The organism is Photobacterium leiognathi (assembly GCF_030685535.1).
Classification (GTDB): Bacteria; Pseudomonadota; Gammaproteobacteria; order Enterobacterales; family Vibrionaceae; genus Photobacterium; species Photobacterium leiognathi.
Map to the genome: position 1 here is coordinate 2306858 of NZ_CP131601.1, position 57671 is coordinate 2364528.

41 protein-coding genes and 1 pseudogene (2 of these 42 running past the window's edge) are annotated in these 57671 nt (G+C 37.0%); 24 read left to right on the forward strand and 18 right to left on the reverse strand.

Annotation, left to right across the window (positions count from 1 at the left end; all coding sequences use genetic code 11):
• From nuoI to Q7674_RS17590, 12 genes are all read left to right on the forward strand, one after another.
• Nucleotides 1-522, forward strand: partial view of an NADH-quinone oxidoreductase subunit NuoI gene (nuoI, locus tag Q7674_RS17535; protein WP_006646487.1) — the 3' portion only. It extends 12 nt beyond the left edge of the window; the window shows 522 of its 534 coding nt (coding positions 13-534); its start codon lies beyond the left edge, outside the window; it ends in the stop codon at nt 520-522.
• Nucleotides 523-536: 14 nt separating this feature from the next.
• Nucleotides 537-1070 carry an NADH-quinone oxidoreductase subunit J family protein gene (locus tag Q7674_RS17540; protein ID WP_045062681.1) on the forward strand — a complete coding sequence of 178 codons (534 nt, stop codon included), beginning with the start codon at nt 537-539 and terminating at the stop codon, nt 1068-1070.
• Complete coding sequence (gene nuoK / locus Q7674_RS17545) at nt 1067-1390, forward strand: NADH-quinone oxidoreductase subunit NuoK (RefSeq protein ID WP_045062675.1); 324 nt, start codon at nt 1067-1069, stop codon at nt 1388-1390. Before Q7674_RS17540 ends, nuoK begins: the two co-directional genes overlap by 4 nt.
• Nucleotides 1390-3270, forward strand: coding sequence for an NADH-quinone oxidoreductase subunit L (nuoL, locus tag Q7674_RS17550; protein WP_305422969.1), 1881 nt, complete (start codon nt 1390-1392; stop codon nt 3268-3270). Before nuoK ends, nuoL begins: the two co-directional genes overlap by 1 nt.
• Before the next feature lie 18 nt (nt 3271-3288).
• Complete coding sequence (locus tag Q7674_RS17555; RefSeq protein ID WP_045062671.1) at nt 3289-4791, forward strand: complex I subunit 4 family protein; 1503 nt, start codon at nt 3289-3291, stop codon at nt 4789-4791.
• Nucleotides 4778-6220: an NADH-quinone oxidoreductase subunit N gene (locus tag Q7674_RS17560; protein ID WP_045062668.1), complete on the forward strand. Its 1443-nt coding sequence runs from the start codon at nt 4778-4780 to the stop codon at nt 6218-6220. Before Q7674_RS17555 ends, Q7674_RS17560 begins: the two co-directional genes overlap by 14 nt.
• Before the next feature lie 561 nt (nt 6221-6781).
• On the forward strand, nt 6782-7897 hold the full coding sequence (gene ald, locus Q7674_RS17565; protein WP_045062666.1) for an alanine dehydrogenase: 1116 nt from the start codon (nt 6782-6784) through the stop codon (nt 7895-7897).
• Between the two features lie 274 nt (nt 7898-8171).
• The gene (locus tag Q7674_RS17570; protein ID WP_305422971.1) at nt 8172-9428 is read left to right on the forward strand and encodes an aromatic amino acid transport family protein; all 1257 of its coding nucleotides are present in this window, start codon (nt 8172-8174) and stop codon (nt 9426-9428) included.
• A gap of 294 nt (nt 9429-9722) precedes the next feature.
• The gene (locus Q7674_RS17575) at nt 9723-14315 is read left to right on the forward strand and encodes a S41 family peptidase (RefSeq protein WP_305422972.1); all 4593 of its coding nucleotides are present in this window, start codon (nt 9723-9725) and stop codon (nt 14313-14315) included.
• Nucleotides 14316-14776: 461 nt separating this feature from the next.
• Nucleotides 14777-14911: a hypothetical protein gene (locus tag Q7674_RS17580; protein ID WP_272898474.1), complete on the forward strand. Its 135-nt coding sequence runs from the start codon at nt 14777-14779 to the stop codon at nt 14909-14911.
• Nucleotides 14912-15079: 168 nt separating this feature from the next.
• On the forward strand, nt 15080-16273 hold the full coding sequence (locus Q7674_RS17585) for an NRAMP family divalent metal transporter (protein ID WP_305422973.1): 1194 nt from the start codon (nt 15080-15082) through the stop codon (nt 16271-16273).
• Nucleotides 16274-16360: 87 nt separating this feature from the next.
• On the forward strand, nt 16361-16852 hold the full coding sequence (locus Q7674_RS17590) for a GNAT family N-acetyltransferase (RefSeq protein WP_305422975.1): 492 nt from the start codon (nt 16361-16363) through the stop codon (nt 16850-16852).
• A 736-nt stretch (nt 16853-17588) separates the two neighbouring features.
• On the opposite strand, the gene tsgA is transcribed toward Q7674_RS17590, so the two are convergent.
• Nucleotides 17589-18779, reverse strand: coding sequence for an MFS transporter TsgA (gene tsgA / locus Q7674_RS17595; protein ID WP_045062661.1), 1191 nt, complete (start codon nt 18777-18779; stop codon nt 17589-17591).
• Between the two features lie 481 nt (nt 18780-19260).
• On the opposite strand from tsgA, the gene Q7674_RS17600 reads away from it, so the two are divergent.
• The 8 genes from Q7674_RS17600 (at nt 19261) to Q7674_RS17635 (ending at nt 31243) form a co-directional block, all read left to right on the forward strand.
• The gene (locus Q7674_RS17600; RefSeq protein WP_045062659.1) at nt 19261-21207 is read left to right on the forward strand and encodes a beta-propeller domain-containing protein; all 1947 of its coding nucleotides are present in this window, start codon (nt 19261-19263) and stop codon (nt 21205-21207) included.
• Between the two features lie 327 nt (nt 21208-21534).
• Nucleotides 21535-23055, forward strand: a complete 1521-nt coding sequence (gene exaC, locus Q7674_RS17605; protein ID WP_305422977.1) for an acetaldehyde dehydrogenase ExaC — start codon at nt 21535-21537, stop codon at nt 23053-23055.
• Nucleotides 23056-23610: 555 nt separating this feature from the next.
• Entirely contained in the window at nt 23611-24087 is a 477-nt protein-coding gene (locus tag Q7674_RS17610; protein WP_045062656.1) for a hypothetical protein, read from the forward strand.
• A gap of 14 nt (nt 24088-24101) precedes the next feature.
• Nucleotides 24102-24611 (forward strand): hypothetical protein, encoded by a 510-nt coding sequence (locus Q7674_RS17615; RefSeq protein WP_305422979.1) that lies wholly within the window; start codon nt 24102-24104, stop codon nt 24609-24611.
• A gap of 12 nt (nt 24612-24623) precedes the next feature.
• The gene (locus tag Q7674_RS17620; protein WP_305422981.1) at nt 24624-25715 is read left to right on the forward strand and encodes a site-specific integrase; all 1092 of its coding nucleotides are present in this window, start codon (nt 24624-24626) and stop codon (nt 25713-25715) included.
• Nucleotides 25712-28624: a site-specific integrase gene (locus tag Q7674_RS17625; RefSeq protein ID WP_045062654.1), complete on the forward strand. Its 2913-nt coding sequence runs from the start codon at nt 25712-25714 to the stop codon at nt 28622-28624. Before Q7674_RS17620 ends, Q7674_RS17625 begins: the two co-directional genes overlap by 4 nt.
• On the forward strand, nt 28602-29846 hold the full coding sequence (locus Q7674_RS17630) for a hypothetical protein (protein ID WP_045062653.1): 1245 nt from the start codon (nt 28602-28604) through the stop codon (nt 29844-29846). Before Q7674_RS17625 ends, Q7674_RS17630 begins: the two co-directional genes overlap by 23 nt.
• A gap of 221 nt (nt 29847-30067) precedes the next feature.
• Nucleotides 30068-31243 (forward strand): site-specific integrase, encoded by a 1176-nt coding sequence (locus Q7674_RS17635; protein ID WP_045062652.1) that lies wholly within the window; start codon nt 30068-30070, stop codon nt 31241-31243.
• A gap of 86 nt (nt 31244-31329) precedes the next feature.
• Here Q7674_RS17635 and galU read toward each other — a convergent pair whose 3' ends face one another.
• From galU to Q7674_RS17715, 16 genes and pseudogenes are all read right to left on the reverse strand, one after another.
• Nucleotides 31330-32280, reverse strand: a complete 951-nt coding sequence (gene galU, locus Q7674_RS17640; protein ID WP_045062650.1) for a UTP--glucose-1-phosphate uridylyltransferase GalU — start codon at nt 32278-32280, stop codon at nt 31330-31332.
• Between the two features lie 25 nt (nt 32281-32305).
• Nucleotides 32306-33311 (reverse strand): annotated as a pseudogene (locus Q7674_RS17645) (NAD-dependent epimerase).
• 33 nt (nt 33312-33344) lie between these two features.
• Complete coding sequence (locus Q7674_RS17650) at nt 33345-34511, reverse strand: nucleotide sugar dehydrogenase (RefSeq protein ID WP_045062645.1); 1167 nt, start codon at nt 34509-34511, stop codon at nt 33345-33347.
• A gap of 2 nt (nt 34512-34513) precedes the next feature.
• Nucleotides 34514-35635 (reverse strand): glycosyltransferase family 4 protein, encoded by a 1122-nt coding sequence (locus Q7674_RS17655; RefSeq protein WP_305422986.1) that lies wholly within the window; start codon nt 35633-35635, stop codon nt 34514-34516.
• Nucleotides 35636-36499, reverse strand: a complete 864-nt coding sequence (locus Q7674_RS17660) for an ATP-grasp fold amidoligase family protein (protein WP_045062641.1) — start codon at nt 36497-36499, stop codon at nt 35636-35638. It lies immediately after the preceding gene.
• Nucleotides 36500-36518: 19 nt separating this feature from the next.
• Nucleotides 36519-37586 (reverse strand): CapA family protein, encoded by a 1068-nt coding sequence (locus Q7674_RS17665; protein WP_107229677.1) that lies wholly within the window; start codon nt 37584-37586, stop codon nt 36519-36521.
• Nucleotides 37587-37591: 5 nt separating this feature from the next.
• Nucleotides 37592-38752, reverse strand: a complete 1161-nt coding sequence (locus Q7674_RS17670; protein ID WP_045062638.1) for a glycosyltransferase — start codon at nt 38750-38752, stop codon at nt 37592-37594.
• Complete coding sequence (locus Q7674_RS17675) at nt 38742-39365, reverse strand: DUF1919 domain-containing protein (RefSeq protein WP_052679855.1); 624 nt, start codon at nt 39363-39365, stop codon at nt 38742-38744. The genes Q7674_RS17670 and Q7674_RS17675 overlap by 11 nt, the downstream gene beginning before the upstream one ends.
• The gene (locus Q7674_RS17680) at nt 39366-40517 is read right to left on the reverse strand and encodes a hypothetical protein (protein ID WP_045062635.1); all 1152 of its coding nucleotides are present in this window, start codon (nt 40515-40517) and stop codon (nt 39366-39368) included.
• Nucleotides 40518-41573: a glycosyltransferase gene (locus Q7674_RS17685; RefSeq protein WP_045062633.1), complete on the reverse strand. Its 1056-nt coding sequence runs from the start codon at nt 41571-41573 to the stop codon at nt 40518-40520.
• Nucleotides 41563-42675, reverse strand: a complete 1113-nt coding sequence (locus tag Q7674_RS17690) for a CapA family protein (RefSeq protein ID WP_305422990.1) — start codon at nt 42673-42675, stop codon at nt 41563-41565. Before Q7674_RS17690 ends, Q7674_RS17685 begins: the two co-directional genes overlap by 11 nt.
• A complete protein-coding gene (locus Q7674_RS17695) occupies nt 42676-43884 on the reverse strand; it encodes a lipopolysaccharide biosynthesis protein (protein ID WP_045062630.1) in 1209 nt (402 codons plus the stop codon). It lies immediately after the preceding gene.
• A 2-nt stretch (nt 43885-43886) separates the two neighbouring features.
• The gene (locus tag Q7674_RS17700) at nt 43887-44876 is read right to left on the reverse strand and encodes an ATP-grasp domain-containing protein (protein ID WP_107229679.1); all 990 of its coding nucleotides are present in this window, start codon (nt 44874-44876) and stop codon (nt 43887-43889) included.
• A gap of 76 nt (nt 44877-44952) precedes the next feature.
• On the reverse strand, nt 44953-46038 hold the full coding sequence (wecA, locus tag Q7674_RS17705) for a UDP-N-acetylglucosamine--undecaprenyl-phosphate N-acetylglucosaminephosphotransferase (RefSeq protein WP_045062627.1): 1086 nt from the start codon (nt 46036-46038) through the stop codon (nt 44953-44955).
• 356 nt (nt 46039-46394) lie between these two features.
• Nucleotides 46395-48566 (reverse strand): polysaccharide biosynthesis tyrosine autokinase, encoded by a 2172-nt coding sequence (locus Q7674_RS17710; protein WP_107229680.1) that lies wholly within the window; start codon nt 48564-48566, stop codon nt 46395-46397.
• A gap of 55 nt (nt 48567-48621) precedes the next feature.
• Entirely contained in the window at nt 48622-49752 is a 1131-nt protein-coding gene (locus Q7674_RS17715; protein ID WP_045062625.1) for a polysaccharide export protein, read from the reverse strand.
• Between the two features lie 462 nt (nt 49753-50214).
• On the opposite strand from Q7674_RS17715, the gene Q7674_RS17720 reads away from it, so the two are divergent.
• The 3 genes from Q7674_RS17720 to Q7674_RS17730 all read left to right on the forward strand — a co-directional run bounded on the left by Q7674_RS17720 (nt 50215) and on the right by Q7674_RS17730 (nt 54442).
• A complete protein-coding gene (locus tag Q7674_RS17720; protein WP_305422994.1) occupies nt 50215-51195 on the forward strand; it encodes an OmpA family protein in 981 nt (326 codons plus the stop codon).
• 48 nt (nt 51196-51243) lie between these two features.
• Nucleotides 51244-52194: a hypothetical protein gene (locus Q7674_RS17725; RefSeq protein ID WP_045062622.1), complete on the forward strand. Its 951-nt coding sequence runs from the start codon at nt 51244-51246 to the stop codon at nt 52192-52194.
• Nucleotides 52195-52285: 91 nt separating this feature from the next.
• Nucleotides 52286-54442, forward strand: coding sequence for a YjbH domain-containing protein (locus tag Q7674_RS17730; RefSeq protein ID WP_107229681.1), 2157 nt, complete (start codon nt 52286-52288; stop codon nt 54440-54442).
• Between the two features lie 65 nt (nt 54443-54507).
• On the opposite strand, the gene Q7674_RS17735 is transcribed toward Q7674_RS17730, so the two are convergent.
• Complete coding sequence (locus Q7674_RS17735) at nt 54508-56520, reverse strand: NADPH-dependent 2,4-dienoyl-CoA reductase (RefSeq protein WP_305422997.1); 2013 nt, start codon at nt 56518-56520, stop codon at nt 54508-54510.
• Nucleotides 56521-56755: 235 nt separating this feature from the next.
• Between Q7674_RS17735 and sppA the strand changes: the two genes are divergently transcribed.
• On the forward strand, nt 56756-57671 hold the 5' end (the start) of the coding sequence (sppA, locus tag Q7674_RS17740) for a signal peptide peptidase SppA (RefSeq protein WP_045062619.1). 932 nt of this gene lie beyond the right edge of the window; the window shows 916 of its 1848 coding nt (coding positions 1-916); its start codon is at nt 56756-56758; its stop codon lies off the right edge, out of view.

Genomic DNA, 57671 nt, shown 5'->3' on the forward strand with positions numbered 1-57671 from the left:
CAGATTTTACAAGAGGTCACAGGGGCTTTTGCGGCAACCATTAAGCACGTTTGGGCACCACGCGATACGGTTTGTTATCCAGAGGTAAAACCAGACTTACCTGAACGCTGGCGCGGTCGCATTGTATTAACTCGCGATCCTGACGGTGATGAACGTTGTGTTGCTTGTTATTTATGCTCTTCAGTATGTCCTGCTAATGCAATCACCATTCAAGGTGCTGAGCGAGAAGATGAGCGTCGATATGCCAAAACATTCGAACTGGATTTCAGTCGCTGCATTTTCTGTGGAATGTGTGAAGAAGCATGTCCAACCCTATCGATTCAATGCACCACTGATTTTGAAATGGGTAAATATTCTCGTGACAAGCTGCTTTATGAAAAAGAAGACTTACTCATTGATGGCACAGGTAAACACCCAGACTTTAATTACTACAAGCAAGCAGGTGTAGCAATTACAGGTAAAGCTATCGGCGATGGTGAAAATGAAAAACCACCAATCGATGTGTACTCTCTGCTGCCTTAAGGACATCATCATTCATGTTAACTTGGAATATTATTTTCTATGCCAGTAGTGCCATCATGCTATTGGCAGCAATCAGTTTACTGTTTGTCAAAGAGCCTATGCATGGTGCGGTGTATTTAACCACATCGCTACTCGCACTGGCTGTTATTTTCTATTTATTGGGTGCGCCGTTTATTGCCGCGTTACAAATTATTTTGTACGTCGGGGCAATCATGGTGTTGTTTGTCTTCTTCATTATGTTAAGTCCGGCAAGCCGCACCTTCCCACTCACGGCCAATCGCACTGTAATTTTACCAGTGATCTTACTAACCGTTATGTTAGTTGAGGCTTTCATCGTTCTAAATCACGGTCATCAGTTCTATACAATTGAAACGATCAAAACCATCAGTCCTAAAGCTGTTGGTGCGGATTTATTTAATCATTACAAACTCGCGATAGAAGCGCTATCAACGCTCTTACTTGGTGCGTTAGTCGCTGTGATTTATCTCGCGGCACAAATGAAAGTTCGCCACTCAGAGACTGATGATAAAGTGGAGGAGCACGCATGAGTCCACTGACTATCTTAATTTTATCCTTTGCCATGTTCATTATTGGCCTACTAATTGTTGTTGTTCGCCGACAATTGTTGTTCGTACTTATGGGTATCGAAGTCATGCTTAATGGCGTTGCGTTAGCCGCTGTTGAAGCAGGTCAACATTGGGGAAATCCAACAGGACAAATCATTACTATCTTTTTGATGATTGCAGCAGGCTGTGAGCTTTCTGTTGTCTTGATGCTCGCCATGTTGTCGTACAAACACCTAAAAACAACCCGTATCGACAAACTTAACCAGCTTAGCAGTACATTAATTAGTAAGGGAGAACTGTAATGAATACATGGTTATGGTTAATTCCTGCCGCTCCGCTTTTCAGCGCCGCCTTAATTGTCTTATTTGGCAAGCACTTTCCGACTCGTGCAAGCGGTATACTCGCTTCACTATCCGTCTTAGTGTCGGCTGTACTCACAGGAATGCTATGGCTATCCAGTGATTTTAATCCAGCTTTCCACCAGCAATTATGGACGTGGATGGCTGTTGGTGATTGGAACGTCAACATTGGTTTATCGGTTGATCGCCTCTCGCTAGTAATGATGACAGTGACAAGCTGGGTTGGATTTCTTATCCACTTGTTCTCCGTTCCCTTCATGCGCCGTGATTTTGGTGAAAGACGCTACTTTTGCTATTTAAATCTATTCGTTGCTGGCATGTTGTACTTTGTGATGGCGGATAATTTAATCCTGCTATACACAGGTTGGGAAATCATGGGACTATGTTCATACGGACTGATTTCTCATTACTACAACAAAGAAAAGAATGTGTATTCAGGACGTAAAGCATTCGTCGTAACACGAATTGGCGATACCTTACTTGCAATTGGTATCTTACTGACATTCACCGTGTTCAAAACCGTTAACCTTAACGAGATCTATACTATTGCTAGCCAGCAATCGACGAGCTTATGGTTAATTGGCGCGATTTGTCTTCTATTCTTGTTCGGCGGTATGGTAAAATCAGCCCAGTTCCCGTTTCATGTTTGGCTTCCTGAATCAATGGCAGGTCCTTCTACGGTATCGGCATTGATCCACGCAGCAACCATGGTAACTGCTGGGGTGTACTTGATTGCACGTAATCATGTGCTCTTTAATTTAGTACCTGATGTCACATGGTGGGTATCACTTGTGGGTGCATTTACGGCGTTTTATGCAGCAACATGTGCGCTGGCGCAGAACGACATCAAACGTATTCTCGCCTACTCAACCATCAGCCAAATTGGCTACATGTTTGCTGCGCTAGGTGTAGGTGCTTATGATTTAGCTATTTTCCACGTCATTGTTCATGCGTGTTTTAAAGCACTGCTATTTATCAGCTCTGGTGTCATTATCGATATGTTTAATCACGATCATGACATTCGCAAAATGGGCGGTCTCGGCAAACGACTTCCGTGGCTTAAGTGGACTTACCTAGCTGGCTCTGCAAGTTTAGCCGCACTGCCTGTCATCACTGCAAGCTTCTTCTCAAAAGATGCCATCATAGCAGCAACGGAAACGGGCCATTTAGGTTGGTTACTGGGTGCACTTGGCTTAGCGGGTGCATTATTTACCAGTATCTATAGCTTCCGTATGTACTTTATGGTCTTCAATAGTGAAAACCGTACAGCGTTTAGTGAACCTCGCTACCTGAAAAATAATGGTCTTCCTTGGCAGATGAAAGTTTCAACGGGTATTTTAGCCGTTGGTTCGATCGCTATTGGTTGGATGCAGTTTCCTAACGAATGGTCTTTTGGTCCTCACCTATTCCTTCCGTGGATTGATAGTCAATTAGGTACAGCGCCAGAGATTGCAACCTCTACAGGTCTTATGCTGCAAGTTGTTGGCTCATTAGTCGCTATTGCTGGGGTATGGTTTGCGTACATCTTAGTAAAACAAGAGCTTAAACAGGGCCATGGCATCGGTAATTGTCAATTCCTGAACTCAGCATGGTATATCGACGACCTGTCAAAACTAACGGTTATTCGTGGCTTCAAAGGTCTTTCCAAGCTGTTAGAAACGGTTATTGAACGATGGGTACTGAATCAGGCCATTGTGAAAGGGATCGCGGCAATGTTATCTCACTCAGGCGAAGCCGTTAGTGATGTACAAAGCAGCCAGCTTTCTCGTTATATCATTATGATGATTGCAGGTTCTGTTCTTCTGCTTTTTTACTTGGTTTGAGCTATTTAGGTTTGATATATGCTTAGTTTATTGATTTTCTTACCCATGGTAGCTGCACTACTTATCGGCTCAAGTTGCCGTAAGCTGCCATTTATTGCACGCTCCATGACATTAACCACACTCATTATTGAGTCAATGTTAGTAGCTTGGATATTTATCACGCATCAAGTTCATGGTTTTTCCATGACTGAAAGCCTCAACTGGATCCCTGACTTCGGCATTAAATATTTAGTCAGCATGGATGGGATCAGCTTAAGCCTGATTGGTTTAACTTGTACCTTGTTCATCGTTGCAATGCTTGTTGCTTGGCACCAAGTGAATCGTTGGCAGGCTTTTGGCCCACTAATGCTATTAACACTCAGTGGCATTATGGGGGCATTTCTTGCTCTTGATCTCATGCTCTTCTACGTATTTTGGGAACTTATGTTAATTCCGATTTACTTCATGTTGAGTTTCTGGGGCGGTAAAGATACCAAACAAGCAGCATTAAAATTTGTCCTTGTGACCATTACAGGCTCTTTATTAATGCTTGTATCGCTTGTTGCTCTTTACATCATTAATGGTAACAACACAGGTGTATGGACATTTGATTACTTCTACTTAGCTTCCCATCCAATTACGGGTGAATTGGCTATTCCAGTTGTATGTGGGTTCTTAATTGCTTTCTTAATTAAGATCCCAGGTTTCCCATTTCACTTTTGGGCGCCTGACACCTACCGCGAAGGGGCACCTGCGGTATCACTGCTGCTATCTGGTGTTATGGCTAACGTCGGCGCATACGGTATCTTGCGTTTCTGTTTAGCTATCTTCCCTGAAGCAATGCATCAAATGATGTATATCGGTATGGCACTGGGTGCAATCGGTAGCTTATACGCAGCCCTACTCGCTTTCCGTCAAAAAGATCTCCGTAATGTGATTGCTTACTCAAGTATCAGTCACATGAACTTAGTGGTCTTAGCGATTTTTGCATGGCAACTTCAAGCATTGAATGGTGCAGTGATCCAATTAATTGCTCACGGTCTTTCAGTGGCAGGTCTGTTTGCCGTTGTACGTATGCTTCAAGCGCGCGGGTTTAGCGGTAAGTTTGATGAGATGGGCGGCTTATATAAAGTCCTCCCGGGTATTGGCGTCCTCCTACTATTTATTGTTGCAGCAAGTGTGGGTATTCCAGGCTTAGGTAACTTTGCAGGTGAGATATTACTCCTCGCAGGTAGTTTCTCAGTCTCACCTCTTTGGACAAGCTTGGCTGCATTCTCGATAGTGTTAGGTGTGGTTTACTTCTTAAGAGCCTATGGACTGGCATTCTTAGGGCCAATCTCTGACGACAATGAACAACGTAAATTAATAGATCTGACAGCACGAGAAAAGCTAACAGCATCCATCATTGTCATTGGATTGTTCTGGGTTGGCTTAGAGCCGAACTATTTACTGCAACTTATGATGTCATCAACCAAAACACTGGCATCCATTCATTCGGGTTCATATTCATTGATTGAAGGGGTTATCAATGTCATCTTATGAGTTAATTAGTGCAATACCCTTTGCCATCCTAGGACTAGGTGCTTTAGGTGTCCTACTATTGGGTGTTCTACCTGGTAAGAACAACCAACAACTCCCTTATATGGGATCGATTGTGGTGCTATTAGCGACCATGTTATCAGTGGCTTCTTTATTCGGACACAGTGCGAATATTGAAAACTTTGTGGTTATTGATCATTTCACACTCGTTGCTTTTGAATTATTCGCAGCAGGTGGACTGGCAACCATATTACTGGCTAAAAATTACCCAGCCCTCAACAAGCATGTTGCAGAAGAGTTTTACGCACTAATCCTGATAGCTGTACTCGGTACATTTATCTTGGCCTCAGCAAGTAACTTGTTAGCAGCATTCCTAGGGATGGAGACCATTGTCATTCCAATGTTTGCGCTAATCGCATGGAACCCTCAACGTAAAGGAGCTATCGAAGGTGGGCTAAAATATGCTGTTACAGCCACTGTTGCTGCAGCATTCTTTATGTTTGGTATTGCACTGATCTATTTTGGTGCGGGTACTATCGTTATTAGTGAAATACCTAAAGCGCTCACCAGTGCTAACGCGATGCCGATGGTCGCATTGATCGGCTTTATGATGTTATTTGTAGGCATATGCTTTGAACTGGCTTTAGCACCATTTCATAGCTGGCTGGCTGATACACTGCAAGCTTCACCTGCGCCTGTGATGGCATTTATTGGTAGTATCGCCAAAATTGCAATGCTGACATTTGTTATTCACTTCGTGATTCAGATTGAACCTATTTGGGATCAAATCTCGTTTGTACTTTGGGGCTTTGTGTTATTTAGCATTGTGTTTGGTAACCTATTGGCTTTCCGCCAAACCAATATCAAACGTATTCTGGCTTATTCATCCGTTGCCCACTTCGGCTACGCACTCATGGCACTAACCAGTGTGATCCCGAACAGTAGCGCCTCTTTATCAGAAGCAGTTCATGCTACTGCTTATTACGGGCTGAGTTATGCCGTGATGAATCTGGTCGCGTTTGCTGTGATTGCAATGTTAAACAAACATAATCCAACGGGTGAATTAAAAGGTTATCGCGGTTTAGGTCGACGTTACCCACTCGCTGGTGTTGCAATGGCGATTGCTGTGCTTTCATTAGCGGGCGTCCCCCCTACTGCTGGCTTTTTTGCCAAATTCTTCCTGTTCTCAAGTGTACTTGGCAACGGATATTTAGGCATGGTTGTACTCGCTGCATTAGCTTCTGCAGTCTCCGTATTTTACTACCTTCGTATCCTGCTGGCCTTTTTCGCTAAAGAGGAATATCACCACCACAACCAATCTGCAGATATTGAAAGTGTAGAGTTTGGTTCAACCGCGGTGATCAGTGTCGGTACTTTTGCCACTATCGCATTGGGCATTTTTGCTCAAGCAGTACTTACTTATATGTTTTAACAAATGAGCAACCTCGCTGTTAAAACAGCGAGGTTCTTCATTACTTTCTCTTTATTTCTTTTAACCTACACTTTCCTCACTTAATTTAGCACTATCCCTCACAACACCACTGCGAAAAAGCTCATCACTAATAGTACAATCCTCTGTTATTTCTACAAAAAATTAAATCCTCACCTAACCAACCAGAATATAAAACTAATTAACGTTATTTTTTTAACATTAAAAGTCGACATTTTCTTTAGAAGTAATAAAAGACATTAAACCCAAAAAAACAGAACAATAAGTAGTCATAAAAACTAAAATTTAAAAAAATAAAAGACCCAAACACTGCAATAACAATCAAAAACCAGTCATTAGAACCAAAAAACAATCAAAAATGTAAAACTTTCATCTGTGACGTAGATCTAATTTGGTTTTTAACACCAAAAACCAACAAAAAACTAGTTTCTTTTGTTGGTTATTAGTTAAAAAAGAGTGACACATTTCAAATGATTTTGTTTAGTCTATTAATCATTCCAATAACAAGTAATAAACAAAACAACAGATATTAAGGCTTAAATTATGATCATTGGTATCCCTAAAGAAATCAAAACACATGAATACCGCGTAGGTATGATCCCAGCGTCAGTTAAAGAAGTGGTCTCACATGGTCATCGTGTTTATGTCGAAACCAACGCAGGCACAGGTATTGGTTTTAGCGATCAAGACTATATTGATGCAGGTGCACAAATCCTAGCAACAGCATCTGACGTTTTTGCAGAAGCAGAAATGATTGTTAAAGTAAAAGAGCCTCAAGCTGTTGAGCGTGCAATGCTTCGCGAAGGGCAAATTCTATTTACTTACCTACACCTAGCCCCGGATCCAGAGCAAACGCATGATCTCATTAATAGCAAAGCCGTGTGTATTGCTTACGAAACAGTGACAGATAAACATGGTCGCCTTCCGCTTCTTGCGCCAATGTCAGAAGTGGCTGGTCGCATGTCAATCCAAGCTGGCGCATTCGCATTAGAAAAATCTCGCGGCGGCTGTGGCATGTTACTTGGCGGCGTACCGGGTGTTGAGCCAGCAAAAGTTGTGATTATTGGTGGTGGTGTTGTAGGTGCAAATGCAGCACAAATGGCACTAGGTCTACAAGCTGATGTAACTGTTATTGACCGTAATATCGATGTACTGCGCCAACTAAATGCACAGTTCAACGGTCAACTGAAAACAGTTTACTCAACCAATGATTCAATTGAAAAGCATGTGCTTGAAGCAGATCTTGTTATCGGTGGCGTTCTGGTCGTTGGTGCTGCAGCTCCGAAACTGGTTACTGCTGAAATGATCAAGAAAATGAAGCCAGGCTCTGCAATTGTTGATGTTGCTATCGACCAAGGTGGCTGTGTAGAAACATCTCATGCAACGACTCACAGCGAGCCTACTTATATTGTTGATGATGTGGTTCACTACTGTGTTGCAAACATGCCGGGAGCGGTTGCTCGCACATCAGCAGTGGCACTAAACAATGTAACACTGCCTTACATTGTTAACCTTGCCAATAAAGGCTACAAAAAAGCGCTACAAGACGATAAGCATCTATTAAATGGTCTAAATGTTTACCGTGGGCAAATCACTTGTGAAAGCGTAGCAACATCACTAGATTTACCTTACGTTACTGCAGACTCTGCTATCGCATAATTCCTAGTACTCCCCCTCTCCTCCTGCTGGATATCATTTTCATTTATCCAGCAGGAGTTTTTATATTCCCGTCAAACCACACAATTAAAACAAATAACTATAAAAGAAATTAAAACAAGATAAATCTTCAAAAAAATACAAAATAACAAAATATAAATGCGACCCAGGTAGCAAGTATTCCCGCTGGGAATATTTCAAAGGTTGTCGATTTGTTATTATTGTATTCGATATGAAAAAACCTATAACAATTACATTAACCAGTAAGGTCAATCACATGTCGACTTCCAATAACATTGAAATATCTACCCATACAGAAGAAAAACTCACCCTTAATAAACATGATAAAACTTGGATCATTAGCTTATTTGGTACCGCCGTTGGCGCAGGTATCTTATTCTTACCGATCAATATCGGTGTAGGTGGTTTCTGGCCTTTGATCATCATGGCGCTATTGGCTGGACCTATGACATTTTTAGCCCACCGTGGTTTAGCAAGAATGATTATGTCGTCAGATAATCCAAAAGCAGAATTTACCGATGTTGTTGAAGAACACTTTGGTCATCGCTTCGGCTTTCTGATTTCACTGCTTTACTTCTTATCAATTTACCCGATTTTGATGATTTATGGAGTAGGATTAACGAATACTATTGAAAGCTTTATTGTGAATCAGATGGGTATGGCAGCACCGCCACGTGTTTTGTTATCTGGTGCTCTTGTCGCTGTACTGATTGGCGTAATGACAGCTGGTGAGAAAACCGTATTACGCGCATTTGAAGTGATTGTTTATCCTTTAGTCTTCATTTTATTTGGGATCTCATTATATATGATCCCAAATTGGCAAATGCCTGACTTTTCCAATATACCAGCCGCTAAAGAATTCACACAAACGTTATGGTTAGCTGTCCCTACCACCATTTTTGCATTTAGCCATACGGCAGCTATTTCAAGCTTTTCAGTTGCACAAAAGCGACACTACGGTAAACAAGCAGGTAAACGTGTCGACTTTATCTTAAAGCACACATCGATGATGCTTATCACCTTTGTATTATTCTTTGTCTTCTCTTGCACACTCAGCCTCACACAGGCTCAACTGGTCGATGCTAAAGCACAAAACATTTCTATTTTGTCTTACTTAGCAAATATTACAGGTAGCGGCATGATTGCTTCATTTGGCCCCTTTATTGCCTGTATCGCAATCACTTCATCTTTTTTTGGACACTTCCTCGGTGGACGAGAAAGTCTAAATGGGATAATTGCGAAACATACTAGCCTAAAACCAAGACTCGTGAATAAACTAACCATTGCTATCTTATTTTTCTCAGTATGGTATGCCGCAGTGAAAAACCCGAGTATCTTGGGTATCATGGAAACCTTTTCTGGCCCCGTCATTGCGCTAATTTTGTTTATTTTGCCTATGTATGCAATCAACAAAATTGATGCAATGAAACAGTATCGTGGTAAAGCAAGTAATGTTTTCGTCACTGTTATTGGATTCATTGCTATCTCAGCAATTGTTTATACCTTACGTTAAATCAACTATAGAATGAGGCTTATCAAGCCTCATTCTCATAGAGAACACATCGTCATCTCAATTACTTTTTCATTAATCCACGCTTCTTCTGACAATTGTAATATCCGCCAAAATCAACAGTCTCACGCAATAGACGTTCATTAAATAAAAGTGGCTTAATATCACCAAGTTTGAGGACACAACTGCCTTAGTCTCAAATATGAAGCAACAATCAATTTAATGTTATTATTCTAAACTAGCTAAATTCTGCACATATAACCTTTACTATACTCGAATGAACAGTGGGGAGTTATTATGAAAAGGTTTAGGTTACTTATTGCTATAACGATGCTACTTTCCCTATTCCTTATCACTGGTTGCTCAGGGGAGGATAATGAAAAACCATATTCACCGGAACATGATATTACTGTTACCTTCGAACATCCTACCAATATTGAAGAAAAAGACTTACTGACTGTAACTATTAAAAGCAACGTCAGTATAAATAGTTGGCAATGGTATTTTTCCATCCCCAATATTGAAATTATCGATAGCTCAACAAGTTCACAAATTACCATCAGAGCGCCAAATGTCGGCTTATCTGGTGAAGAGTTGACTATCACTGCAGAAGGTCAATACAATAACCAACACATCAAAAGCCAAAGTGTTCTCTTTATTACTCCAGTAACTGAAAACTTCACACTACAGGGTATTATTACAGACTCTCCTATTAGCAATGCTGACATCACACTACATATTCTAGGCTCTGAAAGAACACTCACGTCTAAGGCTAATACAGATGGTCACTATCTCATGGATGTCATTCTAGATGATGATGAAAGTCCTGTTATTTACTTAGAGGCGGTAGGTCATAACACACAAAATAAAGCACGATTGATTAAAATGATTGGTGATATAAAACAAATTAAAGAAGAAAATAAAGAAATCCCCTCTTTTAATGTTACCAATCTAACCACTGCTGAATATGCACTTGCTAAATATAATAATAATAACGAAAACTTTGACTCTTACATCACATACAATAAGTCTGTCGATCGAATTAATGACACTGAATTAATCCAATTAGCAACGATAATAAAATTAATCATTGATAAACCAGATGATCCTATTCATTTAGATATTGATGATGAAATTATTGATACTTTAGAACTTGTAACAAATAAAGAAAAGAGAGATAACTATTTATACAATACAATAAACACAAAACAATTTACTGAAACTAAAGATGAGATATTAAAAGATGAAAAGTTGATTAAAAATAAACTATCACTTAAGGTTGGAGAATATAAATTAATTACTAATACCCCCCAATCATTAACCCTATCTATTTCAGAGAATGTCGGTACTATTACTAATGCTGACAGCACGATTAAAGATTCTTTTAGCTTAACCGAACGTTCTAAAGAAATAATATTCACATCCACAGAACCGGATGGTTTTTCTCTCAGTAATATATCAGAAATTATTAGTCGTGGTGACATTAGCGACAACATCTTGTCATGTAACACAATCACTCTTCACAGCATATTAAGAAAATCTAATTATGAGTTTGTTAATATTTCTATTCAATGTATCGATACCTCTAATAATACCAACATATGGAATAATCAAGTAAGATTATACAAAGTTAACGACTTTGTAAAAAGTAACACTTATGACATTATCGAAAAAGAAAAAGAAAATAAAACTTTTTTGATATCAGACCCTTTATGTCTATTTGAAAGAGTGAATTGTAAGACACATGCCAGACTAAACTTCGTTACCAATATAAAGAATACACAACCATTTACATGGGTACGTAAGAATAATCACATTATAATTGATGATAATATTAATTTTCACATACTTGATTACAATGAAGACTTTATTGATATTAGAGTAGAAAAAGAAAATCGTGTTTATTTTTTAAATGGAAAATTAATCACAAAAAATACGAACCATTCCACTGATAATATTATTGGCAAATTCATGATCCATAAAACAAATAGTGAAAGTTATGGGTTTATTGATATTAAAAATGATGGAAAAGCTGAATTATGGTCATTTGATTCATCAAACAGTACACAAGCAACTCACTATGATCTCAGTTGGACAATGAATCATGATATTATCGAGTTCTCAACGCTTGCATATGAACAATTTAACGCAAACTTTAAAACAGTCTTTTTTGTTGAACATTGTGATATAGAAAATACTTGTGCTCACTTTAACAAACGTCGTTGGCACATATTAGGCAGCGCCAACAATAAAATACATTTAACGCAAAACATCATCATACCCGAAGAGTCACAAATCAATGAAACTCTAACGTTATTAAAAATTGATCAAGCCCTTGAGATTGAATATGTAAACTCATTTAAAAATTGGAATAAAGGTCAAAAGCTCTCTCCTTGGCGCGCCTTCATTGAAGCCGTAAACACGAAAAATAGCTCTTCACTGAGTGATGCCTTACAGCGTATTAATGGATTGAAAAACTGGTCACTTGATATTGACTACGCTGAGCCTATTTTTAACACCATGGCAATTGACAACCTATCGCAACTTCAACAAATAATTGATAATAAAAATACACAAGTGTTTGCACATCAACAGGCCGTCAATACATTAATCACATCCAAGAATCCGATACTATTACGTCAAGCATTAGAAGATCTTATTTTTTCAAATATTGATACCTCGTTATTTGATACGTATATCAATGAAATAATGAATACAGACGAAATTGATACTGAAAATGCGCTTACCCTGCTGATAGAAAACATCAACCAAGAAAAATATTCATTTGTTCAATTATGGAATACTCTCACAGAGAGTATAACGAATAAGGATGATGTCACAACACTGCCCACACTCTTAGCGAAATTTGAAGGGTTAACGTTTAATAAAGACTACGTTAGCGCATATATCGATGCGTTTATGTTGTTAGAAACCGTAGAGAATGTTGAAGAACTACAAGACACTATTGATAAAATTGACGAACAAAAAGCCTTACAAACCACAGCGTGGAATACAATACAAGCTGCCATTAATGAAAATGATTTCTCTGCAATATCATCTTCTATATTCAACGACTTGCTCGACCTACAGTTTATTCCTGAGCATATGTCTGATTATGTAGATCATCTGCTAACACGCTCCCACCTTGATAATATAACGCAATTACAAACCATAATTGATAACGTCGATGATCGTCTCTATCGTCATCACACAGCTTGGGGACAACTTGTCGATGCTGTAAATAGTGGTAATTTTTCACTGATTTCATTAGACACATTCTATGCTTTAAACAACATCTCATTTCAACCAGAATATTTAGAAAACTATAAATCCGCATTGCAACAACGCTCAGTCATTGAGGATTTATCCACACTACAAGTTATTATCAATCTTGTTGATCAAGCACAAAGCCAGCTAGAACCCGACACATGGACCGAAGGCGTCTATTTATCATCAGAGGATTTCATCAACCGTTGTGCTCTACCTCGCACAGGAATAGATCCTTACACCAACGAACCCTATCCCGACAAAGAAGGCAGTACATTAATTGAAAAACTCTTTTTACGTTCATTTCATCATGAAGAATACCTTTGGTACGATGAAATTGACGATGTCGCACCTGAACAATTTAGCTCAGTTTCCAGTTACTTTAATCAACTAAAAACCCAAACGGTGTTGCCCAGCAATCGCGCTAAAGATCGTTTCCATTTTAGTCAATCCTATGATGCTTACATGTCGAGTTTCTCACAAGGGATCAGCTATGGCTTTGGGTTCAATTGGGTATACAGATCGACAACGGCACCCAGAGATCTACGCATTGCTTATGTCGATGAAGGCTCCGTTGCCAATATCGCAGGAATTGCACGCGGCGATAAATTACTCAGTATCAATAATGTAGATGTCGTTAATACGAATAACTATTTCGATCTCACATTTATCAATCAAGTCCTCTCCGATCCTATCAGCAGCACTTACTCTTTTTCTTTTAGCAGCCTCGATGGTTCGGTTAAAGACGTACTTCTTACGCCCGAAGACAACACCATCACGCCCGCAATGTACATCAATACTTTTTCGTCCGATCACGGTCAAGTTGGGTATTTCATGTTAAATGAATTCCATCGACAGGCTCAAGATCGCCTCATTGAGTATTTCACTTATTTTGCGGCTCATGACGTAAAAGAGCTCATTATCGATTTGCGTTATAATCAGGGAGGTTTGTTATATTTATCTGCACAATTAGGCTATATGATCGCTTACCAGCAATCCATTAATAGAATCTTTGAATCATTAACTTATAACGATAAGCAATCCCAAAAAAACACAGATCTATTATTTATTAATCGTTATATCGATTGGACAAACCAAGTAATCACCAATACGTTATTACCCACTTTAAACTTAAACCGCGTATTTATTTTAACCACTAATAATACGGCTTCTGCCAGCGAATCATTAATTAATGCATTACGTGGGATTGATGTGGAAGTTATATTGATAGGTGATAATACCTATGGTAAACCCTACGGTTTTATTCCTGAGCCTAATTGTGACATGGTGTATTATATCGTTCAGTTTGTTGGACAAAATGAAAAAGGCTTTGGCGATTATCCTTACGGATTTGAGCCCGTCGATACGGAAGTGACTGAAATAGGCTTAAATCAATACGTGAGAGGATGCCGCATCAATGACGATATTGAAAAACCTTTAGGTAGTATCGCTGATCCTATGATCACTCATGCCATGAATATCATTGCTCATGGAAAGTGCTTAGTAATGAATGAAGCCTCAAATTCCAACAACACAGCACCGAGCTTGTTCTACTCATCCAATCCGAAAGGCATACATCAAAAAATTTACAAGCAATTATATTCACCACCACCGTGGTTATAATGGTATTAGCATTTCTTTTATTTACGGCGCTGATTCCATCCTCAAGGTGAATCTGATAAAAAATAGCTTGGGCTATTCCTCCAACCTCCCCCCAAAACCCCAACACCTTGATTGCAAAATAAAAGCCATTTAATCAATATGTTACAGTGACAGCTTATACGCTATTTAGGTAAAAATGAGACAGAATAGATGACACTGCGATGTCTAAATAAGTGACAAATATCGCTTCCAAGCGTTAAAAAGACTGACGCTTAACGTTGCATGGATTCATGTTTTCTCTAAGTCTTGATGCGACGTTTTCATCACACACTTCGCCCTAAAACTAACAGCGTATTAACCTCACTGACGCCTATCAAAGCCCTTAATAAAAACACATCTAATTATAAAAATAAAAACTCAAGCAATTGAAAGTCATTACTGTCTTTTCTAGCATCCGATTAACATCTTGAAGAGGAATAAACATGACTGAATGGGAAAAAATCTTGGAAAGAAATCTAGCGTTAAAAATATCAGCATTAACCAGAAAAAAATTCTTATCTATTTACACTAACGCCTATTATTTAAAAAACGAACGCCGCTCATCTGACGCCTCTTAATCTTTTTTTCTCTTTTTATGATGCGTTAATGCTGCCGCCAATGAAGATTGCCATCACGGACAATTAATGAAGAATACATGTAAGGAATAAGAATCAGTGGAACTCTCTTATCACAAACCGCAATCTAGGCTACTCCAGTTTATCCGCTCTCTTGGGCCTGGTATTTTAATGGCTTCAGCTGCAGTTGGTGGCTCACACCTTGTTGCATCAACAAAAGCCGACGCGATATACGGATGGCAATTGGCTGTACTCATTATCCTGGTGAACCTTTTTAAATATCCTTTTTTTCGTGCGGGGATCCAATACACCATGGGAACGGGTCGCACGCTCGTGGAAGGCTACGCGAAACTGGGTCGACCATACCTGTGCCTTTTTTTATGCCTGACGACGCTATCCGCCATTATTAACACCGCGGCGTTATTAATGTTCAGTGCCAGTTTACTGGGCTATTTTATTCCGTTCTCACTATCCATGTCGTCGCTCAGTATTATCGTGCTGACTACCTGTTTAGTGATTTTATTTACGGGCCATTATAAAGCACTCGATATGTTAGCGAAGATCATCATGGCGATTTTGACTATCACGACCTTAATTGCGGTTATGATCGCTTTCCAACACCCAGTGACCGCTATCCCTCATTTTGTTTCCCCTTCGCCATGGTCAATTTCTGCTCTCGGTTTTATTGTTATCACCATGGGGTGGATGCCAGCCCCTATTGAAATCTCATGTCTAACTTCAGCGTGGTTAAAAAAACAAACTCAACAACAAACAGTGACACCTCGATCAGCCCTGTTTGATTTCAACATCGGTTACATTGTTACAGCCGTATTGGCCCTGATCTTTATGTCACTCGGGGCACTACTGCCTGATGGATCAGGTGTCGTCTTACAAACCTCTGGGGTAGGTTTCTCGCATCAATTGATCAGCTTGTATGCATCAACCATTGGCGAATGGTCACGTTATCTTATCGCTGTCATTGCATTTTTCTGCATCTTTGGCAGTACCATTACGGTTATCGATGGTTATTCACGTGTTATTTCTGATGCGCAACGACTGTTGCAGTCAAAGCCCGCCGTCTCCCCACGTTCAACCTCATTAACCATGTTGATCGTCTCTCTGTCTTCACTGGGAGTTGTGCTTTTTTGGGCTTCTGCATTATTACCCATGCTTAATTTCGCGATGATCTTAGCGTTTATCACCACCCCTTTCTTTGCTTTATTAAATTACATCTTAGTTTCTAAGACGGCATTACCGAAGCCACTGGCGATGGGAAAAAAACTAAACTGGTTTTCTATCATTGGATTAATTTATTTATTCGGCTTCTTTTTATTGTTTATTTGGTGGAAATGGTTCATGCAGTGAATATCGCTTCACCACCGTGTCCCTTTTAACTACGATGGACGTATAACAGGGAGCATCACCCTCCCTTACTATGCTTGAAGGATCAATATGGATATTAGAACAGTCAATGAAGACGACGCGAGCGCCATTGCTAAGCTCTATAACTATTACATCAATGAAACGATAATCACATTTGAAGAAACAGCGGTCAGCACTGAACAAATGCTTGAGCGAATTAGGAAAATACAACACGCTCAATATCCGTGGCTTGTCGTAGAAGTAAATGGCAATATCATCGGGTTTGCTTATGCGAGTCCTTGGCATGAAAGAAGTGCCTATCGCTATACCGCTGAATCAAGTATTTACCTCTCACATCAGCATGTCGGCGGTGGATACGGTAAAGCGTTGTATAAGGCTTTACTCTCACAGTTAAGAGCGATAGGTATTAAAAATGTGATGGCCCTCATCGCACTCCCCAATTTACCCAGTGTTCGCCTCAATGAATCATTAGGTTTTAAGCCGATTGGTGCGTATAACAATGTCGGTTTTAAATTTGAGCGCTTTATCTCCGTTGGATGCTATCAACTTGCACTTGAGTGAGATGAAATATTTTCTTCCGCAACATGTTTGTTTTCGACTTGTGTAGTGAATATGCATATACAAAACATATTCACTTCCTACGACTATCCCATATTAACCGACAGGAAAATGCCCAAACATTGGTCCTAACATTGCCAATACGATGAGAAAAATTAAAGACAAGCAGTTACTCAGGCTGAAAAGACCGATAAACCCTCATCAAATAAACGGTCAGTCTTTTAGCTCCGCCCATAACTCACTATCAGTCTCGATATGATCTGGTGAAGCTTCACTTTCAATCACTTTTGCTCCTGCAAAGATATAACACACACAGATCGTCGTGATTATTGACGCAAAAAAAAACAATAAAATTACCCAAAAGAGTGTCATAACGATTCAACTTTACATCCAAGTAAACTTAAAAGTGTACTCTATGCTAATTTGGTATATTTATTTGTAAAGTTAAAAATTAGGCACTTATTTATAAAATAGATTTCTCGCTTATTTACCAGCCCAAAAACTTATTCAACACACTGATATATAAATGTTTTATTATTGAATGATAATGGTGGTAAATTATTGCAGCATTAATACCTGAATATATTGACCGAATATCTCTATTTATATTTCATTATATTATTGTTCTTTTTTTATAAATTAAATGCATTTAAAACGAATATTTATCAATAAATTTTTTATAAAAAAAACCACCACAGTAAAACTGTAGTGGTTTGTCTATTTCAAATGAATGCTTATTTTATTCAGCGTCTGCATGACCATAAATACGATGCTTCGTCACAAAGCCGACTAAGAAACACATCACAAAGACCACGCCGTATAAGCCATTCGCGGTAACCAATGCCGCATGCGCACCAAACTTATCCACGATTGGACTGGTAACCACAAAGGTCAGCATGGTACCGATGGTGCCACAAAGCAGAATGAAGTTCACCAACTTCGGTGATGCTGCTTTGGTTTGCTGAGAGCCAAGGGTAATGATCGAGGTGTAAATCGCACTACTAAAGAAGCCCAATGTTGAAATCACGTAAAGTAATGTTTTCGCATCGGTATCTTTGTTGAACCAGTACATTAGCACCGTTGCGAGTGCTGCTAGTACCATGACGAAACGCTGTAAGTCGAATTTCTTCAGTAATACACTGAAGATCCACATACCGACCATGTATGCGCCCCAGAAGTAACTCACCAATTGACCTGCATCGGTGATCGACATACCCAGATCCTTGGTCGCGTATTCAGGGATCCAAGAAACAAACCCTAGCTGACCAAGAATGTAGCACAGTGCTGCAATCGCTAAGAACACCACACCTAAGCCCCACTTCTCTTTCTCAGGGATCACTTCAAACTCTTCTTCGTCTTTTTTACCCAGCACAGGGAATTTAGCCATTAACGTCAGAACAAAAATCGCTAAATAGATACCGCCGATAGCCACATACACCCAGTACCATTCAAGATGACGCGCTAACACTGCAGCTGAAATCACAGGGAAAATCATGCCAGCCATACTAAAGAATGAGTCGGTAAACAGCAGACGAGAACCCCGTTGTTTGCCTTCATAAATGTGGGTGATCAGATAAGTACCAATCGACATAGTGATACCACTCACCACACCTAATACAAACATACAGCCAGAGAAAATAGCCAAGTTATGCCCAAACATTAGCCCTAAAATCGCCAATACCATGAGACAAAAACCAAAGATAAGCTGGCGTTTCAGCGGCACAATTTCCATCAACCACACATTGAGGAAAATAGAGATCAAAATACCTGTGTTTAAGAAAGTGAAGGTATTACTCATGCTCGATATTGGTAAGTCGAAGTACTTAGCAATATCGCCCATCACAATACCTGTGACGATAATCAGTGAGCCTGTTAGCGCATAAGATAAAAAACTGATCCATGTCAGGAGGTTGCGGTTTGTATTTGTCATAGCAAATCCTGAAAAACGTTCTAATGAAAAATAATGTGATGAAATGCTACCAATTCATATTACATTTAATTGTGATTATACTCACAAAGCATTACTTGCGTGATGCATATTAGGATTTAACATCACCAAATTCAGGATTTATTCAGTGAAAATTGCCAATAAGCATACTTAGGCCTTCACACTTGTCTTTTTCAATTAATAGAACTGTCATTATTTTCATTTAGTTTTAGCGCATTCAAATGAAACTAGATTTATAGTGAAAGCGTTGCATTTCCAGTTGTTATCGTTGATGCTAAAAACGAAGCAAAACATTTCTATGAACGCTATGGTTTCAAGCATTTTTTTTCATTAGTAACTCTGTATTACAACGCGTTATCAAATCATTAAGGTAACAATCAATGCCGATTCTTATTGTTAGATACAGCAAACAAGACACTTTATGACTAGTTTTTAAATATCATTCATCAATAGTACTTGTACTATGACGCTCAACTTAAATAAAACGAAATGGCTTACATTACCTATTTTATGTTTCTTATTCGGCCTTGTTAGTTGTAAGGAAAGCGATGAACAAGTTATCTATAATCACATAGATAACGAGCCCACTCAGGATGAGAACAATGAAAGCAATATCAGCACGATACCACTATTAGAGAGCTACTTGAAAAAAGGACTCGAGGTAAAGAATGCGACTGTCATTCAAAGAGATACAAACTTAAACTCTGATATGGTGATGGTAGAAAGTACATCCACTTCACCTGCGAATTCAACCTTTTCTGACACCAATGTACAAGAGGCTGGGATTGATGAGGCTGACTTTGTAAAACATTACGATGGTTATGCGTTTAGTTATTATGATGAACGGGTTTATTATTATTTAGAAGCATCCCCAGCGCTCGCTGACACGAGTATTGAAAACACTTCACCCTATAAACAAGGTATTCGGGTTTTCGACCTCAACGCTCCCCCTAATGATAATGATCCAATAGTTGAATTCCCACTTGCAGATGACCTCGGGACAGTCAGCGGGCTTTATATTCACCAAGGGGAAAACCCTCAATTGTTATTACTTGCAGATGATTGGAAGCAAGGTATACAACTAAGAGGTTATGATGCTCGTTTACCAATGAGTAATTTAATAGAAAAAATGAACATTCATGTTCCGGGTCGTCTATTAACAAGTAGAAAAATGGATAATAAACTCTATGTCGTTAGCAGCTTTATGCCTATTATCCACGCTCCAGCGTTAGACAGCTTTATACAATACCCGATAGATGATGAACAAAAGAAACATAATGAGGAATTAATACAAAAAGTGACGTTAAAAGAGTTATTGCCTAACATGAATATCAACGGCAATGAAATCCCGCTTATCGATCACGATTCCTGTCAAATCCCTGATGACGATATTATCGCGGACGCTAGCTTAACCCTTATATCAATTATTGATTTAAACGACATAACCAATATTTCTTCTGCCTGCTTGGCCGCAAATTCAAACAATACCTATGTTTCATACGATGCACTGTATTTATCTATTGATAGTGCTTTTTATGATATTAACGGTCTTGAGAGCGAGGCTTTTAGCGATATCTATCGTTTTAAACTCAGTGATAGTGGTCCTATCAAAGCGGGTAAACAACGTCTTAATGGAAGAGTTGGATACAATCAACCCTTTCGCTTAAGCGAATACCAAGAGCACCTCAGAATCATCACCACTGATAATCGACTTGACCATCAATTACATACTTTAAAGCTCACTGATACCGAGATGACTAAGCTGGCTTCACTACCTAACGCGCAAAATCCCGAGCCAATAGGCAAGCCTGGTGAAAATATTTTTGGCGTTCGATTTAGTCAAGATAGAGCGTATATCGTCACCTTTTTAACGCAAGATCCTTTTTATGTTATTGATTTAAAAAATCCTGCCTTACCTAAAATACTGGGTGAACTTGAATTACCAGGGTTTTCAACCTACCTACATCCATTTAATGAAAAGCTCGTTTTCGGCTTGGGGAAAGAGAGTGACTGGAGTGGCGGTGTAAAGCTTGCGTTATTTGATGTCTCTGTTCCCAGTCAACCTCAAGTGCTTACAGAACTTATTGTAGGAGATAGTTATAGCTACAGTCCTGCCCTTTATAATCATAGAGCCTTAAGTTTTTTATCTTCAAATAGCGGACAACCAGAGAAAATAGCGGTGCCTATGAGTGTCTACCAAAGTAACTTTATATGGGATTTTGATGGTTTGTATTTATTAGAAGTCGACTTAACAACCAATAATGAATCAATGAGACTTCATGACATAATGACGATAGAAACCAATAACAGCCTAAATTACAGTCAATTATCGAGTTATGACCGCGGTATATTATCTCAAACGAAAGCATTTTTTATTTACAATGGAAAACTCTTTCAACAACGTTGGTAGTTCTTCGATTACTAAAAGAATCACCACCACTAATATTGCCCATGACTGCAAATATCATTTTGTCTTCTTTACCTGCGACTTCCTGAGCTTTGTTATAATTATGCTATATCACTTTATGTAAAGAATAGCTGTATTTTCGCTCGCACAGATTCGAATCTAAGCTGTTTTTTATATTCCATATTAATCATACAGTTACACTTGAATAACGGCATAGTGGATATGGTAGACATAGGATTTGACTTAGTGTGATTTTAAATATTGTGAAACTTCGAACTTAGCACTCAAATATTCACGTCAAGAAACTGAAATATTACTTAAGGATGCATCATGATTTATGCTCAGCCAGGAAGTAAAAATTCAATCGTTGATTTCAAGTCTCATTACGACAACTATATCGGTGGGAAGTGGGTTAAACCCTTAAATGGCGACTATTTTGACAATACATCACCTATTAATGGGCAAGTCTATTGCAAGGTCGCACGCTCTACTGGTGCTGATATCGATCTTGCTTTAGATGCCGCGCACAGTGTAAGAGAGCAATGGGCCAAAACCAGTGTGACAGAACGATCCAATATTTTGCTCAAAATCGCCGATCGCATCGAACAGAATATTGAAGAGCTTGCTGTTGTTGAAACGTGGGATAACGGAAAACCGATGAGGGAAACATTGGCCGCCGATCTTCCACTCGTTGTCGATCATTTCCGTTATTTTGCAGGCTGTATTCGTGCCCAAGAAGGCAGTGCAGCAGAGTTAGACGCAAACACAGCAAGTTACCACTTTCCAGAGCCCATTGGTGTTGTAGGACAGATCATTCCGTGGAACTTTCCGATGTTAATGGCGGCATGGAAGTTAGCGCCAGCGATGGCTGCAGGTTGTTGTGTGGTACTCAAACCTGCGGAGCAGACGCCGACATCGATCATGGTATTAATGGAAAAGATCGGTGATCTCATACCACCTGGTGTTGTAAATATTGTCAACGGCTTTGGTCCTGAAGCTGGTCAAGCACTGGCAACGAGTCATCGAATTGCCAAGTTAGCGTTCACGGGCTCTACAGAAGTAGGGAATCATATTCTTAAATGTGCGGCAAATAGCCTCATTCCATCCACCGTAGAGTTGGGCGGTAAATCTCCAAATATCTATTTCGCGGATGTGTTTGATCATGAAGACGAATACCTTGATAAATGTATTGAGGGAACATTACTTGCGTTCTTTAACCAAGGTGAAGTGTGTACCTGCCCTTCTCGCATATTAGTGCACGAGTCAATCTACGAAAAGTTTATCGAAAAAGTCTCCGAGCGTGCTAAAAGCATCATACAAGGTAATCCCTTAGATACCGATACCCAAGTCGGGGCGCAAGCATCAGAAGAGCAATACAACAAAATTTTAAGTTATCTTGATATTGGCCGCCAAGAAGGAGCAAAAGTATTATTTGGTGGTGATGTAGCAAAACAAAAAGACGACTTGGAGCAAGGTTATTACATTCAACCAACCTTACTTCAAGGTCATAATAAGATGCGCGTCTTCCAAGAGGAAATCTTTGGTCCGGTTACTGCTATTACGACATTTAAAGATGAAGAAGAAGCACTGGCGATTGCTAATGACACCACCTATGGCTTAGGCGCGGGATTATGGACACGTGATCAAAATCTTGCTTATCGAATGGGTCGAAATATTCAAGCAGGACGTGTTTGGATCAACTGTTACCATGCTTATCCAGCACACGCAGCCTTTGGTGGTTACAAGAAGTCAGGGATTGGACGAGAAACGCACAAGATGATGCTTAACCATTATCAAAATACTAAAAATTTACTTGTGAGTTATGACATAAATCCTCTGGGTTTCTTCTAATACTGTCGCCTGTTAAGTCAGTTAACAGTACACAATGTCACTCATATAAGGATCGGTTCGCCGATCCTTATCATTTCAATCAAACGGCATTATCGACTTCTTATGGCTCATCAAAATGATGAAATCTCTTTTTATCAAGTAATGAGTAATCATTGAGTTCATGAATCCAGCACCACCTGTTATTAAGATTTTCACAACGACATCCTGACTGCATATCCTGCATAAAACTCTTTTCTATGCGTCTAAATGAGTTACAAAAATGGCTTTCTTTGTCAGACTTTTGACCTTCATCAATCGTCACTCTTTTCAATAAAAATGAAAACTTTTCTGATCGTACTTCACGTTTATTTATGAGATTTACACCCACCTAACAATATCTCTAGATCAATATTCACAAATATGCATATGGGTTCATTTTTTGACCATTATCGCTATTGAGAATTTTCTAAAAAACAGTCAACCCTATAAAGACACTGACTATTAGAAATTAACGGGGCAAAAAGCATATCTATGCACGTCAAGATTTTGACCCATAAAAACACGTTAAGGTACGCCATGGCAAAAAGAAAAATGATCGCTCTTCGAGCATTACAGTTGTCTTATCATCCACTGCTCGCACACATCACAGAGGGTGATCATTTTCAGCTGACCAACCATGCACAATTATCCAGCCTGTCCAACTTAGAAATACAGTCTTTAATTGAGCAAATGACACTGTCTGTTGTGCCTCATCCCAATAAACCCTCTCAGTATTATTTGCTTTCACCAGCTGCTGATTTTTTCTTTATCCAACAGCATCCTTATGCCTCAACACTGCAAGTCCAACTGCTTATTTATCCCTTAGAAGACGCTGAATTCATCATCAAAACATTGAGTTTTATTGCGCCAAGCCTGCATCACGGGCTTCAAACGAAAGCATTACATAACCTCTCAAAACGTCATCAATTAGCGAAGCAATATATGAAATCTGTACCTTCAAAACGAAAACTGGCTGTTATTGCCAATACTTCAGCGTCTGCAATTCGCCACTAAATCGAGAGGTCAAGATGGGATTACAAGCAGCCATAGCCAAAAATAACCGAAGTAATAACAGTGGCGGTATTGCGCTCGACCCACTCCATACGGTGAATACATTGTCGATAGTCATTCATTATTTTAAGGCAATGTTTACGTGCACCAAAGACAGGGAAGCGTGCCTTATTACTTTTATTTATTTGTGGCTGACGCAAGCATTGGAAAATATAAAAAGCGCTAACGATATCCCTTCGCTAACACGTGTGACAGGCAGTGAACCATGCGATGCACACCGATTACGTATTATTCATGTAGATGGCAAATCTTGGGTTGAATATGCTCAATGTTATTCGACGCCACAGGGCGTTTTTTGGCAGTGGCAACCTATCCCAATCATATTAAATAATTTTTTCTATCACTATGTTCAGACCCTTTCAACAACAGCGATAAAGCCGTTACTTAGCGCTCAACAGAGACAACAACTTTGGGTTCTCATTGATAAATCATGGAAGACTCCAAAACACTATACCCAGTTTGGCTGACTGAGAAAGGATGTGTTTTTCCGCTATTTCACCATCATGGCTCAACGTTGTCCTTATCTATCAACAACTGCAAAATCCATTGTGTTGCCAGAGCATGTTCTGCATCACGCCAGTGCTAAAGCTTATCAAAAGGAAAACAGCAACCAGATCCGTTATAAAATATTTCGTGCGCACAATCAGTATTTAAAACGATTAGACACTGCCAGTAAACAATATGGTATCAACCTTTCAATCAACAATGCTCATCACAAGATGGCGTTGTTATTTGACGCCAGCATCACTCCCCCTTCCTATTTAAACCCAAAAGGGGAGATCAATGCTTTTGAGAGACGGAAGAATGCGGAGAATCAAGGCTATCAATACATTCAATTACCTTCTATCGAGATAGGTTCACGCCGAGCATTACCCCTTGATCAAGTGCGACGTTTTTTTGATGTGATTGATGAGCATGTTAAAGACTGTATTCCCCATCCGTGTTGGACAAAAAGACAATTAATCGACTACTACAATGCATTAACGTATCAACTTGCGTTTCAATTTTTGATTTTAACGGGGGTGAGGCCGACCCACGCACTTTCACTTGAAAAGCGTCGACGTTATGGCGTTAAACAAGCCATACATTCAGATAAAGGTCGCTATCGTGTTATTTATCTTTGTGATTTTTTACAAGAATCCATTCGCTATTACTTGTCAATTCAACAAGGTTTGCTCACACAGCTCAATATTAAAACAACATCGCCCTATTTATGGTTTTTGTTAGATAAGGATAATCAAGTCCAAGTATTGAATGCCAAAATCATGCGCCAATTTATGCAGCAATATTGGCCTTATCGAGATACTGATATCAATACCGTTGTCCCTTATTGTTTACGACATACCTTTGCACAAATGGCACAGTCACACACTCATCCACAACTGACCACTCAGCAGATTGATCGCTTAATGGGGCATTCATCATTTGGGGAACACCTTGGCAGTGATTTATGTTTCCCAAGCAATAAAAAAGCGCTTTTCGCCTTTTTAAATCACTTGCCAGAAAAACTGTATTTCACCAGTGATCCATCAACACGATTTTCATTCAATGATGTGGTGGAGGCTTCATGATAGGAAATAGTCAACTTGATGATATTACTAATGACATTATTGAAGCACATGAGCAGTTGGGCTTACCTTGCGAAGATAAAACACATTTAACCCATATCATCACATTATTACATGAGGATCAGCATTCCCAACGTTACATCTCCGACGATGAAATGCGTGTGATTAAAAACGCCATCAGAACAATCCCTTCGGGAAAACAACGCGTATTATTGCGAGCATTAGATAATACATTATTTTATCTTCATCAGTATTGCGGCTGGCAACTTCCTCAACCTCAAAATAAGAAGCTAAACGATACCCAGTTAGCGTGGATGCAATTAATCAGTCTACAAGCGCATGATGCATCCCGTCTCTATGAGGATTATCTTAAAGATAGACTCGACTTTCTCAATCATCGCCCTGTACTTCACATCGGTTTTATCACTGTCGCACTCAGTATTGAAGTCGCGCCACTCCCTCTCGCTTACTGGGCTGATATTCTTAATCGTCCTGACGCTATCGAACTCTACGAGCAACAATTAACCTTAGTTGTCTATCACCAATCCAAACGAGCCTCAAACACTCAGCAACCGAATTATTTTACCCGTTACGCATTAACCCCGTTTACTTGTCGGTTATTACTTGATTACTTTGGTACTAAAGAGCAAAAGGTAACAACAAAGGGATTACACCAGAGGCTCAATGCGTATTTATCCGCAGCACCTTACTACCTCGAAAATAAGACTTTGAGCCAATGGCAACATTGTTTTCAACAAATTTGGCTTATCGAATATGGGCTCTCTAGCGTACTACTCTTAGATATGAGCCAACCGCATCGTCATGTGGCCTTTCATCCGAGCCCCTCTCAAGCACAACATGACCATGCTATTTCGAATATTTACGATCAAGATTGGCATCAGCCTGATTACAGCACGTTTTCTTCTAATAAATCTCAAGGTTGGCCTCACCGAGACTTACTTAAAACCATCAAAAATCAGCCATCTTCGAAATGGAAAGCGCTGTTAAGCGAGCAATTTTCAACACCTCCCGCTTGGCATCACGACAATATTGTTCCGACAATTTTATATTTCTTCACCTATGACTTAATCCAATATGGTGGCGTGAAAGCAGCCACACTGAGTGTGAGCAGCTTGAGTAAATATACCAATATCTATAAAACACTCAGCAACCACCCACTGACCTATATTCAGGCCTGTGATCATGATGGCTTAATGCAATGGGCAACGACGCTTTACGAAAGTATCGACAGTGAGGGGGATCGTTGGCTCATCTATAACTTTTTACGTTTTCTACCACAATTGTCGGTGACAGAGCATTTTGATATTAGCCAATTTTCATCCCCTTTTCTTTCTTTAAGCGTTGATCCTTTTCGTTTAAGTGTCGATCAATGTTTCATCACGCTTGAAGCGTTATTATCTCAATCCAATGGCAGTGCACTACAACGTCTTTTTTGTGCTGTCGCCTTAATTTTAGGCTTTTATAGCGCATTACGACGCGGGGAAGTATTACGGCTTCGTTGCCAAGATATTGTGTGTAATCCTGATAATCCTTGCCGTTTTACTTTGCGAATCTGTAATACGAGTGAGGGCAACACAAAAAATAAGTCAACACGTTTTGTTTACCTCACATTACCCGAATCTATTGCCAAACTCGTTCGTGTTGTTCGCCATATCAAACGCCATTGCTCACCCACAACACCTTTACTTGGCTTTGAAAATGAGTCGATGACTTCTCGTCAATTACATTACCTTTTGCCCGTCACTAAGGCTCTGAAAGCGCTGTGGGGCAACAATGTGCGTTTTCATCATCTTCGCCACAGTGGAGCTCACTGGCTAATGCAACAAGGATTGCTACTCGCATTTGATTGGGATAACTCTCCTTTCTGTGTAGGAGACGCAACGCAAGCGATATTGACAAAGCAAGCGTGCCAAGAGCGATTTCATTTTTGGCTTGAAGGTCGCGACTTTTCACATATGAATGATGGATTATTGTTTGATGTTATCGGCGAACAACTCGGTCATAGCCATTATGCCACCACTCGCTGGAGTTACTTACATGGGATTGAATGGCTTCCACCACTGTTTTTAATCAATGAGCGTTGCTTTGAACACAATGAATTACGTTATTTACTTGGCATAAAGCCAGAGTCTAAAGATGTCTTTCGCTTTTTAAACACGCTTACATCAAAAAACCAAGATACAGGAACCCATTTAACATTAAGGCTAAGTGAGCTTGAGTTAACCCCCTATTTGTTAAAGAAAAAAGGATTTAAACAACTCAGACAGGTCTCACTTATTCAAGACAGTTTTGAAGTACCGAAAGATGGCAATCATTTTCTTGCTTTGTGGTTATCACATTGCACAGAGAGCATTGTCCAGCCTGATAAGCGTCAGTCATCAACCACTGTTTTTAATTATCAAACTCAGCATTTATTGAAATTATTAACTACTGATAATGAAACGATTTTCTCCTCACTCAGTGCGTTTTGGGCACTATCAGGTAGACATCAGCCAATTTCCTTTACCAAGCAACAACGGCAAGCGCTTCATCAACTTGGGCCAATCTTTGTCAACCGAGACAACCAGACACTATCTTTGACGGTTCGCTGTAAAAGAGACAATGGCTTGCGTTTTCAACAAGTATTTAGAACGCCACTCTTTAGGTGCTGCCACTTTATTTTTGAGCTTCAACAAAACCGAAAAAGCAAAATAACTAAAAACCTCCAGCTTCTTGAGACTTATTTTTCCACCGACAAAGACACACTCGCAACGAGAAAAGTAGACAGAGGGAGTAGCCAACTGACCATCACACTGACCTTTATTCCTCAAGCACCATTGTTATTTCAAATGCTATGTAATTTTTTAACGTACCCGAAGAGAGAACAATATGAAAAAACTATCCATGGATAAGTACTACCATCCACATATTACTAAGATGTTAGACAGTTTCGATAAAACAGAGCGTGTGCCACTTCTCACTTTTATCATCGATCAAGCAGCTAATCATATTTGTCTTATTGGCGGAAAAAGTGGTGAGCCAACCATGGTAAAACTGCCTTTTGACGGACAAGATCCCACGCTCCAAGATGGAAAATGGTCCATTGACGCTGACATGTTCAAATACTATTACCACAATTGCTTAAAATCCGTGCTAGAGAATGAACATATTGAATTGGAAATCGATGAGCACACCAGTGGCGATACTTATGTGATTGGATACACCCACGACCAAGGTGTACGTCGTTGGAAATGTGACTCACCTTGCCAAGAGCACATCGATTATTTCACAACCATTGGAAATAAGTCGTACCAAAGCATCTCGGTTGATGCATTAGCTCCCATACTGAATGTGGCAGAAAGTCATCGTCCGTTAGAATTTTTTAAAATCGATAAGACAAAAAACGAGATCACAGTACAACGTGATAATGATGTTTCAACGTTTCCTCTGCCTGATGATCTGGAGGAAAAAGTTGATTTAGTCGCTAACCAAGAAGGACTTTCGGTTTTAAAACATATTTGTGGTAATACGCAATCTGATTCGATTATGTTCAGTGTCGATAATGAACAACTTACCGTTACCGATGGTCATCATTGCTACTCTCGCTCACTGGCATCATTGACTGAATTTGAGAGTAAATCCAAAGTGGATTACGAAACGGAAGTGAAATGTGTTGTTGATATCTCTTCCTTAAAGTCAGAAATTGAAACCTACACACGCGTAAACCAAATTAAAAGTAACAACCTTAGCTTACTCTACATTATCGATAATGAAGCTTTTCTCTCTGGTTTTGGGTTCACTGTTGAGAGTTTTAAAAGCCTTTCTGCATTAAGTATTACTGCGAAACAGATCTTGCTCTACAACATCAACTTAAATCAATTGCTGAAAGTGAAGCTCAAAAATATTACGGATATGAAGAGCATGACCTTGCGTATTTTAAAAGCGCCGGATGGTTCAAGAAAGTTAGGCTTTTATAATGAGTATGATACTGAGCGCCCTTACGACAGTATTCCTATTACGCTTGACACGAATAGCCAAAATCTTAGTGCGATGCAAAAACTATTGGCACTTAGCAAGAAACAACATCGAGAAGATGGTTCCCAGCAGGATTTTCTTGGCTTTGACGGGATTTAAAAGACTTTAGGAAGAGGACTGGACAAATATCCAGTGTCGACTAAGGTTAGATATGCACAGTAATTCATTACTGTCTCAGTTTGGCAGTTGAGACGAAGTGGCGGCAACCACTTCGCCTCGTATCGGCTGCCCCGACGTTTAAGCGAACCAAAGCTCAGCCGACAGATTCAGTGTATCTAAGTCTCTCGGCGATGGGTAGATCTATCTGATGGAGACTTGATATGGCTAACATTCGAGTGCGCCCTAATGGGATCATTCAATACGATATTCACATTTATGGCGAACGCTTTCGTGAAACTTCAGGCATGCCTGCCACACCGAAGAACCTCAAAATTGCAAAAGCGACCATTAAACAAATCAATGCCGAAATTGATTTAAACACCTTTCAATACCGTGATTACTTTCCTGACAGTAAAAAGGTCGAATTGTTTGAGCAATTGCAACGGGACAAATACCCCGATCGTTTCTTTCCCTACTTTGATGATTTTGCAAAGAAATGGATAGCGCAACAAGCACCTAAATGGAAAAACAGCTACCGCAAAACCGTTGAGCGTAACGTACATCATTACTTGATCCCGTTTTTTGGTAATACCCTAATCAATGAAATTTACCTAAATCAATTAGATCAATTTCGTCAGCAATTAACCGAGATGGAAAAAGAAGATGGTAGCCGCATATTATCGAATGCACGCGTTAATAATATTTTATGGCCGTTAATTTCGATTATGATTGTGGCGGCAGAAGAATTTAAATTTGATTATCCCTTTTCACGCTACCGCGCATTGCGAGAGCAGAAAGCTGACAGTTCACCGATGACATTACAGGAAGTAAAACGCTTTTTAGATTATGTCGAACCAGCATGGTATGACTATTTTCTACTGCGTTTTATGACAGGGATGAGAAGTTGTGAAGTGCACGGCCTTCAACTTAAGCATATTGATTTTGATCACCGCTTAATAAAAGTCCGTCAAAATGTGGTGAATGGTGAAATTACCGATGTGAAAACCCCAAAATCACGCCGTGATTTACCCATCAATGATATTTTATCATCCTCTCTTGAGCGTATTACCGCAACGTTAACTGAACCTGACGATTTTCTGTTTACCAATGACGATGGCGAACCACTGGATACCCGCTATATTGGCAAACAAGTCTGGCACCCGACACTTAAACGTGCAGGATTAAAAACACGTCGCCCTTATGAAACCCGCCATACCGCAGCAGTGCTGCATTTGGCAGCCCATGAAAATCCACTCTATGTATCGCAACTGCTTGGGCACAGTAATACACGTTTGCTGTTTGAAATTTATGCCCCCTATGTGTTTAATGCTGCGCGCAATGACGGCAGTGCCTTTTCAGATTTAATGCGCTCTGGTGGCGTGATCAAATCTGACTAAGCCCCAAACAAAAACAGCCCGATATTATTAAGCACTAGTAATAAAGAGCGAATATCGGGCTGTTTTATTTACGCGATAACAGATAATTACGCGTCTGTTTTTTCACTTAATGGTGTGAGATCTAAACTATCAGTGAACGAGGTATCATTGAGTGTTTTGATATAAGCAGTGAAGGCTTCGCCTAATGCTTTATCGCGCATACCGTATTCAACAAATGCTTTTGCATAACCTAACTTGTCACCACAATCGTGAGAGCGACCAGTCATGTGGAAAGCTTCAACGGTTTCATCTTGCATTAGCATATCAATGGCATCAGTTAGCTGTATCTCATCACTTGCACCTGGTGGTGTCATTGCTAGCTTATCCCAAATGTTATGAGATAAAACATAACGACCAACCACAGCAAGGTTAGACGGTGCATCTTCAATAGCTGGCTTTTCAACCATACGCGTCATAGGGCAAGACTCACCTACTTTTAGCTCAGTACCGTTACAATCAACCACGCCGTACTTTGACACATCGCTCATTGGCACAGGCTCTACCATGACTTGGCTCGCACCTGTTTGTTCAAAATGATTGATCATCGCTGCTAAGTTTTCTTTGCTTTGATCGGCGGTGTATTCATCCATAATTACATCTGGCAATACAACGACAAACGGCTCATCACCAACTAGCGGTTTGGCACACAAGACAGCATGACCTAAGCCTTTTGCCTGACCTTGACGCACATGCATAATGGTCACATCTTTAGGACAAATTGCTTGAACTTCATCTAACAACTGACGTTTAACACGCGCTTCTAATGTTGCTTCTAACTCAAATGAGGTATCAAAGTGGTTTTCAATCGCGTTTTTAGAAGAGTGCGTCACTAATACAATTTCTTTAATACCCGCGTTGACACACTCATTCACAATATATTGAATAAGCGGCTTATCCACTAACGGTAGCATTTCTTTTGGAATTGCTTTGGTTGCCGGAAGCATACGAGTACCTAGCCCTGCCACTGGAATGACAGCTTTTTTTATTTTGTTGTTCATTATTCATCCGTATTTAATGAAGGACTTATTTATTGTAAAAATCGCGATACCACTGAACAAAGTTCTCAACACCTTCTTTAATTGGTGTTTGAGGCTTATAGCCAGTAGCTTCAAACAAACCGCTAGTATCTGCGTAGGTTTTATATACATCACCTGGCTGCATTGGCATGAAGTTTTTCTTCGCTTGAATATCTAAACTTGATTCAAGTGCTTCAATATAATCCATTAACTTTTCACACTTACCATTACCAATATTGTAAACACGATAAGGTGCAGAGCTGTCTGCTGGTGAACCGAGTTTCTACAGACCAGTCAGTTTGTTTCTGAGGTACTACATCTTGAATACGTAGAATACCTTCAACAATGTCATCGATATATGTAAAGTCGCGTTGCATATCACCATTATTATAAATATCGATTTCCTCGCCATTCATAATCTTATTGGTGAACTTAAACAATGCCATATCAGGACGGCCCCAAGGACCATAAACTGTAAAGAAACGTAAGCCTGTTGTTGGTAAATTATAAAGATGTGAATAAGTGTGAGCCATTAGCTCATTTGCTTTTTTACTAGCTGCGTAAAGTGAAATTGGGTGATCAACTGAGTCACTTGTTTCAAATGGCGTTTTAGCATTCAAGCCATAAACAGAGCTAGAAGAGGCATAAATTAGATGCTTAACCTTATTATGGCGACAGCCTTCTAATACATTTACAAAGCCAACCAAATTACTATCAGCATAAGCTAGTGGGTTATCAATAGAATAACGAACACCCGCTTGAGCGGCTAAGTTAATTACGCGATCAAACTGCTGCACTTTAAATAGCTCAGCCATGCCTTCACGATCAGCTAAATCTAATTTAATAAATTCGAAATTAGGATGCTCAATACGTGCTAAACGAGATAATTTTAAATTTACATCGTAATAATCATTTAAATTATCGATACCAACTACTTGATGACCAAGCGCAGTTAGACGCTCAGTAATAGCACTACCGATAAAACCAGCAGCACCAGTTACTAAATATTTCATAATAGCTCAACTTATAAATGGAGAAGTAATATATTAATCGTTACCAAATAGATCACGGGTATAAACTTTATCGGCAATATCAGAAAGCTCTTCAACCATACGGTTTGAAACAATCACATCACAGCTTTGTTTAAAATCAGATAAATCTTCAATAACTAGTGAGTTAAAAAACTCTTTTTCTTTTAACACAGGCTCATAAACAACGACTTCAATACCTTTCGCTTTAATGCGCTTCATAATGCCTTGAATGCTAGATGCTCGGAAGTTATCAGAACCCGCCTTCATGATTAGTCGATAAATACCAACACGCTTCGGATTTTTAGCAATGATAGAGTCTGCAATAAAATCTTTACGAGTTGTATTCGCATCAACAATCGCGCCAATGATGTTATTTGGTACATCACGATAATTTGCACGAAGTTGTTTAGTGTCTTTAGGTAAACAATAACCACCATAACCAAATGATGGATTATTGTAGTGATTACCAATACGAGGATCTAAGCCAACACCTTCAATAATTTGGCGTGAATCTAAGCCATTAGATGCGGCATAAGTATCTAATTCATTGAAGTAAGCAACACGCATAGCAAGGTAAGTATTAGAGAATAATTTAACCGCTTCCGCTTCTGTGGAGTCTGTGAACAATACAGGTATATCTTCTTTGATAGCACCTTCTACAAGAAGATTAGCGAAAACTTGAGCGCGCTGACTTTGCTCACCAACGATAATACGAGATGGATAGAGATTATCGTAAAGCGCACGACCTTCACGTAAAAACTCTGGCGAGAAAATAATATTCTCACAGCTAAACAGCCCTTTTACCTGCATGGTATAGCCAACAGGTACTGTCGATTTAATTACCATGACGGCGTCAGGATTGATTGCCATTACATCTTTAATTACTGCTTCTACTGACGAAGTATTAAAATAGTTGTTTTCTGTATCGTAATCCGTTGGTGTGGCAATCACCACATACTCTGCATCTTTATAAGCTAATTCTTTATTTAACGTTGCAGTAAAGTTTAACTCTTTATTTTGAAGAAAATCTTCAATTTCCTTATCTGCTATTGGAGAGATTTTGTCATTAAGTAATTTTACTTTTTCTTCGATAATATCTACAGCAATAACCTCATGATGCTGCGCTAAAAGCATAGCATTAGACAGGCCTACATACCCTGTACCAGCAATGGCAATTTTCATTTTTATTTCTCTTTTAATAATTCATCAATTGCATCTAAATATTTATTAATCACAATTTTTTCATCAAATTCGGCTTCAATCTTCTTACGGCTCTTTAACCCCATATCAATACGTTCTTGGTGAGAAAGATTTATTATTTTCTCTAACGCATTTACAAGAGAAGGAGTCGAACGAAGTTCACATAGATAGCCATTGACTCCATCATCTACTGTTTCACGACAACCAACATTATCAGTCGTTACGATAGGTTTTCCCATCGCACCAGCTTCAAGAAGCGACTTAGGTACTCCTTCTCTATAAAAAGAAGGAAGCACCATACAATCAGCTTTAGCTATTTCTTTTTCAACTTCATCAGAAACACCAAGATAATTGACAATCCCTTCGCTTACCCAGTCTTGCATATCTTTTTTAGATACCGCGGAAGGGTTATCTACATCAAGAAAACCTAGTAGATTAAATTCGACATTATGTATATGTTTTGCTTTTAACTCTCTCGCTGCTTCAACATAATGACCTATACCTTTGTCATAAAGCATTCTTGCGATTAATAGGAATCGAACAACTCCATCATCAGGTGATGGTGAAAAATTGAATCGACTTAAATCAGCACCAGAACCAGGAAGGCGATCGGTAATATTTTCTTTAGCTAATTTATTTTCTAAAAATAGCAACCTATCATCTTCATTTTGGAAGAATACTTTATCGACTTTTTTGTGACTTATTTTATAAAGCAATCGAGCTAATTTCGAAGTTATAGATTCATTAATAAATAAAACACCAAGGCCAGCAATATTATTTATAACTTTAATATTATTTAACTTTGCAGCAATTGTACTATAGATATTATTCTTTGGAGTAAAGTTTAAGACGACATCATAAGAATCAGCTTTATATATCTGATTAAACCTATATAACGTTTTCAAATCTTTTAAAGGATTCGTTCCACCTTTATCTATTTTAATGTCAATATAATTAGCACCGAGATCTTCAAGCTTGTTGGAATACTCATCCCATGGTGAAATTGCAGTAACCCTATAACCTTTATCAACAAGAGCTAGAATAGTATTTCTTCTGAAGTTATAGAGATACCAACTAGTATTTGACGAAATAATAATGTTAATCATTTAATAACTCGTCCAATATTTACCAAATAATTTATCAAGTTCAATACAAGGAAACTTTTCGAATCCAGCACCTGGGTAGATAGTTAATTCACCAAAAGTAACTTTATTATTGTAAAAATATAAGTCAACTCTTACAAAATCAAAATTCTCACCAATTAATTCAGATATCCTTATCATTTCATCTAAAAAAATAGGTTTTGGTGGAGACGGTATCTTCATCTCATGAGAATATTCGAAATTCAAATCTCTCCAGTTACGATCAAACATATTTCTTTTATGATTAATGAATCGATCTGAGTCAAGTTGTATAAATTCCACTCGGCCATTAAACACAAAAAACTTATAGTCGTCAGGTGCACTGCCTTCAAAATCAAGAAACTCTTCAATAAAAACTCGTCTAGGTATATCCTTGTAAGCCCATTCTCCTAATGATGATGATTGATCATGCTTCAACCATTTAGACGCTAGTTTTATCATCTTTCTCTGTGAAATGTGGTTATTATTTCTTATTATTTCAATAGTTTGACTTGTGTGATTTGCTTTAAAAACATAATCACGGGGAAGTAATGAAAAATCTATTGATTCAATATCGTTAGTATCTGAACCAATCCATAGATTTCTAGGTATATAAATATCAGAGCAAATACTTTTAACCCAATCTTTAGATGCGATTTTATCAGCAGCTACAGTAAATAATGGGTTATGATCTATAATTTTTCTAACTTGTAGTTTTTCATTGAAAGTCTCAGGTTGTGAAAAATTAATAAACCTCTTAAATCTTCTAAAAAATAATATGTTTAGTTTTATTTTATTAGGAAGTAAAGAAATAATTTTAGAAAAAAGTCGATATTGTAAACTAGGCATATAAAAATAATAAACTCATTTATAATTTAGAAGAGAAGTGTTTTTTATATTTAAATGTATTTATTTTTCTATCAGCTATTCTTATCAAAGTAGATATCGACAGTCTCTTGATAAACCACTTAAAGTCTCTCTTGGATGACAATTCAGAAAAAACTTCTTCAGAAAAGGCTGATCGTGTTCTCAAATAAGAGCTTAAAGGTAACTTTAAATATTCATTAGCTTTATTATATATATCATTAGCTACAGAACTATTTATAAGCATCTTTTCCTCCCCTTGAAAAATGGGAATATACTTCATTGTAATATTATTTCCATCATATTCCAAAATTAAAATAATTGAAGACTTGTTATTATCAGACTGCTTTATCAATAAATTAGAAGTCCTTTCATCATATAAGTCATCAAAGCAAAAATTACCGAGACTATAAGCAAGAACTGAATTTTTGAATTTTTCAACACCTTGTAAAACATGGGGATGATGTCCATAATATACATAATTATTAATATCTGCTAATTTTCTAGCAAATTTTATATCATCCACGCTGCATAAATTTACGTGCTCTATACCAGAATGAACACTTAATATATTTAAATAACCTTGTGATGAATAAAACTTGAATTTATTCTCAACAAGTGAATATTTTAATGCGTTAACACCATTTTTTTTATCTAACCCTAATGGGTTAGTATTATAGGAACAGTAACCGTGAAATGCTAACTTCAACTCCTCATTTATAAAATCTTTACCTTTTACACCAAACCAGTCAATATTATTTTCTTCAAGAAGTGTAATTGTCTCATTTAAACCGTTAGGGCCAAAATCAAAAATATGGTTATTAGATAAACACACTGTATTTATATTAAGGTGTTTTAAAATATTAATATTTTCAAAACTTGAGGAAATATACGCTGATTTATTTCCATGTTTTTTTGATTTATTAATAAATGGGGCTTCGAGATTACCGACGCAAATATCACAGGAATCAAGGATTGGTTTTATATCAGAGAAGTAATTTTTAATATCTTTATTTTTATTTAAATCGAATTTTCCAAATAAAGCAATATCGCCAACAAAAGCAATTTTCATCTAACTTACCTATTGATAATATTAAAGATTGATTCATTCATAGTATTGATTGAAAACTTTTTAAAGAAATCAGTAGTAGGTATATTTTTTCTACGTTCAATAATTTCTTTTATTTCTTTATCAAAATCACAAAGAGATATATCATCAACAACTGTTCCAAAACAACTATCATAGACAATTTCATTGACCCCAGTAGTTTTATTAGCTAAAACAGGAGTTCCTAAAGCTATAGATTCAATTAAAACTGTTGGTAAACCTTCACTTGCTGAAAATGTTTTTTCTTCGCCATTAAGCGTAATACGGCACTTTTCGAGAGAGCTAAATAATAATAAATCAGACTTTTTAATAAAATCATAGGGATTGTTAACCCAACCGTGAAATTCCACTAATACGTTTTTTGGTAAATCATTTATTAACTCGATAATGTATTTCTTATAAGCTATACCAATGTCGCCCACAGGAGAACCAAGGACGTTTAAAATAACATTTTCTTTAAAATTAGAATTTATCAGGTTTTCAATTAAAACGTGAAGTCCTTTATTTGGAACAATAGTACCAATAAATAACAGGTTTATAACATCAGTTTTTTTTTCATATAACTTATCACATTCTTTAAATTCAAAACCATTATAAATTACATTAATATCATCTCTAATATTAATGAAGTTATCAGCTATAGAACATGAAGGAACTATTACTTCATCAGCCATCCCAAGTAAAAAACGATTAATTTTATTACCAAAATTTAATTTGCCATGCAAATGCCAAATAACTTTTAACTTAAAAAACTTTGCAAATAAGCCACAAAGAATAATTCCTTTCGGATCATAACAATAAATATTATAAATTCTATGTTTCTTTGCGGTATAAATAACTTGTAAGTTAGATATAAATACCGAGAAAAAAAGTAATAACTTAGATTGAAAAGATAAATTCTTAATGGAAAAATCTCCAGTACCGAAGAATCGGTTTAATAATTTATGCATTAAAAATTGATGATTATTGAATCTTTTATAATAACCATCAAACAAACTATCATCATGCTTTAAAAGTGAGTAGATCTCAAAGCCTTTATCAGATAATGAATCAACAATCTTTAAAGTGATTTTCTGAGAACCCGCTAATAAGCTTGAAGCTTCAACAACCAACAATCTTTTATTTTCCATTATACCAATCAACAATATTAATGTACTTTTCATACTTTCGAAAAGAAGTAAAATCAGAAGATATTACTTCTTTTTCAAAAGTACAGTGAACTTCGTTTTTTAAATTATAGCTATTAGCGGTAAATAAAATATTATTCTTTCCCTCTAATAAAGAAAATCTATTCGCAATATCTGTATTAAAACCATCTCTATCCGTCATTATAAATCTAACATTATCTTTAACTATTTTTTCTTTTCTAGAATTCCATTTTAAACGAGCTTCATCAAATGTTTTATAATGTAGAAAATGGATTTCAATATCCCCTAAAGTACCTATAGGATAATAAAAATCATTCGTATATTTTGAAAATTTAGTTTCTATTAGATCTAAAGATAGATAGTAATCTAAATTCTCGCAAAAATTGATAAAACAAGGTGCGTAAAAAAAAGTATTAATCGTAGGTGATAAAAATTCCTTATTTAAATCACTATATATACACCCAGCTAAACAGTTACTCGAAATTATTGTTATAGACTGGTTATTAACTTTTCGACAATAAAATATTTTTATAAACTCTCGATATAATTTAAAAAAAGTTTTCCTATATATAAATTTAAAAATTCTAAAGAACATCTATTTCTCTCTATAGTTAATGATAACCATCAGATAAAACAAAAAACCAAAATATAAGAAACTAACTTTAGTCAATAAAATTATTAAAAATAAAGCACGATTAGTATAACTTTTAACTCTTTTAAAAAACAAAATAATACTTGTGATTAAACCAATAATACCGAACTTTATTATTATAAATAACCATAAACCATTATCATTTAGAGCAGCTACTCCTGCGGCCCACAGATTTCCTGACTTCATATATTCTGAAAGAGAAGGTATCACTCCTAACATACCATTTCCAAATAAGATCTCTAATTTATCTTGTTCAAATACCTTTAATAATAAATTACTTCGTAAAGATGTTGCCGTATCAATAGAACCAAGACGTTCAAGACCAATATAGATTAAAAAGATCAACAAAACTGGTAAAAATAGGAAAAATAAATATTTAATATAAGAATTATTAGTTTTTCTATAGAAAATTAATAGTACAATAAAACCATAGATAATTGACGCTACTGAGAAAGACAATAGAACAGAAAAAACACTTATTTTTAATATGTTATCAATTTTATTATCTAAATAATATCTCGCTGAAATCAGAAGAATTATAAAGGCACTATAAGTTGAAGGCTCTTCATACAATCCTGTCGGTCTATATATATATCCAATAAATGGAATAGAAAAATTACTTTTATATCTTTGGACTTCACCAGTTAAAAAGTAAAGAGGATCTAAATAATAAGAAGTTCCATAGACTAAAATAAACTGTAATAGGAAAAACGAAACATTTAATATGATTACGAAATTTATTAGATCTTTCATTTTACCCCTATCATCTTTAAAAAATAGGAATACAATAAATATTGATAGCAATTTAACCAATAGGCCTAAAAAATAATCACTTAAATCATAATTGAAATTACCTTTATGTGGGTATAAATTAAAATAAGATGGTAAAGCTAATAGAAAAGAAAAAAATATGAGAACAAGAAAAGTATTTATAGTACTTTTCATCACTTTATGACTAAAACACAAAATAATTAAAAGAAAAATAAATAAAGGCATCATAAAAAGATATCTAATGCTTCCAAAATTTTCCATGAAGCCTATAAAAACCAAAAAAAGTGAGATATAAAAAGAAACATAATACTTTTTTACAATCATTTATTTACCTATTAACTTTTCGATTTTTATAATTTCTTTATAATTATTATTTTCTTCTTTAATAGTAAAGTTAGTTTCTAAAATGAATTTAATTTTTTCACTAAAATCTTCACAGTCAAAACAATTGATTAGGAAACCATTCTTACCATTTGAAATAATTTCTTTTGGGCCACTTTCACAATCAAAAGATATAACTGGAGTACCACATGCTAAAGCTTCCACAAGGACATTAGGGTAGCCCTCGTAATATGATGTAAGTATAAAGCATTTTGAACGATTATATAGATCGACTGTATTATTAGTATTTTCTAAATAGTTAAAGTTTATTTCATTATCATTGAGTGAATTGAACATAAACTCTTTTAATTCACCATCACCAACAATTGTTATATTAAATTCTTTCTTTTTATTTTTAAGAAGATTTAAAATATTAGTTAGATTATCTATTCCCTTTTGCTTCTTAAGCCTACCAATAAATAGTATGTCGATATCTTTTTTAACCTTTTTATTAATATACTTAACGGCAACTGGGTTATGTATCACATGAATATCTTCTTTATTTATATTTAACCCATGAATCATATCGCTTTTCATTGCATTACACTGAGCAATATAACACCCAATATTCTTATAATATCTTTTCATTAAGAAATTAGTTAATAACCTCTTAAGGTTACTTCCTTTTTTTGCCTTAAGATCAAGTGATAAATTATTAACATTTCTAGCAATTAATTTGAAGTTTGTTTTTTTAAACTTCTTCAAAGCAAAAAGTATTAAAGCGATCTGATGATTAAAAGCAATAACTGTACTGTTACTTTGTATTAGATCATCTTCTTTAACTAATTTAAAAAATGCTCTAATTCCAGTATCTACATCCAAGGAGATAATTTCGACTTCATTATTAAGTTCATCCATATAAAATTGTTTAGAATCATTATAGATTATAATGGAAATGTCATATCCTAATTGTGCCAATTCATTTGCATAATTAATACAAACTCGCTCTGCACCTCCTGGATAAAAAGTATCAATAAATAAATAGATTTTATTTAGCATGATTTTTTCTCAGTACATCTAGTAGTAAATCATGATGGGATTCACATTGTATTAGGTTATTTATCATCAATTTTTTTTGTTTAGATAAGAAATTCATTCTACTTATACCTGTAACTTTAAAGAAGATTCTTTCGACTTTTGTTAAACCATAAATCCATGAAAGGTATGAATATGATTTCCTCTCAATATAAGAATCCCATTCTTTTTTTAGAAGAGCATCGTTTGTTATTATTTCAGATATCTTATTTAACTCATGAATATACTTTTGTTTTTTTTCTTTATCTAAAAACTCAAAAATATTATCATTTTTTCCTTGAATATAAGGGTGTATAGTGAAATCTTTTAAATTTTTTGTGTTTATTTCAACAGCATGTCCGTTATACCAATAATCTGGCATACTATTTCTTTTAAATATAAAATTCCCCAAACTATAAAATATTGGTTTCCCTTCATAAAATTCATAACCTGAAGCATTATGGGTATGATGAGTAATAACCACGTCTCCACCACAATCAATAATAAAGTGCATAAGTGATTTAAACCTTGGACTTGGGTATTTATAGTGTTCATTTCCTCCATGAACTATAACTATACAAATAAAATTTTTATTCTTTAATTCTTTAATTCTTTTTAATAATTTTAAAGCATCTAGGCTTGATGCACCAAAACCATAATCATTTGCTAAGCAATATTCTGATTCTGCAACATTTACTATAGCTACTTTTTCATCATTATTTTGATATAAAAATGCATTATCAGCATCATTGATATTAAGTCCGGCTCCGCAATAATTTTTAGACGTATTCTCTAAAACAGTAATTGTATCTTTAAATCCAGACTTTCCATAGTCTAGAATATGGTTGTTTGCTAAAGTGTACAAATCAATCGGTAACTTTGCTATTAATTTTTTTCCTTTATCAAAATCTGTTGATAAGTTAGGTCCATCTTTATTCAATTTATCTCTGCTATTTGTTATAGGACATTCTAGATTTGCAATTAAAATATTTTCTTTTTTTACTTTATTTAACTCAGTAGATATTTTAATCTCATCATTTTCTGAGATATTATCCAGGCACATATCACCAAATACGACAAATTTCATTTATTTACATCTCTTATAAATTAAATACATTAGGGATATATTCAATAAAACACCTAACACTGAGAAAGCATATAAAGTTATATAAACATCGTTATAAATTAACCAAGAGGATACGATAACAATCAGTCTCATTAAGAAAGATAATATATCAAACTTCATAATAACTTTCTGAATTCCAATTATATTTGCAACTGCACTGTAGGGCTGATTCAAAAACATTAATATAAACCATGGAGTTAATATTTGAGCATAAACACCTGCTTCTTTCCATTCTATGCCAAATAAACTTTCAAATAAATATGGTAAATGGTTAAAGAATATAATTGAAACTATTAATGATAAGGTTAATAAAGTAAATGTTATTTTTATTAATTCTTTTCTGAGCAGCTTTCGATTACTTATTTTCTTAGCCTTATAATAAAAGGCATCTTTTATCGAAGATGAAACTAATGTAATAGGAGCTTGCATTACTCTAGTCATCATGGAATAAAGCCCAAGTGTTATAGTATTTGAAAAGTAAACAAAAGAATAATTCATTATATATTGCGATGCCATAGAAAATGCATATGATATATTTTGGTATAAAATAAAATCTTTCTTTCTCTTTATTATCTTTTTAAATGAATTAAACTCAACATAAATAACAAGCTTTTTATCGGTAATACTATTAAAAAATAATACAGATATTAAATTTGCAGAAATATAACTAATTAACATTGAGTATAAATTTGTACTAAAATAACAAAGGACTATCTGTATCAAGATAGTTGTCGTTGTTCTAATAAATCTATGCTTCGATGCACAACCGAAATCACCTTCTGATAATGAATGAGAACTTATTAACTGTGATATAGAAAAACTTGAAATTGCAAATAAAGTTAATAGTATTGAAAAAATATATTTTTGGTCAATTATAAAACTTAATAATATAATAATTACAATAGATAACACTATAAAAATCAGATTAAATCTTAACCCAGCATTAAGTAGTTCATTTTTATTATCATTTTCACTCGCAAGTAATGCTTGATCCATTCTTCCACAAAATATGGGATATAGTATCATTACGGATATTGTTGAAATTGAATATTGGCCTAATATTTTTGGATCAATAATTCTTGATAGTATAGGAAGCATTGCAATTGTAATCAATTGAGCTGATGCACTTCCCATGAATACTTTTATGAAATTTTTTTTAAAGTTACTCATTATTATTTAGCTTTCATAAACTCATAAATAGAATAACAGTAATCTTGTTCTAAATTGTTATCTTTAACTACTTTTTCCCACTTATCTTTTTTTTCGTAAAAATATTTAGCATTCAATTGAGTATATGGCCCAAAATGAGTTGCTTGATATTCAATACATTTAAATTTATTTTTAGACACTTCTGCTATATCAATCGATACAAACGGAGAATTTATATTTTCTCTCAGATTTAATGAATAGTTAAGTAACTCATCTGTTGGTTCTATATAACTAAATTTCCCACTACCACTTGCTCTAAAGTCATTATCTCGAATGTTTCTTTTTAAAACATATACTCGTTTAAAAAACACAAGTACTTTATAATCGGAATCTAAGCCTTCAATAAAATCCTGAAGTACATAAGGTACTCTTTTTTCAACGTAAGATGCATACTTATCATTTCTCTTAACAATTTTTTTAATTTTTTCCTTAATTGCTGTCTTACATTCATAAATATTGAAGCTTATTATTTTTTCCTTATTTACTCTTTTCTTTATTTTACTGTTATCAACTAAACTTACTCCTTGTCCTCCAGCTCCATCAATAGTTTTAAATACTTTTTTTCTATCAATATCCTCGGATAAAGATGAAAGGTAATATTTTTGTTTTATTAATTCTATCGACTTACCGTTATTAAATAATAATGACTGAATACCTTTATTATCGTGTGCAAAGTATAATTTTAAACTTGTTATTAATTGTTCTTCTCTGTTTACAAATAGTGAAAATACAATATCGTTTAAATATTTTTTTACTGCAGTATTTTGATGGCTTGTAATCCAATAGAATTCATTGTCATTAACACCATATTTAATTAATTCATTTATATCAAAGATGTTAATATTAAAATTTTTCGCTTCCAGTTCTTTCTTTATCACATTTAAATTAAGACTTTCCTCAACTTTTAAGTGATGTCCGAAATAATTTTGGTATGTTACGATATTTATTTTCATTACGACCAACTCTCAATTTTATTCAAAATATATTATTAAACATGATATTCATAATTAATTTTAATAAGAATAATTTTTACTCTCCTTTTAGTTCCATTTCATCTTTATTACAATAATAAAAGCTCTTTAACATTTTGGTAATTCGCCAAATATGACTAATAACTGTAAAATAAACTACAAATAAACATAGGAAAGCAATAAACATCGTTGATTCAGCAACACCATTGATATCCGCTAAAATACCAAACACCGCACAGATGCTTGCCATAAAACAAATGACAAATAACGTCATTAATGGCGATAATCCGATACGCTGGCAGATATGATGTAAATGCTCACGGTCAGGTTTAAATGGGGAATGGCCTTTACGCATACGGCGGATCATAATGGTTGCCATGTCCATTAATGGCAAAGCAATTAGCCATAATGCTGTAACGGGTTTAAACGCTACGATGCTTGGCTCTTGAGTTCCTCGAATCAACATCCAGACCACAGAAAAACCAATAAACATACTTCCCGCATCGCCCATAAAGATTTTAAATCGACGACCAAGCGGGAAACCTAAATTCAGCATGATGTAAGGGACAAGCGCTGTCACGATAAGTAAGCAAATCGTACCTAAGTACTCGTTGCCGCTCAGAAAGAAAACTGTGCCTAATGCAGTAAAAGTAACCGATGCTAAACCACCTAATAGGCCATCAATACCATCGACCATGTTAAAGGCGTTAATTGCTCCAATAACAGCAATCACCGTAATGAACCCGCCAACAAATTCACCTAATGCAATAGTTTCACTACCCATTAGAAAACCTAGGTAGTGAAGGCTATGCCCACCGACTAAAATCATCGCCAATGAAATGCCAGCTTGAATGAATAAGCGAATTTTAAAACTGACATCGTAGTAGTCATCTAACGCGCCGAGAACGATTAAAATAGCAGAGCAGAGTAGGTATAACTCAAGGTTTAAACTTGATGGTAAGAAAAGAAGAAAACCCACGAGTATTGAAAGGTAAATAGAAATACCCCCAACCAGTGGGACAACACCTTGGTGTAACTTACGCGCATTTGGCTTATCCACTAAGCCAATTTTCTTTGCTACTTTGCGCATGATGAATAACGAAATAAATGACGTTATAAATACAAACAGGTAAGCATAATTCATATAGCGGCCAACTTTTAATATGATATTAACGGTAGGTATGTGACGCGGTTTAACTTAAATCTGTCATTTAAAATTGATAATAAGATCCTTTTTACTATGACTTGATTACAATTTATCGTGCTTTATTTTTAAGTATCACACTTAAAAAAGTTGAATTATTTCAACTTTTCTTGTCAGTATTTTTAGACACATGAGACGGATTTCTTGATATTTGAGACATAAAAAAGCACTAGTGGAAACCACTAATGCTTTGATATGCAACTTAAATACTGTGTTTTAGTGCTTTTAGGGGAATAGGTCCCAGTGCAGCAAAAGTATCTAAGACCGTATTCTTTATAATTAAACGCTCAATATAATCACTTACTGTCGTAGCTGTAATTATAGTAACCGTAATTTCCGCCATAAATACTGCTTGCTTTACGGACAATGGCATTAAGAATAAAGCCTTTCACTTCTATACCATTTTGTTCAAAACGATTTTTAGCTACATCAATTTCTTTAACTGTATTTTGCTCGAATCGTCCAACCAATAATGTTGTTCCTACATGCGCACCAACAATTGCAGCATCCGTGACAGCTAAAATAGGTGGAGTATCAACAATTACCATGTCGTAATTTTGCTGCGCCCACTCAACTAATGCTTTCAAACGAGGGTGCATTAACAGTTCAGACGGGTTCGGTGGTGTGTCGCCTCGAGGAATGAAATCTAATCCATCTACACCCGTTTCACGCACAACATTACCAAACTCTTGCTTGCCACATAAGTAATCTGATAAGCCTGGCTTGCTGTCTGTACATAGTTGTGTTTCCATACGGCCTTTGCGCATGTCAGCATCAATCACTAAGACTTTCTGCCCTCCTTTTGCAATCACCGATGCAAGGTTCACAGAAACAAATGATTTACCAATGCCAGGACTTGGACCGGAAATCATAAGCACATTATTCTTTGCTTCCATCATCGCGAAATGCAAGCTTGTACGTAAACTACGAAGTGCTTCAACTGATAAATCAGCTGGGTTATAAACACTCAATAAGGTTTGTTCAACTGTTAATTGTTTCTTCCCTTTTTGTTTTTTCAGCAATTCAGTTTGAGAGTCTGATAATGGGATTGATGCATATACAGGTAATCCTAACTCTTCAATTTGATCTGGTGTTTCAACCCCTTTATGAAAAGCTGCACGAAGTAAAGCTATAGCTACCGATAGCATACCGCCTAATAGCGTTGCTAAAACAACAATTAATGCTTTTTTCGGTTTTACTGCTTGAGAATAAGTTTGCGCATTATCAAGAATACGTACATTACCCACGGTGCTCGCTTTTACAATACTTAGCTCTTGTACTTTATTTAGTAGCTCAACATAAATTTGCTGATTAACTTCAACGCTTCTTGTTAATCGCAAAATTTCTTGTTGTGTTTTTGGTAACTTTTCAACACGCTTATTTAAACGTGCTTTTTCCGCTAATAATGTTTTACGTTTATCAAGCAATGCAATGTATGCTGGGTGCTCTTTGGTGAAACGCTGTGAAATATCACTTTCTTTAAAGGTTAATTCATTTAATTGCGCTTCAACATTTACCATGACTTCCAGTGCTGACTTTGCTTCTAAGTTTAAATCGACCGACTCGTTTGACTGACGGTAATGATTTAATTTGTCTTCAGCTTTATTTAATTGTGCTTTAATTTCTGGCAGATGTTTTTTTAGAAATACTAAACTTTTTTCTGCTTCTGCCGAATTGCGTTCAACGTTTTGTAAAAAGTAGTTCTGACTGATGTCATTAAGAATATCTTTAATTTTACTGCGGTTTTCACCTGTCATTGAGAGTTGAAGGATACCCGTCTGTTTCCCTCGTTCACTAATGGATAAATCACGCTGTAAATTTTGAATAGCATCTAATCGGCTAATTTTACTTAAAGTAAATGTCGCTTTATCTTTAGCATGAATATAGGTTACAAATAAGCTAATACCATTTTGTTCAACTAGCTCACCTATTCGGCCTTGTAGAACCTCACGCCCATCTGAATTAGCTAACGTATATTGACCTTTTTTACTATTAATAACCGTAAGCACATAACCATTTTGCTGCGCATATTCCGGTAAGGTAAAACGAGAAATATTAATTGATGCACTTTCACCACTTAATCGCGCCAGCCCCTTTCCTATCACTGGTATATAATTCGGTGTTGCTACAACAGAAAGATTTAATTTATCGACCGTCTCGCCTAATACCATACGAGACTTAATAATTTCAATTTCAGTTGTTGCAGTCGACTCAGATGAAAAAAGCTCAGCCATATCACCACCAAGAGCAGGCATCCCCGTGCTTTTTTGCTCTACTTGAATCAATGCATCAGCTTTATATATAGGTGTTGCTAGAAGCGCATAAGCAATACCTACAATAGTGAAGAGCAAAGTGGTTACAATAATGCTCCAACGGCTATCAATCAAAATGCCAAATAGTTTTCCTAGGTCGATTTCATCACTGGTATTCGGTGTTGCTTTATTTGCTAAATTTTGAGTTAAACTCATGAACAATATTCCATGTCAGTCATATTTTATTCAAGATTGGGTGATGAAATCTTGTCTATTTAAAATCGACAAAACGGTTAACACCTTCAGTTAAGCTATTAAATCCGGTGATAGTTGGTAATAGCTGTTTGATTACGCGGTTCCAACGAGTGATCGGTGCAGCAGTCACATAAACAACATCATAAGGCTGTAATTCAAACTCAGTACCAATCACCAATGCTGTCGCATCTTTGATATTTAATTGGTAAATATCAGCAATAGGATCACTTGCTTTTTGAGAATCTTTAGAGCGAATAACAAATACGCCTGTTGCATCAGCTTCTAATTCATTGATGCCACCCACATTACTAAGAGCTTCCGTTAAGCTCATACCTGCACGGTCAATTTTCAGTAGTTGTGGCTTATTTACTTCGCCCATCACAAACACTTTTTGTGCATCATTACGAGGTACATGGACAATGTCGCCATCTTTTAATAAACGATTTTGAGTTAAATCTCCGCGCTGCATTAGCGCATATAGAGAAACATTCTGATCTTTACCATTACGAGTTAACGTTACATTACGCCAATCGGAATCTTCAGCTAAGCCACCTGATTTATTAATCGCATCAAGAAGCGTTAATGGAATATTGGTTATTGCTTGAGGACCTGGATTTTTAACTTCACCTGTTATATAGGTTTTTTTAGAACGGAAAGAAGCCACGTTTACATCAACTTGTGGCGCTTCAATATAGGCAGCTAATCGTCGAGCAATTTCTTTTCTTATTTCTGTCACTGTTTTACCAGCAACCTTCACCTTACCAATATAAGGATAGAAAATAGTGCCATCTGCATGTACCCAGTTACCCGCTTCACTCGCACTACGATAGGAACCAGCTGGAATCGTTAATTCAGGATGGTCCCAAATAGTGACATTTAAAATATCACCAACACCAACATGGTATTCATATTTTTTCAGCTCACTATCAAGAGTGGTATTAACCTGAGCGGAAATCGGTAGTTTCTTATATTGAGAAACAGTCAAAGCCGTTAAGGGATAAACATTAATATTATCTAACGAAGTATCTTCATTACCCGCAGCTATTACTTGTTTATTATCTATATTGATATTCGATCCCGGAATACTACAACCAGAGAGTAATAACGTAATCGATATAGTTGACAAGATTCTTTTTGGTAAGATCATTTTTAGCTCACAGCTATATTATGGACTAAATTACTATTAGGGAATGCCTAGATTTAACAACAAAAAGATAAGCTACCGCCCTAAGGTTACAGCCCCTCATTTGCTATATTATGATTAAATGAGACTATTAAATTAGTTTCACTTAAATAAGAAAAATTTTCTGCATCATAATGCAAAATTACGCATCATAGCAAACCAGTTTAATAAAACGCGTTTCACATCACACATTTAATATCAAAAAGATAAAAACAACCATAAACTATTGACAAGTAACAAAATAAAATACGTTTTAACTTTATTGCTTGTGCGTTGCATACATTTTTCTACTGTGATGTGCGTATCACTTTTCAGCAATAAATTGTTAAAAGCAAAAAAACACATTCCCCACCATATGCAACAAAATATATAATATTCACTTAAGAATATATCCATATTCATTCTTTTTTAAATATGGTGGCAAAAATGAATAAAGCTTTTTTGATCATTCCACTTGCTTTTGTTGTATCTAATTCTGTACACGCTTCCAATAATAGTTCTTGGTACGTTGGTGCTCGTGCTGGCGCCAGCTTTCTAACAAATATGGATGATGCTGTAACGTCAGTGACACAAATAGAAGATACTAATTTTGCTGGCGGTGTTTTTGCAGGTTATCAAGTCACACCTTGGTTTGCTCTTGAAGCCGGTTACACACACTTAGGTAATGCAAAACTAAATAACAGACAAGGTAGCTATGAATCGCAAGTAGCCGATGTAGTTACCAAATTTTCATTTTCTGCGACTAGTCATTTGGATGTTTACGCTAAAGCTGGTGCTTTTTATTACGATTGGAATGCCATCGGTTCGGGCGTAGATAGTAACGATAATGGGTGGGCACCCACAGCTGGCGCTGGACTTGAATACTTTATTAATAAAAACCTTTCAGCTCGTCTTGAATACCAGTATTACAATGATGTTGGTGGTCCAGATATTCAGTTTGCAGGCTTGGGATTCGCTTATCACTGGGGGAACTCTACACCTAACATTGCACCAAAGCCTGTTTATGTCGATCAAGTAACGGTTACTACACTTGAGGTACTAAAACTCAGTGTGCCTTTCGATTTTGACAGCAGCACAATTACTAAAACTGACACAGATAAATTAACTCCTTTTGAACTACGTTTAAAAGAACAAGGAGCAACAAAAGTCTATGTCATTGGTCACACTGACGACAAAGGTTCGGAAACTTACAATCAAAATCTTTCACTAAAACGTGCGCAATCTGTGGCTGATGCTCTTCGTCAACATTCCAGTATAGATGACACACGCATCATTGTTGAAGGTCGTGGTGAGTTAGAACCTGTTGCTTCGAATAATACTAAAGAAGGTCGTGCACAGAACCGTCGTGTCGACATTATTTCACCATCCATTGATGTTGAAACTGTAACGCAAGTTATCGCCGAATAACATTTCACAATCCATTAATACTTATCGCTTCATAAATAAGGAATAAATATGAAGATCAAACTCTTATCAACCATCATTGCAGGTGTAATCATCGCTGGCTGTGGTAGTGACAATAACAATGATGTAAGCGTACCAAAAACTAAAACCACTTCAGTTCAAGCCTATGATGGTGCAGTCAATGGCATGGTCGCTACACATACATGTGGTGATGAGACAAACACGACAAAAATGAAAACTGATGGTTATGGTAAGGTTACAGTTAGCAGTGATACCTTTGCTGAAAACCCTGAGCAATGTTCCGTGATTTTAAGTGTACCTGAAGGTGGTAAAGCCTTTGATATGTCAAACGGTAAAGACATGAGTAAGGTTGTTTATTCTATCCCTGAAGGCTTGTTAGTTTCAGGCCAAAAAGTTGCTGCTACACCTTTCACCTCATTAATTGCAAAAACTATGGCAAGCACCGATGATAGCGATGTTAAAACAGCAATGGACGCTGTATTTACACAGTTAGGTTTAGATAGCTCGTTAACTGAAGAAGAAAAATTAGGGTTACTTACAGATCCAGATGCAACATTAGAAAAATTAGATCCGGCAGTTATGCAAGATGTAGTTGCCAAGACTATGGTGCTTTCTGACGTATTAGTAGCACAAAAAGATAATGAAGACCTTTTGTTAGAAGACATTGCAACCGTTACAACGACTATTGCTGCAGATTTAGTTCAAAAGAACCCAGAATTCCCAACCCAGACAGGTTCAGACAAACCAATTTATGTCGACTTAACTGATGAGTTAGCAGATCAGAAAATTTTTGATGAAGCTGCTGAAGGTAAGGTTCCAGCTGACATAGCTGAAGAAACAAATCCGGAAAACATTATTGTTGGTGAAGAGCAAGATCCGGCTAATCCTCCTGTAAATCCAAACCCTGATGAAGACGGTGGTACGGGCGGTACAGGCGGTACTGGTGCTGGTGACGGTTCATCAGGCGGTACTGGTAACTAATTATTACTCTTAAAAAGTAAGGCACCTTCGGGTGCCTTTTGTTGTTTTTTTATATGCGCGATATTTATATCTTGTTACACGGAAGTCGATCATGAATTCACTCCCTTCTCTAAATCATTCATTATTATCATTAAGCGTTTTAGCTGCACTTTCCTCACCACTGGTTCATGCTTCACCTGTTGATATTCATCCTTCAAGCCAAAGTTATACTGGCTTAATGTTTACACCTAATGCTCAAGTGATTAAAACGGGAGATATTAGTCTTTCTTTCCACCAAGGTGTGCCATATCGCCAATCTATCAGCCAGTTGGATAACTGGTTTGTTGCTACTGGCTTATTTCCTTACTTAGAAGTCGGCGGTCGTATCGTAACGAAAACATACGATACCAATCTGTATACTGAGAAAGATGGTGGAATTCGTGATTTATCCGCCTCTGCAAAATTTCAATTACCATACATTTATGATTTAACAGGTTTTAATATTGCTATTGGTGCACAAGATATTGGTGGTGCTGCCAACAACTTTGATACTAAATACATTGTGGCAGATAAAACCTTTGACGCATTATCACTACGTTTAAGTGGTGGTTACGGTAGCTCAGTACTTGCCAATGGCATTATGGATGGACCTTTTGCTGGTGCTGAATGGCAACCACTTTCATTTATTCAGTTAACGGCAGAATACGATGCAGCTGAGTTTAATAGTAATGCCAAACTGTTTACTCCACGGGGCTTATTGCCATGGGGAAGTCAATTAAGCCTTGATTACCAGCTTTATACTGGGCATGAGCGCAGCGAGCAAGATGTATGGGGCGTTAATTTTTCTGTTCCTTTAATGGGTTATAACGACAATAAAGCTCTTGATCTTGCCACCAGCAAAAATGAACAGTTAGCCCATAAGGTTAATCAGCAATTAGCGGAATCGAGTACAGCAAGCCTAGCAAACTTGATTGATGCTTTAAAAAATGAAGGCTTTGTTAATTTAAACGTTGGCTATCGCAATAATAAAATGGTGGTGGCATTAGAAAACCGTCGTTACAACCATAACCAAATGGATGGTGTGGGTGTTGCATTAGGTATTATTGCCAGCAAAGCAGGTGAAGGCGTATTTAGCGATCTTACGGCATTGATCAAACAATCTGATGACACCGCTAAAGTTGCAAATACTCAAGATCAAAATATTGAATTGATTTTACTTACTAATGGCCTTCCAATGTTTACGGTGAACACCGAGAGCAAATGTTACCGTGAGTTTATCCAATCAGATGTACCTTGTGATCAATTAAGTTTTAACACTATTAGTGCTAAACCAAACTTTGACCAAACGACCTGGTTATACCAAACCATGAATAACGGTTTCGGGCGTAGCCAAATCATTTTATCGCCAGCATTAAATCACCGCACAGCAACAGAATATGGTTTCTTCGATTATTCTTTAGCGCTTGCAGCGAACCTTTATACCCCATTATGGCAAGGCGCTGCTGTTGATCTACGTTACATGGTACCAATTGCCAATAGTGACGATTTTGACGAAGGTGGCTTATGGTACCAACAAGCATTTGAGAATAAGTTAGATCGTGCACTTGTTCATCAAGCCTTCAAACTACCACAAAATATTATTACTCAATTTAGTGGTGGCTACATGATGGGTGGCTACTGGGGCGGTGTGAATGAAACACAGTGGTACTCACCGCAAGGCTCACACATGCTAGGTTTTGAAGCAAGCAAGTTTGTACCTAAAGATGAATATGATACTCGTGGTAGAAAAATTGCTGATAAACAAAGTTTAATCGCAAACTACACTTACTCCTTACCGGAATACAACTGGCAACTTGGTCTTCAGGCGGGAGAATATTTCCAAGGAGATGTTGGCGCTCGTATTACTTCTAATCACTGGTTAGGTGATACAAAACTCAGCATAAATTACCTTACGACAAAAGCAAAAAGCAGTAATGAATATGAAGACTTCGTCGCAGTTAGTATTGCTGTTCCACTAACACCTTGGCGTGATATGAAACCTAATTATGTTCAGGTTCGTGGTATTGATCAGTTTGTTTACTCATTGCAAACCCGTGTAGGTGAAAGCCATAACAATTTAAATACTGGTTTAGGTGCGACATCAGATCTACAACACAATATTGTTCGTCAGTATGAAAGCCGCGGTCGATTATCACCAGCATACTTTAAAGCAAATATGCAGCGTTTAAGAAATGCATATATTAAATATGTCAAAGTCACAGTAGAGTAAAAATAAAAAGGATGAGGTATAAACCTCATCCTTTCTTTTAATAACTGTTATTTACATTCGATTTATTACAGCTTCGCTGCCAATTCTACACCTTGGCGAATGACTCGCTTGGCATCCACTTCTCCAGCGTCATCTGCACCACCAATCACATTTACATTGATCCCTTGTGAGGCAAGTTTTTCAGATAACTCTTCAACAGATGTTTGCCCTGTACACAGCACAATATGATCAACGGGTAATAAACGAGATTGCCCTTCAACAGTAATATGTAATCCATCATCATCAATTTTGTCGTAGCTAACACCACCGAGTAACTCAACACCTCGTTTTTCAAGAGTGCGACGATGGATCCAGCCCGTTGTTCTACCCGGACCTTTACCAACCTTGCCCGGTTTACGCTGCATTAACCACACTTGACGAGGGCTAATAAAATCATCATGTGGTAATAAGCCACCTTCATTTGCAAGGGATTGATCGATCCCCCACTCTTCAAGCCATTGAGATAAATCTTGATTTTCTGGCTCTGTTAACATGGTTGAGACATCAACCCCAATGCCACCAGCACCAATAACGGCTACTTTATTACCAAGTTGAACTTTATCTCTGATCAAGGTTTGATAATCGATAACCTTTGGATTATCAACACCAGGGATCGGTGGAATACGTGGTTTTACACCTGTTGCGATGATCACTTCATCATAGCCAGATAAATTATTTTCAGTGACGGTATGTCCGAGTTTTACATTAACGCCAGTTTGCGCTAGACGACGGGTAAAATAGCGAATGGTTTCTTTAAACTCTTCTTTACCTGGAATTTGCATCGCTAGATTAAACTGTCCGCCTACGTGATCGTTTTTATCAAACAGATCAACACTAAATCCCCGTTCAGCAGCAGCTACCGCACGTGCCATTCCTGCCGGGCCAGCACCAACGATTGCTACTTTTCTATTATGAGCGGTTGGTGTTAATACCAGCTCAGTCTCATAACATGCTTGAGGATTCACCAAGCAACTAGCACGTTTTCCAACAAAAGCATGATCCAAGCACGCCTGATTACAACCAATACAGGTATTTATGTCATCAGCGCGATCTTGCTCTGCTTTGTTTACAAATTCAGGATCGGCAAGAAACGGCCTTGCCATCGATACCATATCAGCTTGTCCTGACGAGAGAATATCATCAGCTACTTGTGGAGTATTGATGCGGTTACAAGTCACTAACGGAATCGAGACTTCGCTTTTTAGTTTTTCTGTTACCCATGCAAACGCTGCTCTTGGCACTTGCGTTGCAATGGTTGGAATACGCGCTTCATGCCAGCCAATACCAGTGTTTAAAATAGTAACACCCGCTTTTTCAAGTGCTTTAGCTAATATCACCACTTCTTCATGGGTACTGCCTTGCTCAACTAAATCGAGCATAGAAAGGCGGAAAATAATAATAAAATCACGTCCTACCCGTGCGCGTACTGCTTTTACAATCTCAAGCGGAAAACGAATGCGATTTTCATAACTTCCGCCCCAATCATCATAACGGCAATTTGAACGCTGACAGATAAATTGATTAATTAAATAGCCTTCAGAGCCCATTAACTCAACGCCATCGTAGCCCGCTTCTCTTGCAAGCTCTGCACTTTTTGCAAAAGCATCGATAGTTTTCAGTATTTGACGCTCTGACATTTTGCTGGGAGTAAATTTAGAGATTGGCGAGCGAATAGCTGAAGCACTCACCGCAAAAGGAGACATGGCATAACGCCCAGCATGGAGTAATTGTAAGGCTATTTTTCCACCTTCTTGATGGACTGCATCAGTAATGGTTCTGTGGGTGCGAGCCGCTCTTGATGAACTAAATTCCGCACTAAAAGGATGGAGACGTCCGCGAAAATTAGGAGAAAAGCCACCGGTAACAATCAAGCCAACACCACCGCGAGCACGTGCAGCGTAAAAAGCCGATAGCTTTTTAAAACCATCCCGTGATTCTTCTAGCCCTGTATGCATAGAGCCCATTAACACACGGTTACGTAGGGTGGTGAAACCAAGATCCAATGGCGCTAACAAATGAGGATATGCTTTATTGTCCATGGCTTTTGCTTCTCTTTATTATTATGGTCTGACCAGTATATGAATCTCACACCACCATTTCAAACATTTGTTTACATAAAATTAACAAAGTCACATTTCTTGTGATTTATCGACCTTATTATCATCGTAATTTATTAAGATTTCTCTTTAGATATAAAGGCGTAATGGTAAAAGTACTGAAATTACAAGATGAGTGCGCTAGGATATGCCATAAGAATCACTATAGAGATCATTCATGAAAGCCATATTCAAAGGGATTGGAACGTTTTTCCAAACGATCTGGAAGCTGATCAATTTCACCCGCAAGTTTGTTCTTAACCTCATTTTCTTAGTCATTGTTGGTGCTATCATTTTTGCATTTAATAGTGATGATGAAAGCGCAGATAAACCTGAAGCATCAGCACTTGTGCTTGATTTATCAGGTCCAATCGTTGAACAGAAAAATTACGATAACCCATTAGATAGCGTTGTAAGTAATGTGATGGGTCAACCACCAGTTAAACAAAATGTACTGTTCGATATCGTTGAAGCCATTCGTACTGCTGCTACAGATAGTTCAATTACAGGTCTTGTTTTAAACCTAAAAAATATGCCTGAGACGAGCTTGACTAAATTACGTTATATCGCCAAAGCCATCCAAGAATTTAAAGCCTCTGGCAAACCCGTTTATGCTTACGGCGGTCATTACAGTCAAAGCCAATACTACTTAGCCAGTTATGCTGACAAAATTTTCATGTCACCAGACGGTGGAGTGATGTTAACAGGCTATGGCACTTATACTCTTTACTATAAATCGCTCTTAGAAAAGTTAGATGTGACGACTCACGTATTCCGTGTTGGTACTTACAAATCCTTTGTTGAACCCTACATTCGTGACGGCATGTCAGCAGCAGCAAAAGAAGCAAATACGGTTTGGCTTGATCAATTATGGGCAGCTTATACTTCTGATGTTGCTAAAAACCGCAATATTGATGCTGCAACACTAACCCCTGAAATGGATAATTTCATTGAGCAGTTAACGGCGGTAAAAGGTGACTTTGCCCAATTAAGCAAAAAAATGGGATTGGTCGATGAATTAGTGACGCGTCCACAATTGAGCCAAATTCTGATTAAAGCCTTTGGTGATAATGGTGAGCATAGCTTCAAACAAA

Coding starts and splice junctions, on each gene's coding strand:
- Q7674_RS17540 (WP_045062681.1), top strand. CDS start 537: ATGTTAACTTGGAATATTATTTTCTATGCCAGTAGTGCCATCATGCTA.
- nuoK (WP_045062675.1), top strand. CDS start 1,067: ATGAGTCCACTGACTATCTTAATTTTATCCTTTGCCATGTTCATTATT.
- nuoL (WP_305422969.1), top strand. CDS start 1,390: ATGAATACATGGTTATGGTTAATTCCTGCCGCTCCGCTTTTCAGCGCC.
- Q7674_RS17555 (WP_045062671.1), top strand. CDS start 3,289: ATGCTTAGTTTATTGATTTTCTTACCCATGGTAGCTGCACTACTTATC.
- Q7674_RS17560 (WP_045062668.1), top strand. CDS start 4,778: ATGTCATCTTATGAGTTAATTAGTGCAATACCCTTTGCCATCCTAGGA.
- ald (WP_045062666.1), top strand. CDS start 6,782: ATGATCATTGGTATCCCTAAAGAAATCAAAACACATGAATACCGCGTA.
- Q7674_RS17570 (WP_305422971.1), top strand. CDS start 8,172: ATGTCGACTTCCAATAACATTGAAATATCTACCCATACAGAAGAAAAA.
- Q7674_RS17575 (WP_305422972.1), top strand. CDS start 9,723: ATGAAAAGGTTTAGGTTACTTATTGCTATAACGATGCTACTTTCCCTA.
- Q7674_RS17580 (WP_272898474.1), top strand. CDS start 14,777: ATGACTGAATGGGAAAAAATCTTGGAAAGAAATCTAGCGTTAAAAATA.
- Q7674_RS17585 (WP_305422973.1), top strand. CDS start 15,080: ATGGCTTCAGCTGCAGTTGGTGGCTCACACCTTGTTGCATCAACAAAA.
- Q7674_RS17590 (WP_305422975.1), top strand. CDS start 16,361: ATGGATATTAGAACAGTCAATGAAGACGACGCGAGCGCCATTGCTAAG.
- tsgA (WP_045062661.1), bottom strand. CDS start 18,779: ATGACAAATACAAACCGCAACCTCCTGACATGGATCAGTTTTTTATCT.
- Q7674_RS17600 (WP_045062659.1), top strand. CDS start 19,261: ATGACGCTCAACTTAAATAAAACGAAATGGCTTACATTACCTATTTTA.
- exaC (WP_305422977.1), top strand. CDS start 21,535: ATGATTTATGCTCAGCCAGGAAGTAAAAATTCAATCGTTGATTTCAAG.
- Q7674_RS17610 (WP_045062656.1), top strand. CDS start 23,611: ATGGCAAAAAGAAAAATGATCGCTCTTCGAGCATTACAGTTGTCTTAT.
- Q7674_RS17615 (WP_305422979.1), top strand. CDS start 24,102: ATGGGATTACAAGCAGCCATAGCCAAAAATAACCGAAGTAATAACAGT.
- Q7674_RS17625 (WP_045062654.1), top strand. CDS start 25,712: ATGATAGGAAATAGTCAACTTGATGATATTACTAATGACATTATTGAA.
- Q7674_RS17630 (WP_045062653.1), top strand. CDS start 28,602: ATGAAAAAACTATCCATGGATAAGTACTACCATCCACATATTACTAAG.
- Q7674_RS17635 (WP_045062652.1), top strand. CDS start 30,068: ATGGCTAACATTCGAGTGCGCCCTAATGGGATCATTCAATACGATATT.
- galU (WP_045062650.1), bottom strand. CDS start 32,280: ATGAACAACAAAATAAAAAAAGCTGTCATTCCAGTGGCAGGGCTAGGT.
- Q7674_RS17650 (WP_045062645.1), bottom strand. CDS start 34,511: ATGAAAATTGCCATTGCTGGTACAGGGTATGTAGGCCTGTCTAATGCT.
- Q7674_RS17655 (WP_305422986.1), bottom strand. CDS start 35,635: ATGATTAACATTATTATTTCGTCAAATACTAGTTGGTATCTCTATAAC.
- Q7674_RS17660 (WP_045062641.1), bottom strand. CDS start 36,499: ATGCCTAGTTTACAATATCGACTTTTTTCTAAAATTATTTCTTTACTT.
- Q7674_RS17665 (WP_107229677.1), bottom strand. CDS start 37,586: ATGAAAATTGCTTTTGTTGGCGATATTGCTTTATTTGGAAAATTCGAT.
- Q7674_RS17670 (WP_045062638.1), bottom strand. CDS start 38,752: ATGGAAAATAAAAGATTGTTGGTTGTTGAAGCTTCAAGCTTATTAGCG.
- Q7674_RS17675 (WP_052679855.1), bottom strand. CDS start 39,365: ATGTTCTTTAGAATTTTTAAATTTATATATAGGAAAACTTTTTTTAAA.
- Q7674_RS17680 (WP_045062635.1), bottom strand. CDS start 40,517: ATGATTGTAAAAAAGTATTATGTTTCTTTTTATATCTCACTTTTTTTG.
- Q7674_RS17685 (WP_045062633.1), bottom strand. CDS start 41,573: ATGCTAAATAAAATCTATTTATTTATTGATACTTTTTATCCAGGAGGT.
- Q7674_RS17690 (WP_305422990.1), bottom strand. CDS start 42,675: ATGAAATTTGTCGTATTTGGTGATATGTGCCTGGATAATATCTCAGAA.
- Q7674_RS17695 (WP_045062630.1), bottom strand. CDS start 43,884: ATGAGTAACTTTAAAAAAAATTTCATAAAAGTATTCATGGGAAGTGCA.
- Q7674_RS17700 (WP_107229679.1), bottom strand. CDS start 44,876: ATGAAAATAAATATCGTAACATACCAAAATTATTTCGGACATCACTTA.
- wecA (WP_045062627.1), bottom strand. CDS start 46,038: ATGAATTATGCTTACCTGTTTGTATTTATAACGTCATTTATTTCGTTA.
- Q7674_RS17710 (WP_107229680.1), bottom strand. CDS start 48,566: ATGAGTTTAACTCAAAATTTAGCAAATAAAGCAACACCGAATACCAGT.
- Q7674_RS17715 (WP_045062625.1), bottom strand. CDS start 49,752: ATGATCTTACCAAAAAGAATCTTGTCAACTATATCGATTACGTTATTA.
- Q7674_RS17720 (WP_305422994.1), top strand. CDS start 50,215: ATGAATAAAGCTTTTTTGATCATTCCACTTGCTTTTGTTGTATCTAAT.
- Q7674_RS17725 (WP_045062622.1), top strand. CDS start 51,244: ATGAAGATCAAACTCTTATCAACCATCATTGCAGGTGTAATCATCGCT.
- Q7674_RS17730 (WP_107229681.1), top strand. CDS start 52,286: ATGAATTCACTCCCTTCTCTAAATCATTCATTATTATCATTAAGCGTT.
- Q7674_RS17735 (WP_305422997.1), bottom strand. CDS start 56,520: ATGGACAATAAAGCATATCCTCATTTGTTAGCGCCATTGGATCTTGGT.